We start from the raw sequence: 52,985 nt of genomic DNA on the forward strand, positions 1-52,985 counted from the left end.
ACTCCTCGCTCAACGCGGCCCCCTGCGCGCCGGATACCCTGCGCATGCTGGCACAGTTCTCCGTGCTGTCGCGGCTCAAGGAGCCCGAGAACTCGAGCATCTACTCCAAGATGCGGGTCTACGACGGCGAGAACCTCAAGGATACCGATCCCAAGGCCAAGTCGATCCAGGAGTATCGCGACAGCGCCGGGGTCGACGAGGGGATGGAGGGGCTCTCGACGCGCTTCGCCTTCAAGATCCTCTCCAAGGTGTTCAACTTCGACAACCACGAGGTGGCGGCCAACCCGGTGCACCTGCTCTACGTGCTCGAGCAGCGCCTGGAGCAGGAGCAGCTGCCCAAGGAGACCTTCGAGCGCTACCTGCGCTTCATCAAGGAGTTCTTGGCGCCGCGCTACGTCGACTTCATCGGCAAGGAGATCCAGACCGCCTACCTCGAGTCCTACTCGGAGTACGGCCAGAACATCTTCGACCGCTACGTCACCTACGCCGACTTCTGGATCCAGGACCAGGAGTACCGCGATCCCGAGACCGGCGAGTTCCTCGATCGTCAGGCCTTGAACGAGGAGCTGGAGAAGATCGAGAAGCCGGCCGGCATCTCCAACCCCAAGGACTTCCGTCACGAGGTGGTCAACTTCGTGCTGCGGGCCCGGGCCCAGAACAACGGCATGAACCCGAGCTGGCAGTCCTACGAGAAGCTCCGGGGCGTGATCGAGCACAAGATGTTCGCCAACACCGAGGAGCTGCTGCCGGTGATCTCCTTCAACGCCAAGGCCTCGACCTCGGACCAGAAGAAGCACGAGGACTTCGTGGCCCGGATGGTCGACCGCGGCTACACCGAGAAGCAGGTGCGACTGCTCTCCGAGTGGTACCTGCGGGTGCGCAAGTCGCAGTAGGGCGAGGAGGTCGCCATGACCTATTTCATCGATCGACGAGCCAATGCCAAGCACAAGAGCGCGGTCAACCGCCAGCGCTTCCTCGACCGCTACCGCACCCACATCAAGCGGTCGGTCGAGGAGGCGGTGAACCGCCGCTCGATCACCGACATGGAGCGCGGCGAGAAGGTCTCCATCCCGGCTCGGGACATCTCCGAGCCGGTCTTCCAGCATGGCCCGGGGGGCAAGCGTTCCATCGTCGCCCCCGGCAACAAGGAGTTCGTCGAGGGCGACCGGCTGCGGCGTCCCGGTGGCGGCGGGGGCGGAGACGGCGCCGGGGAGGGCGGCGCCTCCAACCAGGGCGAGGGCATGGACGAGTTCGCCTTCACCCTCTCCCGGGAGGAGTTCCTCGACTTCGTCTTCGACGGCCTCGAGCTGCCCCACCTGGAGCGCAAGAACCTGGTCGATCTCGACGAGGTACGCCAGGTGCGGGCGGGGGTGTCCCGGGACGGTACCCCGGCGCGCATCAATATCGTGCGCTCGATGCGCGAGGCCCAGGCGCGGCGCATCGCCATGCGCGCGCCGATCCGTCGCGCCCTGCGCGAGGCCCAGCAGGCGCTGGCCGAGGAGGAGCGCAAGGATCCGGTGCTGCGCAATCCGGCCCGCATCGGCGAGCTCAAGGAGGAGATCGAGCGCCTCGAGAAGCGCCTCGAGGCGGTGCCCTTCATCGACACCTACGACCTGCGCTACAACAACCTGATCGACCAGCCCCAGCCGTCGAGCAAGGCGGTGATGTTCTGCGTGATGGACGTCTCGGGCTCCATGACCCAGGCCCACAAGGACATCGCCAAGCGCTTCTTCCTGCTGCTCTACCTCTTCCTGGAGCGCAACTACGAGAAGGTCGAGCTGGTCTTCGTGCGCCACCATACCGCGGCCAAGGAGGTCGACGAGGAGGAGTTCTTCTACTCCCGGGAGACCGGCGGCACCATCGTCTCCAGCGCCCTGACCCTGGTCGACGAGATCATCGAGGCGCGCTACCCCTCCGGGCAGTGGAACCTCTACGTGGCCCAGGCCTCGGACGGCGACAACTGGGACGACGACTCCGTCGCCTGTCGCAGGCTGCTGGTCGAGCGACTGATGCCGCGGCTGCAGTACTTCACCTACGTGGAGATCACGCCCCATGCCCACCAGGCGCTGTGGGAGGAGTACGAGCGCGTGGAGGCCGAGTTCGATACCCGCTTCGCCATGCGCCAGATCGTCGAGGCCGGCGACATCTACCCGGTCTTCCGCGAGCTGTTCAAGCGCCGAGTCGCCTTCTGAGGCGGCCTGAGGAGGCAGCATGACCCGACGTCAGCCCATCGCCACCGGCTCCGACTGGAACTTCGAGACCCTCGACGCCTTCGAGCGCGAGATCGCTCGCCTGGCCGACGAGTATCGCCTGGACACCTACCCCAACCAGATCGAGGTCATCACCACCGAGCAGATGATGGACGCCTACGCCAGCGTGGGCATGCCGGTGGGCTACCACCACTGGTCCTTCGGCAAGCAGTTCCTGGCCGTGGAGCAGGCCTATCGCCGCGGCCAGATGGGGCTCGCCTACGAGCTCGTCATCAACTCCGATCCCTGCATCGCCTACCTGATGGAGGAGAACACCCTGATGATGCAGGTGCTGGTCATGGCCCACGCCTGCTATGGCCACAATTCCTTCTTCAAGGGCAACTACCTGTTCCGCACCTGGACCGACGCCTCCTCCATCGTCGACTACCTGGTGTTCGCCCGGAAGTACATCAGCGAGTGCGAGGAGCGCCACGGAGTGGAGGCGGTGGAGCAGCTGCTGGACGCCTGCCATGCCCTGCAGAACTACGGGGTCGATCGCTACAAGCGCCCCTCGCCGATCTCCGCGGCGGAGGAGTCGCGCCGCCAGGCGGAGCGCGAGGCGCACCTCCAGGCCCAGGTCAACATGCTGTGGCGCACCATCCCCGGAGGGCCGCGCGAGGATGCGCTGCCCGGCCTGGTCGACCAGGAGGATCCGCTGGGCCTGCACGAAGGCGGGCGCTATCCCCCCGAGCCCCAGGAGAACCTGCTCTACTTCATCGAGAAGAACGCCCCGCTGCTGGCGCCCTGGCAGCGTGAAATCGTGCGTATCGTGCGCAAGCTGGCCCAGTACTTCTATCCCCAGCGCCAGACCCAGGTGATGAACGAGGGCTGGGCCTGCTTCTGGCACTACACCCTGATGAACCGGCTGTATGAGGAGGGGCTGGTCGATGAGGGGCTGATGCTGGAGTTCCTGCAGTCTCATACCTCGGTGGTCCAGCAGCCGGCCTTCGATAGCCCCTACTTCAGCGGCATCAATCCCTATGCGCTGGGCTTCGCCATCTTCACCGACCTGAAGCGCGTCTGCGAGGCGCCGACCCAGGAGGACCGGGAGTGGTTCCCCGATACCGCCGGCAGCGACTGGCGCGAGACCCTGGAGTTCGCGATGCGCAACTTCAAGGACGAATCGTTCATCCAGCAGTTCCTCTCGCCCAAGGTGATGCGCGACCTCAAGCTGTTCATGGTGGTCGACGACGACCAGGAGGAGATGCTCGAGGTGGCGGCGATCCATGACGAGCGCGGCTATCGGCGCATTCGCGACGCCCTGGCCACCCAGTACGCCCTGGCCGTGCGCGAGCCCAATATCCAGGTCTACGCGGCGGATATCCGCGGCGATCGCTCGCTGACCCTGCGCCACGTCCAGGACGGCCGCCGGCCGCTGGCGCGCAGCGTCTACCCGGTCATCCGCCACCTCCACCAGCTTTGGGGCTTTCCGGTGCGGCTGGAGTCGGTGGAGAACGACGAGGTGGTGCGCCGTTACCACTGGCCCCTGGCCGAGGAGGAGCGGCGCGACTGACGGGGAAGAGGCCTGCCGCCAAAACGAGAAGACCCGCGCCATGGCGCGGGTCTTGTGTGTCGGCGGGTGGCGAGGGTCAGGCCTTGGCCGTCCAGGACTGGCACCAGCCGCCGGGCTCGACGCTGTTCTGGGGGAACAGCTGGCAGCCCTGGCTGTCCGCCTGGTAGAACATGCAGTTCTGGCACTCCTCGCCTTCCTCGTAGGCGGGATGGTCGCTGGCCTCGCTGGCCACCTTGACGTAGTTCAGGGCCTTGGCCTGCTCGGCGCTCGGGTCCAGGGCGGGCAGGTCCTGGGCGAAGGCGCGCTTCGACAGGATGCCGGCACCGAGGGGCAGGGCGGCGAGGCCCAGCAGGCTGTTACGCATGAAGTCACGACGATTGCGGTCGGCCATGGTCTCTCCTTGTCATCACGGTAGGGTCGAATCGTGGCGGGGCATGCTGGTTGCCCACGCTCTTGGCGCTCTTGTCACGAGCGCTCTGCTTTCTCTCATGCGGCCCGGGTCTTGGCATCGGGCCGGGTGTCGCACCTGGCGCCACCCTTGTTCCGACCGGCATTGGCCGTCGGAGTTCGCCAGGCCATGGTAGTCAACCGAGTGAGGTATCGCGAATCGTGCGGCAATCCGTCGCGTGACGCGGCAGCGATGCAGCGTTCGCACCGGCGCTGGTATACTCGCGCCAGCGGCCTCTGGCCGAACGGAACCCAGGCGCACGACGGCGCCTCGAGCAGGGAGAAGAGCGATGCAGAATGCCGTGATTCTGATCAATGCCGAGCAGGGCCAGGTCAAGGCCGTGGCCGAGCGGCTGGCCGACGTCGAGGGGATCAGCGAGGTCTACTCCACCTGCGGTCGCTACGACCTGGTGGCCATCGCGCGCACCCGCGATTTCGAGAGCCTGGCGGAGCTGGTCACCGGGCGACTGAATGCCGTCGAGGGCATTCGCGACACCGAGACCCTCAACGCCATGCAGGTGCACTCCCGCCACGACCTCGAGACCATGTTCTCCCTGGGATGGTGACGGGGCGGGTAAGCGTCATGCGTGGCGCACGAGTGGCCGCAGGGGCTGGCGTGAACGCCCGGGAGCGAAGCGCGCATGGCGGCTAGGCGAGGGCGCGTTGTCGGTCGCTTCCGCCGGCAGGCTCGTCGCCTCGGCATCACGGCGCTGTTCCTGGCGGTCGCCTCGGGGCTCTGGCATCTCCAGGAGCGTGAGCTTCGCGACGGCCTGAGCTGGCAGGGCGTCACCACCTGGGAGGACCTCACGCCGCTGACCTTCCATCGCGTGCTGCGCAACGACGGCTTCCTGGTGGGCTGGTCCGACGTGCGCGTCAATCCGCTGTGGGTCAGCTACCGGCTGCGCCGGGTCGAGGATCCCGCCGCCGGGCCGCGCCCCGGCTTTCGCCGCGACTGGCGAGCGCTGTGGCCGATCGCCCCGGAGAGCTACTTCGGCAGCGGCTACGACCGCGGCCATCTCGCGCCCAACTATGCCATCGCGGCGGTCCACGGCGGCCGGGCCCAGCGCGATACCTTCCTGATGAGCAACATGTCCCCCCAGCGGCCCGAGCTCAATCGCCGGCTCTGGCAGCGGCTCGAGGAGGTGGTGATGGATCACTTCGTGCCGCGCTTCGCCGCCCTGCAGGTGATCACCGGGCCGATCTTCCCCGCGCGCTTCCAGGACAACGTGCTCAACCGGGTCGGGCTGGTCGAGGTGCCCGAGGCCTTCTACAAGATCCTGGTGGTACCGGGGGAGCGGCCCCGGGCGCTGGCCTTCATCATGCCCCAGCGGGTCGCCGGCGATGAGCCGCTGGACGACTTCCTGGTGAGCATCGACGAGGTGGAGGCGCGCACCGGCCTGGACTTCCTGCCGCGGCTCTCGCCGGCGGCCGCCGAGGCCCTGGAGGGGCGGGTCGACACCGCCGGCTGGGGGCTCGAGGCGGTGTCCCGGCTGCCCGGGCGTTTCTGAGCAGGCACAAAAAAACCGCGATCCAGGGTCGCGGTTTTCCTATATAGAGGCATCGATGTAAGGCTCGTCTGCATGACGCGAGAAGTGGTGCCCAGGAGAGGACTTGAACCTCCACATCCGTAAGGATACTAGCACCTGAAGCTAGCGCGTCTACCAATTCCGCCACCTGGGCGCATCATGCGGTCGTCGTGTTCGGGCGCATCGCGTGAGCGATGGTGCCCAGGAGAGGACTTGAACCTCCACGTCCGTAAGGACACTAGCACCTGAAGCTAGCGCGTCTACCAATTCCGCCACCTGGGCGAACACGTGCGACTCGAGCTGACAAAGAGCGTGGGAGCGAACTCCCGGATATCCGACTGCGGGATATCGATGGTGCCCAGAAGAGGACTTGAACCTCCACGTCCGTAAGGACACTAGCACCTGAAGCTAGCGCGTCTACCAATTCCGCCATCTGGGCAAGCGAGGCGTATGGTACCGGATTCGTTCGGCGATGCAAGCGCTCGGGGGAGGAAAAAGGCGGTTTTTTTGTTGTCGGCCGGGGTGTCGCGGCGTCGCCATGGTTGGGTGATGGGGGCGCCGGCGCTATACTGCGCGGATGACAAACGACTCGACACGCCAGATGCCACGCGCCGGACGCCGTCCCCGCGCCCTTTCGAGCACGCTGCTCACGATGCCGCCAAGGATGCCCTCCGCATGACCCACTGGACGCTCAGCGACGATCCGCACGCCAACCGCGAAGCCCACAAGTACGACAAGCCTGCCCCCAGCCGAGAATACCTGCTGGCGCGCCTCGAGGAAGCCGGCAAGCCGATGACCCACGAGGCGATGAGCCAGCAGCTGGGTCTCGAGGACGAGGATCTCCAGGAGGCGGTGCGGCGTCGCCTGGCGGCGATGGAGCGCGACGGCCAGGTGCTGCGCAACCGGCGCGGCGCCTACGCGCTGATCGACAAGCTCGACCTGATCAAGGGCAAGGTGCTGGGGCATCGCGATGGCTTCGGCTTCCTGCTGCGCGACGACGGCAAGAAGCCGGACCTGGTCATGCCGCCGCGGCAGATGCGGCGCGTCTTCCACGGCGACCACGTGCTGGTGCGCATCAGCGGGCGCGACCGTCGCGGGCGTGACGAGGCCACCATCGTCGAGGTGCTGGCGCGCAACACCCAGGAGATCGTCGGCGTCTACCGGGCCAACACGCCGGAGTTCGGCGTGCTGATTCCCGAGAATTCGCGCATCACCCAGGAGATCATCATCCCCCACAGCGCCTGTGGCGGCGCCCAGGACGGCCAGGTGATCTCCGCCAGGATCACCCAGCAGCCCGAGACCCGGGTGCAGCCGGTGGGTGAGGTGATCGAGGTGCTCGGCGAGCGCATGGATCCGGGGATGGAGATCGATATCGCCATCAGAAGCTACGAGATTCCCGCCGAGTTCCCGCCCGAGGTCCACGACCAGATCGCCGATATGTCGGCCGAGGTCGCCGAGGGCGACAAGGCCAACCGCATCGACCTGCGCCACGTGCCGCTGGTGACCATCGACGACGAGACGGCCAAGGACTTCGACGACGCCGTCTGCGCCTGGAAGACCAAGTCCGGCAGCTGGAAGCTGCTGGTGGCCATCGCCGACGTCTCCCACTACGTGCGTCCGGGCAGCGCCCTGGACCAGGAGGCGATCACCCGCGGCAACTCGGTCTACTTCCCGGGCCAGGTGGTGCCGATGCTGCCGGAGCTGCTCTCCAACGGGCTCTGCTCGCTGAACCCGGCCGTCGATCGCCTGGCGCTGGTCTGCGAGATGAACATCTCCCAGAGCGGGGCGATCAGCCGCTACCGCTTCTACGAGGCGGTCTTCCAGTCCCACGCGCGCCTGACCTACAACAAGGTCGCCGCCATCCTCGACGACGAGAGCGAGCAGGGCGAGGCGCTGCGCGAGGAGTACAGCGAGCTGGTGCCGTCGCTCAAGAACCTGCACGCGCTCTACACTCTGCTGCGCGAGGCCCGCGTGGAGCGCGGCGCCATCGACTTCGAGACCACCGAGACGGCGATCGTCTTCAACGACGAGCGCAAGATCGAGAAGATCGTGCCGCGCAGCCGCAACGACGCCCACAAGATCATCGAGGAGTGCATGCTGGCGGCCAACGTCGCCACGGCGCGCTTCCTCGACAAGCACGACCTGCCGGCTCTGTATCGCATCCACGAGAAGCCCTCGCCGGAGCGCCTCGACAAGCTGCGCCTGTTCCTCAACGAGCTGGGCCTGTCGCTCGGCGGCGGCGACGACCCGAGCCCCCAGGACTACCGGGAGCTCGCCGAGGCGATCAAGGGGCGCGACGACGCCGACGTGATCCAGACGGTGATGCTGCGCTCGATGAGCCGCGCGGTCTACTCGCCGCAGAACGACGGCCACTTCGGCCTGGCCTATCCGGCCTACGCGCACTTCACCTCGCCGATCCGCCGCTATCCGGACCTGCTGGTCCATCGTGCCATCCGCTCGGTGATCCGCGGGCCGCGCCAGACCAACACCGTGCTGCGCGCCGAGGGTGTCGCGGTCGAGCCGCCGAGCAAGTGGTCCCCCTACACCTTCGAGCAGATGCTCGAGCTCGGCGAGCACTGCTCGATGACCGAGCGCCGCGCCGACGACGCCACCCGCGACGTCGAGGACTGGCTCAAGTGCGAGTTCATGTCCGACAAGCTCGGCGAGGTCTACGACGGCAGCATTGCCTCGGTGACCCAGTTCGGCATCTTCGTGCGCCTCGACGAGGTGTACGTCGAGGGCCTGGTGCACGTCACCTCGCTGCCCTCCGACTACTACCACTACGAGCCCGAGAAGCATCGCCTCAAGGGCGAGCGCAGCGGCATCAGCTATCGCCTGGGCGACGGCGTCTCCGTGCAGGTGGCCCGGGTCGACCTGGACGAGCGCAAGATCGACTTCGAGCTGGCCGACGAGAAGCCGCGGCCCAAGCGCCAGCCGCGCAAGTCCCGCGGCGGCGGCTCGGGCGGCGGTGGCGCCGACAAGGGCGGCCGGTCCGACGACAAGGCGGGCAAGGGCGGCCGGCGGCGTCGCGGCCCGCGCCGCTCGAAGGGTCGCGGCTGATGGCGGCAGGGCAGAGGAAACCGCGCGCGGGGCGCAGCGCCCCGCGCCGGGCGCCGTCGACGCCTGGCGGGCTCGAGGCCGTGTTCGGCGTGCACGCGGTGCGGGCGCTGCTCGACCGCGGCGAGACGCCTCGCGAGCTCTGGGTGCAGGAGGGCAGCGCCGGCGCCCGGCTGGCCGAGCTGGTCGAGGCCGCGCGCCAGGGCGGCGCCCGCGTGCAGTCGCGTCCCCGTGACGAGCTCGACCAGCTCGCCAAGGGCGCCTCCCACCAGGGCCTCGTCGCCTTCGCCACGCCGCTCGCCTTCGAGGGCGAGGCGTCGCTGTGGCTCAGGCTCGAGGGCTGGCCCCACGCGGCGCCGCCGCTGCTGCTGGTGCTCGACGGCGTCACCGACGTGCACAACTTCGGCGCCTGCCTGCGCAGCGCCGATGCCGCCGGGGTCCATGGCGTCATCGTGCCCAAGGACAAGGCGGCGCCGCTCAATGCGGCGGTGCGCAAGGTCGCCTGCGGGGCCGCCGAGAGCATGCCGGTCTATCAGGTCACCAACCTGGCGCGCACCCTGGCGAAGATGAAGGCGCTGGGGGTCTGGATCACCGGCACCGCCGGCGAGGCCGAGGCGAGCCTCTTTGAAGCCGACTTCACCGGCCCCGCCGCCCTGGTGATGGGCGCCGAGGGCAAGGGCATGCGCCGGCTGACTCGCGAGGCCTGCGACACCCTGGTCAAGCTGCCCATGGCCGGCAGCGTCTCCAGCCTCAACGTCTCGGTGGCCACCGGGATCTGCCTGTTCGAGGCGGTGCGCCAGCGCCAGGGCGCCTGACCCGCCCGCGCCTTGCCAGGCGCGACACATATCACTAGAATACCTGCGCCCGCTCGTCCTGAGAGCGGGCATTCCTGTCTTCTGACAACCCGTCTTTTGACAATCACTCCTTGCTTCCCCTGAGCGACCCGAGGTCGTCACTGTGGAAGCTGCCAAACCGCAAGGAGATCCCATGCGTCACTACGAGATCGTCTTCATGGTCCACCCGGACCAGAGCGAGCAGGTCCCGGCCATGGTCGAGCGCTACACCGGCCTCGTCACCGAGAACGGCGGCACCGTGCATCGCCTCGAGGATTGGGGCCGTCGCCACCTGGCCTACCCGATCAACAAGATCCACAAGGCTCACTACGTGCTGATGAACGTCGAGTGCAGCGGCGAGACCCTCGACGAGATCGAGAACATCTTCCGCTTCAACGATGCCATCATCCGCAGCCTGGTGGTTCGCGCCAAGGAAGCCGTCACCGAGGCCTCGCCGATGATGAAGCCGGTGGAAGAGAAGCGTGTTCGTCGCGACGAGAAGCCGCGCAGCACCGAATCCGCCTGAGCACCCCCATCGCACCTCTGAAGGAGTCTTCCCATGGCACGCTTTTTCCGTCGCCGCAAGTTCTGCCGTTTCACCGCTGAAGGCGTGAAGCAGATCGACTACAAGGATCTGGACACGCTCAAGGCCTACATCACCGAGACCGGCAAGATCGTTCCCAGCCGTATCACCGGGACCAAGGCCCGTTACCAGCGCCAGCTGTCCACCGCCATCAAGCGGGCACGCTACCTGGCGCTGCTGCCCTACACCGACAGCCACCAGTAAGCACCGCGCGTGATGTTGCCCGTCGCCCGCTGGATGATGCGCGGCACGCCCTACGCGGCCCTGGGGGCCGCCGCGTGCACCGCCATCCCCTGGCTGTTCTGGCTGGGAGCCGCCGTGGTGGCCCTGGTCACGCTGCGCCAGGGCATGGCCGCCGCGCTGCCGGTGCTGATCGCCGCGGCGATCCCCGCCGGCCTGTGGTGGACCCAGGGGGACGTCATCCCGCTCGCCAGCGTGCTGCTGGTGGTGCTGATGGCGGTGGTGCTGCGCGCCCGGCTGAGCTGGAGCGAGGCGATCATCGCCGGCACCCTGGCCGGGTCGGGCATGACCCAGCTGGGCATCTTCCTGCCGCCGGGCGGCGCCGCCTTCGTGCTGGAGCAGCTGCGCCAGGGCTCGCCGGACATCGCGGCGATGCTCAACGAGCTCGCGGCCCAGGGCATGGATGTCGAGCAGCTGGCCGGCCTGATGATCAGCGGCGTGACCGCGCTGATCGTGCTGCTCGCCGCCGTGGCCTGCCTGGCCCTGGCGCGGGGCTGGCAGGCCGGGCTCTACAACCCGGGCGGGTTCCGTGAGGAGTTCCACGCGCTGCGCCTGGCGCCCCGGGAGCTCGCCCTGCTGGTGCTGCTCGGGGTGCTCGGCGGCGTGCTGGGGCTGCCGGCCCTGGGCATGCTGGCCTGGGTGCCGCTGCTGGTGGCCGGCATCGCGCTGGTGCATGGTGTTATCGGATATAAGGGAATGAACGGGCTGTGGCTGGTCGCCTTCTACGTGCTGCTGATCACCACCTGGCCCATGATTCTCATTGTGCTGCTCATGGCCTTCATCGACACGTTCGCGGATTTCCGTGGACGACTGGCCCGCAGCCACTGACAAGAGGTTTACGAGAATGGACGTCATTCTGCTCGACAAGATTGGCAAGCTGGGCGGTCTGGGTGACCAGGTCACCGTCAAGCCCGGTTACGGCCGCAACTACCTGGTGCCCTACGGCCTCGCCGTGCCGGCCACCAAGGACAACATCGAGGCCTTCCAGGCGCAGCGCGCCGAGCTCGAGGCCCAGGCCGCCGAGCGCAAGGCCGAGGCCGAGGCTCGCGCCGAACAGCTCAACGACATCGAGCTCTCCCTGGTCTCCAAGGCCGGCGACGAGGGCAAGCTGTTCGGTTCCATCGGTCCGCGTGACCTGGCCGAGGCCATCTCCAGCGCCGGGATCGAGGTCGCCAAGAGCGAAGTGCGCATGCCGCAGGGTCCGATCCGCCAGACCGGCGAGTACGACATCGACCTGCACCTGCATGCCGAAGTCGACGCCACCGTGCGCGTGGTGGTGGTGGCCGAGTAAGGCCGCTGCCGACGGCACGCGCCTCGGGGCGTGCCGCGACAGGAGGGGGCGAGGAGCAATCCTCGCCCCCTTTTTGTCCCGTGTTTCGCTTCGCCCGCCATCGGGTAGAATGAGCCTGCCCCCTCCCTCCTGAAGGTCCGCGCCCCATGAACGAGCCCGTCGCCCTCGACCAGGAAACCGCCGCCCTCAAGGTGCCGCCCCACTCCGTGGAGGCCGAGCAGTCGGTGCTCGGCGGCCTGATGCTCGACAACCAGTCCTGGGACAACGTGGCCGACCGCCTGGTGGCGGACGACTTCCACCGCTACGAGCACCGGCTGATCTTCAACGTCATGGCGAGCCTGGCCGAGGCGGGGCGTCCGCTGGACGTGGTGACCCTCTCCGAGGCCCTGGAGGGGCGCGACCAGCTGGATACCGTGGGGGGGCTGGCCTACCTCGCCGAGCTGGCGCGCAACACGCCCTCGGCCAGCAACATCCGCGCCTACGCCGACATCGTTCGCGAGCGCGCCACCCTGCGCAAGCTGATCCGCGCGGCCAGCCAGATCGCCGACGGTGCCTTCAGCCCCCAGGGACGCCCCGCCGACGAGCTGGTCGACGAGGCCGAGCGGCTGGTCTTCCAGATCAGCGAGGAGCGGCCCAAGTCGGGCGGCCCCATCGGCATGAGCGAGCTGCTGACCAAGGCGGTCGATCGCATCGACGAGCTGTTCAACATGCAGGGTGAGATGACCGGCCTCTCCACCGGGTTCCGCGACCTCGACGAGATGACCTCGGGCCTGCAGCCCTCGGACCTGGTGATCATTGCCGGGCGCCCCTCCATGGGCAAGACCACCTTCGCCATGAACCTGGTCGAGCACGCGGTCATCTCCAGCGACAAGCCGGTGATGGTGTTCTCCATGGAGATGCCGGCGGAGGCGCTGATGCTGCGCATGCTCTCGTCGCTGGGGCGCATCGATCAGACCCGGGTGCGCACCGGCCAGCTGGAGGACGAGGACTGGCCGCGCCTCACCTCGGCGGTCAACCTGCTCAAGGACAAGCAGCTGTTCATCGACGACACCGCGGCGCTCTCGCCCAGCGAGATGCGCTCCCGCATCCGCCGCGTGGTCCGCGAGCACGGCAACCTGGGGCTGATCATGATCGACTACCTGCAGCTGATGCAGATCCCGGGCTTCTCGGAGAACCGCACCGGCGAGATCTCGGAGATCTCCCGCTCGCTCAAGGGGCTGGCCAAGGAGTTCGGCTGCCCGGTGGTGGCGCTCTCCCAGCTCAACCGCTCCCTGGAGCAGCGCCCCAACAAGCGCCCGGTGATGTCGGACCTGCGCGAGTCCGGAGCCATCGAGCAGGACGCCGACATCATCGGCTTCGTCTACCGCGACGAGGTCTACAACCCGGACAACCCCGACAACCAGGGGCTGGCCGAGGTGATCATCGGCAAGCAGCGTAACGGCCCCATCGGCACGGTCCACATGGCCTTCATCGGCAAGTACACGCGCTTCGAGGACCTGGCGCCGGACAGCTATCGCGAGGCCTTCGGCGAGTGACGGCCCTTGAGTCCCGTCGGCGGCCCCGTATAATGCCGTTCCCTTCAATCCCACAGGCAGGAGAGACCATGGCAGGCGGATTTCGACGCGGCAATCGCCAGCGGACCCCGAAACTCGAGGGGCGCGGCGAGCTCCAGTCGATGGAGCGTGAAGGCCCCTTCAAGGAGTGGCTGGGGATGCCCGACCTCTATCGCTATCACCTGCAGGTGGACGGCGAGGCCTACAGCTACCAGACCGAGGACTCGGAGCTCCCGGTGAAGGTCGGTGACAAGGTGGTGTTCCGCTACAAGGAGACCAAGGCCGGCAAGTGGGTCGACCGCAACTCCCTGGGCAAGGCCATCGACCCCTCCGAATATCAGTAAGCCTGGAACCTCGCGCCGGGGGTGGGGTCACTGGAAGGTAACGTCGGCGACACGCGATCGTCATCGGGGTGGCCCAGGCTGTCCCCAGCGTGCATCCCGACACCCCCGACCGGACATCAGGAGGATGGCCCCATGGATTTCCAGGCATTGAAGGCCTTCGTGGCCCACCACGACAATTTCGAGATTCGCGTGATCGGCCATGCCGGCAGCCGCTTCTACCAGGTCGAGCTCGAGGACGTGGAGGGCGCGCGCCATATGCTGACCCGCGCCGGCAAGCCGATCCTGTTTCGCTCGCTGGACGACGTCTACCTCGAGCTCCGGCGGGCCGGCATCCACCGTGCCTACCTGGTGCAGCAGGTGCCCCACGACGAGGTCATCGGCCGCGAGGCCCACTACCAGGACCCGCTGACCTCGCGCATGCCGCTGGTCTTCTGACCCGGCGCGGGCGCCTTGCCCGCTAGTCTTTCCCCCGCCGTTTGAGCCAGCGTCCCAGGCGGATGCGACGGCGGGCGAACCAGCGATACCCCGCATCCATCGCCCCGCCGATCCCCGGCAGGGTGCTCAGCCAGACCAGCCGACGATAGCCCAGCACCGCGTAGAGCGCGCGGCTGGCGTCCATCCCCACGAACCAGCGCCCCGTCGCGTCGCGCACGTGCAGCCGGCCCATCATCGCCGCGAAACTGCTGCCGAGCGCCGTGGCGTCGAAGTCCGGCGCCTGGATGTCCACCAGCAGGATGCGCTCGCGGCGCGGGTGGCGCGCCAGCCAGGCGACCTCCCGCTGGCACAGCGGGCAGTGGCCGTCGTGAAAGAGGGTGACCGGGGCGCGGGCAGAGAGGGTGGCGCGGCGCGTCATGATGATGTTTCCTCGGTCGTGCCATAGCCCAGGCGGTGTGTCCCCTGGCCATAGGCGGGCGTGGTATCGAGCGCCTCGAGGAAGGCGCCGGCCTGTTCGCGCATGGCAGCGCGCTTGTCGTCACTCATCCGCGCCAGGCTGCCGTAGATCAGCTTCATGCGCGGGTTGGCGCCGAGGGTGTCGGCGTGGCGCTCCAGGAAGTCCCAGTAGAGGCTGTTGAAGGGGCAGGCGTCCTCGCCCGTGACCCGCTTCGGGTCGAAACGGCAGTGTCGGCAGTGGTCCGACATGCGATCGATGTACTTGCCCGAGGCGCAGTAGGGCTTCGAGCCCATCAGCCCGCCATCGGCGTGCAGCACCATCCCCAGGGTATTGGGCAGCTCCACCCACTCGCAGGCGTCGGCGTAGACGGCCAGGTACCAGTCGCAGAGCGCCTCGGGGGCCACGCCGCAGAGCAGCGCGAAGTTGCCGGTCACCATCAGCCGCTGGATATGGTGGGCGTAGGCGTGGTCGCGGGTCATCTCGATGGCGCGACGCAGGCAGCGCAGCTCGGTGTCGCCGTCCCAGAAGAAGCGCGGCAGGCCGCGGTGGGCGCCCAGGGCGTTGCCGCGCTTGTAGTCGGGCATGCGCGTCCAGTAGAGCCCGCGCACGTACTCTCGCCAGCCCAGCACCTGGCGGATGAACCCCTCGACGGCGTTGAGCGGCGCGCGCCCCTCGTCATACTCGCGCTCGACCGCCTCGCACACCTCCCGGGGCGAGAGCAGCCCGAGGTTGAGGGCCGCCGAGAGCCGCGAGTGGTAGAGGAAGGGCTCGGCGTCGCTGATGGCATCCTGGTAGCGACCGAAGTGGGGAAGCAGGTGCTCGATGAAGTGGCGCAGGTCGACCAGCGCCTGGCGCCGCGTCACCGGCCAGTGGAAGCCTTCGAGACGGCCGAAGTGATCGCCGAAGCGCTCGGCGACGAGCTCAAGCACCGCCTCGGTGGTGGCGTCGTGGCGATGACGGGGAGGCTCGGGAACCGAGAAGTCGGCCGGTAACGGCTCTCGGTTGTCGTGATCGAAGTTCCACTGGCCGCCGGCGGGCGCGTCGTCCTCCATCAAGAGCCCCGTGCGGCGACGCATCAGGCGATAGAAGTGCTCCTGGCGGGGGGCCTTGCGGCCCCTGGCCCAGGCGTCGAAGGCCTCGGGGGTGGCGAAGAAGCGGTCGTCCTCGACGAGCCGCCAGGGCGGCTCGGCCTCGGCGCGTTCGCCCATCGCCTGCCACAGCCGCCACTCCCCGGGGCGCACGGCGCGGATCTCGTCGCAGCCGTAGTGGGCGGCGAGGCGCTCCGCCTCGGCGATCAGGTCCTGGGCGTTGTCGGCGTCGTCCAGGGCGCTGTAGTGGACGCGCAGGCCGCGTTCGCGGAGCGCCTCGGCGAAGTGGCGCATGGCCGAGAAGATCAGCGCGATCTTCTGGGGGTGGTGGGGCACGTAGCTCGCCTCGTCGCCGACCTCGCACAGGGCGATGACCGCCCCGTCCGGCAGGTCGCGCAGGCTGGCGAGGTCGTGGCTCAGCTGGTCGCCGAGGACCAGGATCAGCGGTGTGGGCATGAAGTTGACCAGGGGTTATACAAATGGTCGCTATAGTATAACTCGATTCCGCGATGGCGCCCGTCGGTGGTAGGCTTTAGCCACTCGCGACCATCGCGATCCCCGTTCCCCGTGCTTTCATAAGTGCTTTCTCAATTGCTTTCTCAAGTGCAATCACAAGGATGACCTCCATGGCCGCCTCCGAGACGCCGCTTGACGCCGCCGAGCCCACCCAGCCCCGGGCGGATCGCCCGCCCCACGCGCCCGCCGACCATCCCGCCGTGCCCCGGGGCAAGGTGGGCGTGGTGCTGGCCAACTTGGGCACGCCGGATGCCACCGACTACTGGTCGATGCGCCGCTACCTCAACGAGTTCCTCTCCGACAAGCGGGTGGTCGACTACCCGGACTGGAAGTGGCAGCCGCTGCTGCAGCTGATCATCCTCTCGCGCCGGCCCTTCAAGTCCGGCGAGGCCTACCGCGGCATCTGGAACACCGAGCGCGACGAGAGCCCGCTTTTGACCATTACCCGGGAGCAGACCCGCAAGGTGGCCGAGGGGCTGGCCGAGCGCTTTGGTGACCGGGTGGTGGTGGACTTCTGCATGCGCTACGGCAACCCCTCCACCGATAGCGTGCTGCGCCGCCTGCAGGCCGAGGGCTGCGAGCGGATCCTCTTCTTCCCGCTCTACCCCCAGTACGCCTCGCCGACCACGGCCACCGCCAACGACCAGGCCTTCCGCACCCTGATGAAGCTCAAGTGGCAGCCGTCGCTGCGCACCGTGCCGGCCTACTTCGAGCATCCCGCCTACCTCGATGCCCTGGCCAACTCCGTGCGCGAGGCCTATGAGGCCGCAAAGACCCCCCCGGAGGTGCTGGTGGCCTCCTACCATGGCGTGCCCAAGCGCTACCTGCTGGAGGGCGACCCCTACCACTGCCAGTGCCAGAAGACCACGCGCCTGCTGCGCGAGCGCCTGGGCTGGGACGAGGACGCCATCCAGACGGCCTTCCAGTCGAAGTTCGGGCCCGAGGAGTGGGTGGGGCCGGCGACCGTGGAGCACGTCGCCGAGCTGGCGCGCCAGGGCAAGAAGCACATCGCGGTGGTCTCGCCGGCCTTCTCGGCCGACTGCGTGGAGACCCTCGAGGAGATCGAGGAGGAGATCCGCGACGCCTTCCTCGCGGCCGGCGGCGAGACCTTCACCTACATTCCCTGCCTGAACGACCGCGACGACCATATCGCCGCGCTGCTCGCGGTGATCGACAACGAGCTCGGCGGCTGGGTCTAGCGTCGACGCGCGGCGGCGCGCCTACTGTTCCGGGTGCGGGACGGGCTTCTCGCCGACCTCCTCGCGGTAGAGCTCCACCGGCTTGCCGCGGGTCTTGGGCACGTGCTTGAGCGTGAGGTGCAGGCCGGTCTTGGCCAGCAGGTGGGCGCTCACCGGTGCGGTGATGAACAGGAACAGGGTGATCAGCAGCTCCTGGATGATCGGCTCGCCCTGGGTGGTCGAGAAGTAGAGCATCGAGCTGATCAGGATGCAGCCGATGCCCAGGGTGGTCGCCTTGGTGGGCCCGTGCAGGCGCATGTAGAAGTCGCGCAGGTGGGCCATGCCCAGCGAGCCGATGAAGGCGAAGAGCCCCCCGGCGATCAGGAAGAAGGCGATGATGCCCTCGAGGATGACGTAGACGTTCATGGTGGCTCCGAGGTTGCTGGCCTATTCAATGATGTCGCCGCGCAGGATGTACTTGCAGACCGCCACGGTGCTTATGAAGCCGAGCATGGCGATCAGCAGGGCCGCCTCGAAGTAGGTCTTGGTGTTCAGCCACAGACCCATCAGCACGATCAGCGCGATGGAGTTCACGTACATGGTGTCCAGCGCCAGGATGCGGTCGGGCATGTCGGGCCCGACCGTCATTCGATAGGCGTTGAGCAGGATGGACAGCAGGATCAGGGTGATGCTGATCTTCAGGGCGATGTCTAGCATTCGTAGATCTCCTTCAGCGGCCGCTCGTAGCGTTCGCGGATCGTCTCGATCAGCGCGTCCTCGTCCTCCATGTCGAGGGTATGGATCAGCAGCGACTTGCCGTCCATGCGCAGGTTGGCCGAGACCGTGCCCGGCGTGAGGCTGATGGTGCTGGCCAGCAGGGTGATGGTGAAGCGCTCCTCCAGCATCAGCGGGTAGACGACGAAGGCCGGGCGCATGCGCTGGCGCGGATTGATGATCAGCCAGGCCACCTGGATGTTGGCGACCAGGATATCGATCAGCACGCGCACGACGAAGCGCGCCAGCAGCCCGGGCTTCGCCACATGGGGCTGGGCGTCCCAGAAGCGGTAGGTGGCCAGCGGGATGAGCAGGGCCAGCACCCCGCCCAGCAGGATCTGGCCCGGCGCGATGCTGCGGGCCATCAGCAGCCAGACGATCAGCAGCAGGATCGACAGCAGGGGGAGGGGGAGCCAGCGGCGAGGCGTGATCATGGGGACTCTCCGGCATCAGACAGGACGGCACGCACCAGCACATCCGGGTCGGCCAGCTGGTCGGCGGTGGCACGGGTGTAGTCGCTGACCGGCCCGGCCAGGGCGACCAGCAGCGGTGAGGCGGCGAGCAGGCCGCCGGCGCCCAGCCAGCGCGCACGCGTGAGCGCCTCGCCGCCGGCCTCGCCGTCGTGGCTGCGCCAGAACAGCGTCGAACCGGCCCGCGAGAGGGCGACCAGGGCGGCGAGGCCGGTGCCGAGCAGGACCGGCCACAGCCACGGCTGCTGCCAGCTCACGGCGGCGTCCATCAGCAGCGCCTTGCCGAGGGCGCCGGACAGCGGCGGCAGGCCGGCCACGGCGACCGCCCCGACGAAGAAGAGTCCGGCCAGGCGGCGGCCGTCGCGCAGCGGACGCCCCTTGACCAGCCGGGTGCTCGCCTTGCCCCGCTGCAGGCCGATCATCTCGGCCAGCAGGAAGAGCCCGCCGGTGACCAGGGTGCTGTGCACCAGGTAGTAGAGCAGGGCGGAGACGGCTTCCGGCGAGCCCATGCCGATGCCGGCCAGCAGCGTGCCCACCGAGATGACCACCAGGTAGGCCACCAGCAGGCGCAGGTCCCGGGCCGCCAGTACGCCGATGCCGGCCACCACCATGGTCGCCAGCGACAGCCACCACACCCAGGGGCGCTCGAGGGCCTCCAGGCCCCCGGCCTGCTCGCCGAAGATCAGCGTGTAGACCCGCAGGATGGCGTAGATGCCGACCTTGGTCATGATCGCGAAGAGCGCGGCGACCGGGGCCGGGGCGGCGGCATAGGCCCGCGGCAGCCAGAAATAGAGCGGCAGGATGGCGGCCTTGAGGCCGAACACCACCAGCAGCATCAGGCCGCCGGCGATGACCAGCCCCTCGCGCTCGGCCGGCAGCGCCGAGAGGCGCACGGCCATGTCGGCCATGTTGAGGGTGCCGGTGGCGCCGTAGAGCACGCCTACGCTGATCAGGAACAGCGACGAGCCGACCAGGTTGAGCACCACGTAGTGCACCGCCGACTGGATCCGCGACTTGCCGCCGCCGTGGATCAACAGCGCATAGGAGGCCAGCAGCAGCACCTCGAAGAAGACGAAGAGGTTGAACAGGTCGCCGGTCAGAAAGGCGCCGTTGATGCCCATCAGCTGCAGCTGGAAGAGGCCGTGGAAGTTGCTGCCGCGCTCGTCGTCGCCGGCGCAGGCGAAGATCACGCAGCCCAGCGCCAGCACCGCGGTGACCATGACCATCAGTGCCGAGAGGCGGTCGAGCACCAGCACGATGCCGAAGGGCGGCTGCCAGCCGCCCAGCGCGTAGTAGGTGACCTCGCCGCCGGCGGCCCGGGCCAGCATTACCGCGGCCACCGCCACCAGCAGGGCGGTGGCGGCGACGCCCACCGTGCGATGGGTGCGCATGGCGCCGTGCCGGCTGCGCAGCAGGAGTAGTCCCACCACCAGCGGCAGGACGACGGGAAGAACGATCAGGTGCTGCATCACCGGTGGGGCTCCTCTCGCTTGCGACCGTCGACGTGGTCATTGCCCAGCTCGCTGCGGGCGCGCATGGCCAGGATCACCACGAAGGCGGTCATGGCGAAGCCGATCACGATGGCGGTCAGCACCAGCGCCTGGGGCAGGGGGTCGGCGAACCGCGACTGGCCGTCGATGATCGCCGCGGCGCCGGTCGTCAGTCCCCCCATGGAGAACAGGAAGAGGTTGACCGCATAGGAGAGCAGGGTCAGCCCGACGACGACCGGGAAGGTCCGCCCGCGCAGCGTCAGGTAGAGCCCGCAGGCGGTCAGCACGCCGGTGGTGATGGCGTAGAGGCTTTCCATCAGTGTTTCTCCTTGCTGGAACGGGACAGGTTCTCGTCGCTGGCCGGGGCGCCCTTGGCCGGGCTGTGGGGCGTGGTGACCTTGCCCAGGTTGGCGAGGATCATCAGGGTAGCTCCGACCACCGCCAGGTAGACGCCCAGGTCGAAGAGCATGGCGGTGGCCAGCTCGAAGTCGCCGATCAGGGGCAGGTGGAAGTGGCCGAAGGCCGAGGTGAGAAACGGTTCGCCGAACAGCCAGCTGCCGAGCCCGGTCAGGGTCGCGATGCCGACCCCGGCGACGGCCACCGGCTGGTACTCGAACTGCAGCCGTTCCTGGGCCCACTCCACGCCGCGGGCCATGTAGAGCAGGATCATGGCGACCGAGGTGACCAGCCCGGCGATGAAGCCGCCGCCGGGCAGGTTGTGGCCGCGCAGGAAGATGAACGCCGATACCAGCAGCGCCAGCGGCAGCAGGGCCATGGAGATGGAGGTGAGGATCGCCGGGTAGCGGTCGGGCGACCAGAGTCGGCCCTCGGTGTCGCTGTGGGGCATGAACAGGCGCAGGCGCCGCAGCAGCTTGAAGATGGCCAGTCCCGCCAGGGCCAGCACGGTGATCTCGCCCAGGGTATCGAAGCCGCGGAAGTCGACGAGGATGACGTTGACCACGTTGTGGCCCCCGCCGCCCGACACGCTGTTCTCCAGGAAGAAGCTCGAGAGGCTGGTGGTGTCGCGGGTCAGCACCGCGTAGTTGAGGCTCGCCACCGCCATGCCCAGGGCCCCGGCCAGCACGATGTCGCGGGCGTGGCGCGGCGCCGAGGTCTCACGGGAGGTGCGCTGGGGCAGGAAGTAGAGCGCCAGCATCAGCAGGATCATGGTCACCACCTCCACCGACAGCTGGGTCAGCGCCAGGTCGGGCGCCGAGAAGCGGGCGAAGGTCAGCGACACGATCAGGCCCACCACCGAGAGCATCAGCAGCGAGATCAGGCGGTAGCGGTGGGTGGCGGCGGTGCCGAGGCCGCCGAAGATCATCAGGCCGGCGCCCACCAGCAGCACGCCGTCGATGGGCTGGTTGCCCTGGTCGCCGGTGAGCAGCGGCATGCCGGAGAGCCCGACCCCCGCCACCACCAGCGAGGCCAGCAGCAGCAGGCCGACGTAGCGCTGCTGGGAGCCGTTGTCGATGCCGCGCAGTATCGTCTCGGCCCGGGCGGTCAGCCGCTGCACGCTGCCTTCGAACACCAGGCGGGCGTCCACCGGGCGAAAGCCCTTCAGGAGGCGTTGCAGGTTGGCATGGCGGGCGTACATCGCCACCCCGGCGACCAGCGCCACCCCGCTCATGGCCAGCGGCAGGTTGACGCCGTGCCAGATCGCCAGGTGGAACGTCAGCGCCTCGCCGAGCACCGGCGTGAGCGCCAGGCCCAGCAGGCCCTCGGCCAGCACCGGGGCGAGGCCGACCAGCACGCAGATCGCCACCAGCAGCGCCACCGGGGCGCGCATCAGCCGGGGCGGCTCATGGGGCGACTTGGGCGGCGCCTCGCGAGCCGGCTTGAAGAACACCGCATGCACCAGGCGCAGCGAGTAGGCCACCGAGAGGATACCGCCCAGGGTGGCGAGCACCGGCATCAGCCAGCTCAGCCCGCCGAGTACAGGGCTTTCGAGGGTCTCGGTGAAGAACATCTCCTTGGACAGGAAGCCGTTGAACAGCGGCACCCCGGCCATGGCAGCCCCCGCCAGGGTGGTCAGCAGGGCGGTGACCGGCATGGCGCGCCGGAGGCCGCCCAGGCGCTTGAGCTCGCGGGTGCCGGTCTCGTGGTCGATGATGCCGGCGCACATGAACAGCGCCGCCTTGAAGGCAGCATGGTTGAGGATGTGGAAGAGCGCGGCGAGCAGCGCCATGGGGCTGCCGATGCCCAGCAGCACCGTGATCAGGCCGAGGTGGCTGACCGTGGAGAAGGCCAGGATGCCCTTGAGGTCGGTCTTCAGCAGCGCGAACCAGGCGCCGTAGAGCAGCGTCGCCATGCCGGTCAGCGATACCACCACCGTCCACAGCTCGCTGCCGGCGATCGCCGGGTGCAGGCGGGCCATCAGGAAGATGCCCGCCTTGACCATGGTCGCCGAGTGCAGGTAGGCCGAGACCGGCGTGGGCGCCGCCATGGCGTGGGGCAGCCAGAACTGGAAGGGGAACTGCGCCGACTTGGTGAAGGCGCCGAGCAGCACCAGACCGAGCATCCAGGGGTAGCGCGGGTCGGCGAGGATGGCGCCGCCGCTGTCGAGCACCACCTGCATGTCGTAGCTGCCGGCCATGTCGCCCAGCAGCAGCAGCCCGGCGAGCAGGGCCAGGCCGCCGGCGCCGGTCACGGTCAGCGCCATGCGCGCCCCCTTGCGGGCGTCGCTTCGGTGCGACCAGAAGCCGATCAGCAGGAAGGAGGAGAGGCTGGTCAGCTCCCAGTAGAGCCACAGCAGCAGCAGGTTGTCGGCCATCACGATGCCGACCATGGAGGCCATGAAGAGGATCAGGTAGGCGTAGAAGCGCCCGAAGGGCTCCTCCGGCGACAGGTAGAAGTGCGCGTAGAGCAGGATCAGCAGGCCGATGCCCAGGATCAGCAGGTTGAAGAGCACCGACAGGCCGTCCAGCCGGAAGGCGAGCTCGAGGCCCAGGGTGGGCATCCACTCGGCGGCGACGCGCAGCGTCTCGCCGGCCGCCAGGCTCGGCAGCTGGGCGAGGGTCAGCAGCAGCGCCAGCGCGGGTAGCGCCGCGGTGGCCAGGGAGCAGAAGTGTCGCCCACGTTGCGCGGTGAACGCGGGTATCAGCACCCCCAGCAGGGGCAGCAGGGCTATCCACAGCAGTGTCATCGATCGGTCATCCTGCGCGGGTTCGTCGACGGGGGAGCGTTTCGGTCACGCGCCCGGGAAACAGGATGAGACGGGCGATACACCATCGCCCCCCGTCCCTGGGTCAGGGCCCCCCATGGTTTGGCTCCCTGCCACTCTACCGCAAAGCGAATTCCCTCGCTGCCTCCTTGCCTTTCAACACTTTGTCTTCCTAGAGTGGATGAACCTCATCGCGAGGGAGGCGCCCCGTGTGCGCTTCCCGTTACTGGGAGGGTGGCCGATGCAACTCGCCGTGCTGGGCGGCTTCGCGATGGCGGGCCTGGCCCCGCTGCTGCATCAGTGGTTCGGGTCCCGAACGCCGGGGGTGATGGCCCTGCTGCCCGCCGCCATCGCGGCCTGGCTGCTCGGCCAGTGGCCGGCGATCGCCGCCGGCGAGGTGCTGCGCCTGGAGTGGGCCTGGGTGCCGGGGCTCGATATCACCCTGACCTTCCTGATCGATGGCCTCGCCTGGCTCTTCGCCCTGCTGATCACCGGCATCGGCGCCCTGGTGCTGGTCTACTCGGGGGAGTACCTGCGCGGCGACCGCGACCTGCCGCGCTTCCTGGTGGTGATCACCGCCTTCATGATGTCGATGCTCGGCCTGGTGCTTGCCGACAACCTGGTCACGCTCTTCGTCTTCTGGGAGCTCACCAGCATCACCTCCTACCTGCTGATCGGCTTTCATCACACCGATCCCGCCGCCCGCAAGGCGGCCCTGCAGGGGCTCTTCGTCACCGTGGGCGGCGGGCTGGCGCTGCTGGCCGGCCTGATCATGCTGGCCGGGGCCGGCGACAGCTGGTCGCTGGCCGAGCTGGTCGAGCGCGGCGACGCCCTGCGACAGCACCCGCTCTACACGCCGCTGCTGCTCTGCCTGCTGGTCGGTGCCTTCACCAAGTCGGCACAGTTTCCCTTCCATTTCTGGCTGCCCAATGCCATGGCGGCGCCCACGCCGGTCTCGGCCTACCTGCACTCGGCGACCATGGTCAAGGCGGGCATCTACCTGCTGGCGCGGCTGCATCCGGCGCTGGGCGGCACCGAGCTGTGGGTCACGACCCTCTCGCTGGTCGGCGCGGTGACCATGGCCACCGGCGCCTTCCTCGCGATCCGGCACACCAACGTCAAGACGCTGCTGGCCTACTCCACGGTGATGGCGCTGGGCACCCTGACCCTGCTGCTCGGCCTCGGCACCCCCGGAGCGCTCACCGCCTTCGTGGTCTTCCTGCTGGCCCATTCGCTCTACAAGGGGGCGCTGTTCATGGTGGCCGGCATCCTCGACCACGAGACCGGCACCAAGGACGTCACCGCCATGGGCGGGTTGCGTCGGACGATGCCGCGCACCGCCGTCGTGGCGGGGGTGGCGGCGCTGTCGCTGGCCGGGCTGCCGCCGCTGCTCGGCTTCGTGGGCAAGGAGGCGATGCTCGCCGCGGTGCTCGAGGCCGACGCCTGGCGGCCGCTGCTCCTGCTGCTCGCCTTCTCGGCGGCCTTCCTGACCCTGGCCGTGGCGGCCATCGTCGCCCTGCGCCCCTTCTTCGGCGCGGCCCGCGAGACCCCCAGGGCCCCCCACGAGGCGCCCCCGGCGATGCTCGCGGGGCCGGCGCTGCTCGCCGCGCTGTCGCTCGGCGCCGGCCTGGCGCCGGGCCTGCTCGACCCGCTGGTGGCGGCCACCCTGGCCGGCATCGGTGCACCCGGCGCCGACCCCCACCTGGCCCTGTGGCACGGGCTCAACCTGCCGCTCGTGCTGTCGCTCGCGAGCCTGGCGCTGGGCCTTCTGACCTACCGCCACTGGGACCGGCTGCGGGGCCGGCTCGCACGCCTCGCGCCGCTGATGGCGCGCGGCCCCGAGGCCGGCTATGAGGCGCTGATGGCCGGCATGGTGGCCGTCGCCGAGTGGCAGACCCGGCTGCTGCAGAACGGCCACATCCGCCACTACCTGGCCGTGACCCTGCTGGTGCTGGTCGGCCTGGTGGGCCATGCGCTCTTCTTCCGCCACGCCTTCACCCTCGATGTCGCCCTGGCGGTCTACCTCCACGAGGCGGTGGTCGCCGGCCTGATGGTCGCCGGGGCCGTGGCGGCCTGCGTGATGCGCTCGCGCCTGGCGGCCGTGGCGGCGCTCGGGGTCATGGGCTTCTCCATCGCCCTGACCTTCGTGCTGTTCAGCGCCCCGGACCTGGCGATCACCCAGCTGCTGGTCGAGACCCTGACGGTCATCCTGCTGGTGCTGGTGCTGTTTCGCCTGCCGCGCTTCGCCACCCTCTCGACGCCCCTGGAGCGACTGCGCGACCTCATCGTCGCCGTGCTCACCGGTGGGCTGATCACCGCGCTGATGCTGGCGGTGCTCTCCGGGGAGCGCCTGCCGCGCATCTCGGACTACATGATCGCCAACAGCCAGCCGCTTGGCCACGGCCACAACATCGTCAACGTCATCCTGGTCGACTTCCGGGCGCTGGACACCCTGGGCGAGATCTTCGTCCTGGCGCTGGCGGCCGTCGGCGTCTATGCCATGCTGCGCTTCCATGCCCGGGACGGTTATCGCCCGGACCGACATGGCCGGGAGCACGAGAGCCGGCGCGGCATACCGCCGGGGGAGGGCCGCGATGGCTAGGGGTACCCTGATCCTCAACGCCGCGGCGCGGCTGCTGCTGCCGCTGCAGCTGCTCTTCTCCCTGTTCCTGCTGCTGCGCGGCCACGACGAGCCGGGTGGCGGCTTCATCGCCGGGCTGGTGGCGGCGGCGGCCTTCGCGCTCTACCTGTTCGCCTTCGGGCGTCGTCCCCTGAACCGGATGCTCGCGGTGTCCCCCCGGGACCTGGTCGCCATGGGGCTGCTGCTCGGGGTGGGCTCGACCCTGCCGGCCTGGTGGGTCGGCGAGCCCTTCTTCACGGCCCAGTGGTGGACCATCCCGATCATCGACTTCAAGGCCTCGACGGTGCTGCTCTTCGACGTCGGGGTCTACCTGGTGGTGGTGGGCTCGGTGCTCACGGCGATCACCGCCCTGGTCAAGACCGACCAGCACGACGACGAACGCTGAGGAGGCGCCATGGAACCCCTGATAGCCGTCGCAATCGGCACGCTCTTCGCCGCCGCCGTCTACATGATGCTGCGGCGCTCCATCGTCAAGCTGGTCATCGGATTGATGCTGCTCTCCAACGCCGCCAACCTGCTGATCTTCGCCACGGCCGGCATGGTGCGTGGCGCCCCGCCGCTGGTGCCCGAGGGGCTCACGGCGCCGGTGGGCGCGGTGGCCGACCCGCTGCCCCAGGCGCTGGTGCTCACGGCCATCGTCATCGCCTTCGGGGTGCTGTCGTTCTCCGTGGTGCTGGTGCGCCGCGCCTGGGAGATCGTGGGCGCCGATGACCTGGACAAGATGAGGGACACCGACTCGTGACGCCCCAGATCGCGCTGCCCATCCTCATTCCGCTGCTGTCCGGCGCCGTGTCGCTGCTGTTCTGGCGCTCCCGGAGCATGCAGCGCTTCCTCGCCGTGGCCGGCACGGCGAGCCTGCTGCTGACCAGCCTGTGGCTCTTGGCCACGGTGCAGCGCGACGGCATCCAGGTCATGCAGATGGGCGGCTGGACGGCGCCCTTCGGCATCAGCCTGGTGGCCGACCTGCTGGGGGCGATCATGGTGGTGCTCACGGGCATCATCGGCTTCGCCGTGGCGCTCTTCTCGCTGGCCACGGTGGGGCGCGGCCACGAGGCCTATGGCTACTTCCCGCTGATGCACCTGCTGCTGGCGGGGGTCGCCGGGGCCTTCCTCACCGGCGATATCTTCAACCTCTATGTCTGGTTCGAGGTGATGCTGGTGGCCTCCTTCGCGCTGCTGATCCTGGGCAGCGAGAAGGCGCAGATGGAGGGGGCGATCAAGTATGTCACCCTCAACCTGGTCTCCTCGGTGGTCTTCCTGGTCGCCGTGGGGCTGCTCTACGGCATGGTCGGCACGCTCAACATGGCCGACATCGCGCGGCGCCTGGCGACCCTCGAGAACGACGGCATGGCCGACGTCCTGGCGATGATGTTCATGGTCGCCTTCGGCATCAAGGCGGCGGCCTTCCCGCTGTTCTTCTGGCTGCCGGCCTCCTACCACACGCCGCCGGTGGCGGTCTCGGCGCTGTTCGCCGGCCTGCTGACCAAGGTCGGGGTCTACGCGCTCTACCGGGTGTTCACGCTGATCTTCCACCACAGCCCCGGCTACACCCACGAGATCCTGCTGTGGGGCGCCGGCTTCACCATGCTCTCCGGGGTGCTCGGCGCGGCGGCGCAGTTCGAGTTCCGCCGCATCCTGTCGTTCCACATCGTCAGCCAGATCGGCTACATGATCCTGGGACTGGCGCTCTTCACCCCCCTGGCGATCATCGGCGGGGTCTTCTATATCATTCACCACATCATCGTGAAGACGAACCTCTTCCTGGTCAGCGGCATCGTCCATCGGCTGCGCGGGACCTATCAGCTCAAGGCGCTGGGCGGCGTCTACCGCAGCCACCCGTGGCTGGCCGTGCTGTTCTTGATCCCGGCCCTGTCGCTGGCCGGCATGCCACCGCTCTCGGGCTTTCTCGCCAAGTTCATCGTGATTCGTGCCGGCCTCGAGGCCGAGGCCTATGGGGTGACCTTCATCGCCCTGCTGGTGGGCCTGCTCACCCTCTACTCGATGATCAAGATCTGGGCCGAGGTGTTCTGGAAGGCGGCACCGGAGGCGCAGGGCGAGCCCCCGCCGGTTGTCGCCCCCCGGGGGATGTGGCTGATGTCGGCGACGGTCGCGGGGCTTGGGCTCTGCACGCTCTTCATCGGCCTCAATGCCGGGCCGATCTACGCCCTGGCCGAGGCCTCGGCCGACCAGCTGCTGGCGCCCGAGCGCTACATCGAGGCGGTTCTTGGATCCGGAGTCGAGCCGGACGCGACGGGGGAGGAGACGCCATGATCGGAGCCGCCTGGAACCTGATGCTCGGCTTCGCCTGGGTCGTGCTGACCGGCGACTTCAGCGGCCGCAACCTGCTGGCCGGGCTGCTCTTCGGCTACCTGGTGCTGGCGCTGATTCAGCCCCAGGTGCCGGCGCTGGCCGGCTATGCCCAACGCCTGCCGCGGCTGATCCGTTTCATCGGCTTCTTCCTCAAGGAGCTGGTGATGGCGAACCTCAAGGTCTCCTACGACATCATCACCCCGACCTGGTACATGAAGCCGGGCGTGATCGCCATGCCGCTGCGGGCCACCACCGAGTTCGAGATCGCCCTGGTCGCCAACCTGATCACGCTGACGCCGGGCACCCTGAGCCTGGACGTCTCCGATGACCGCCGCGTGCTCTATATCCATGCCATGTTCCTGGACGACGAGCCGGCGCTGCGGCGCAGCCTGGCCGAGCTCGAGCGCCGGGCGCTGGCCCTGTTCCACTAGCGAATGCCCGTTTCCGTGGCGAAGAAAGGAGGTGCTCCGGTGTCCCCCGTGATCCTCGTGAGTCTGGCGCTGATGGTCCTGGCGCTCTGCCTGGCCTTCGTGCGCCTGTTCCGCGGCCCCAGCCTGCCGGACCGGGTGGTGGCCCTGGAGCTCTTCTCGTCGATCCTCGTCGGCATCATCGGCGTGATCGCCATCGCCACCGACGTGCCGAGCCTCCTGGACGTGGCCATCGTCATGGCGCTGATGGCCTTCATGGCCGCCATCGGCTTCGCCCGCTTCCTGGAACGCGGAGGGCCTCGCGATGATTGAGCACCTCGAGGGCGGCCTGGTGCTGGCCGGCGCCTTCTTCATGTTCCTGGCGGCGCTGGGGGTGGTGAGACTGCCCGACCTGCTGACCCGCATGCACGCCACCACCAAGGCGGCGACGCTCGGCATCGCCCTGATCATGCTGGCCGTGGCGCTGCACTTCGCCGAGGTGGCGGTGGTGGCGCGGGCCTTCGGGGTGATCCTCTTCATCATGATGACCGCCCCGGTGGCGGCCCACGTGATCGGCCGGGCGGGCTACATCGTCGGCGCCCGGCTCTGGGCGGGCACCGTCAAGGACGAGCTGAAGCCCCACTTCGACCCCCTGACCCGCGACCTGAGAAGCGGCACGCCCGCCGAGGAGCGCGAGCGCCGCTCCCCCGACGAGCCCGACCCCTCCTGAGGCGCGCCGGCGCCTGACCCGCTCCGATGCCAAGGGGCCGCCTTCGGGCGGCCCCTTGGTGTCGCGACCTTCCCCACGAGCACCTTCCTCGCGAGCGGCGCATTGATTGCCTCGCCGTCAGGGGAGTGGCGGCGGGGCGCATTTAATTGTACAAATACTGTACTATTATATTGTCCTGTCACATATGTGAGGCATGCTCCATGCACCGCAAGCCGCATCTCCCGCACAAGGTCTGCGCCCACTGCGCGCGCGCCTTCGCCTGGCGACGCAAGTGGGCACGCTGCTGGGACGAGGTTCGCCACTGCAGCGAACGCTGCCGTCGCGAGGCCCGCCGCCAGGTGCGATCGTCATGAGCCGAACCCTGGTATGGCTGCGCAGCGACCTGCGCCTGGCCGATAACCCCCTGTTCGTCTTCGACGCGCCCCCGGAGGCGCTGCTCTGCGTCGTCGTGCTGGACGAGGCCTGGCTCGCGCCGCTGCCCGGCCTCGAGGCGCCGCGCATCGGGCCGGCCCGGCTGCGCTTCCTGTGGGAGTGCCTGATCGCCCTGCGCGGCGAGCTGCTCAAGCGCGGCAGCGACCTGCTGGTCCGCGTCGGGGAGCCGGTCGAGACGGTGACGGGGCTGGTCGACGATCACGCCATCGACGAGGTGCGGGTGCGTGCCGAGCCCGGCTGGGAGGAGCGGCAGGCCGTCGCCCGGCTGGCCTCCCGGCTGGGCGATGGCGTCGCGGTCAACCGTTTCGATACCGGCACGCTGCTCGACGAGGCCTCGCTGCCCACGGCGCTCGCCGAGCTGCCGAGGAGCTTCTCCGCGTTTCGCCGCCGGGTCGAGCGCGCCGGGGCGACGATCCCCGAGGCCGCCCCGGCGCCGGTGACCCTGCCCGGGTGGCCGGGGGGCGCGCCGCGCGGCTTCCCGCCGCTCGGCAAGGTGTGTAGCCGCGCGGCCGCCTGGGCGCCGGATGCGCGCGGCGAGTTCGCCTTCGCCGGCGGCGAGACGCCAGGCCGGGCGCGGCTCGATCACTACCTGTGGGAGAGCGGGGCCATCGCCCGCTACAAGCAGACCCGCAACGGCCTGGTCGGCGCCGACTTCTCCACCCGGCTCTCCCCCTGGCTGGCCCATGGCTGCCTGTCGGCGCGCCAGGTGCGCGATGCGGTGGTCGCCTGGGAGGCCCGACACGGCGCCAACGAGTCGAGCTACTGGGTCGTCTTCGAGCTCCTGTGGCGCGAGTACTTCCACTGGGCGGCGCGCCAGGAGGGCGCGGCCCTCTTCGGCGGGCGTGAGCTGCCGGCGGTGGACGAGGGCGTTCGCGCCTGGCGCGACGGGCGCACCGGCGTGCCCTTCGTGGACGCGGCGATGCGCGAGCTGGCGGCCACCGGCTGGCTCTCCAACCGCGCCCGCCAGAACGCGGCGAGCTTCCTGGTCAACGAGCTCGAGGGCGACTGGCGGCTGGGGGCGGCCTGGTTCGAGGCCTGCCTGGTCGATTACGATGTGGCGAGCAACTGGGGCAACTGGCGCTACGTGGCCGGGGTGGGCCGCGACACACGGGAGCGCTGGTTCAACGTGCTCAAGCAGGCCCGGGACTATGACCCCGCAGGCGAGTACGTGACCCACTGGCAGCCCGAACTCGCGGCGCTGCCGCCCGGCCAGGCCCGGCACCAGCCCTGGCGAGCCGCCCCCGCGCGCTTCGCCTCGCCCGTGGCCGAGGCGCCGGGCTGGCGCGACTGGCTGCTGCCCCGGCCGCCGTCGCCCTCCTGATGCCCATCGTCGTCCTCTTCCCTTCGTCCGAGGAGCCCTCATGACGCTCAACGCCTCGCCCCGCCTGCCCTGGATGCTGGGCCTGGCCGGCCTGATCCCCTTCCTGGCGACCGCCGCGGCGACCTGGCTTTCGCCGATCGCCTGGCAGGTCGTCGCCATCCGCGCCTTTCTCGCCTACGCCGCGGTGATCCTCTCCTTCCTCGGCGGGGTGCAGTGGGGCGTGGCGATGTGTCGGGAACGGCCCGGCGAGGCGCCGTTCCGGGCGCGCATGCTGCTCGCCATGGTGCCGAGCCTGCTGGCCTGGCCGGCGCTGCTGCTGCATCCGCTGACCGGTGCCTGTGTGCTGGTCGCCGGCTTTCTGCTGGTGCGCTTCCACGAGCACTCCCAAGATGGCCGGGCCCAGCTGCCCGACTGGTACCAGCCGCTGCGCACGCTGCTGACCCTGGTGGTGGTGGCCTGCCACGGCCTGGTGATCTGGCGGCTCCTGGGCGCCTGATCGGGGTTTCCAGGCGCGCGGTTCTGGGCGATGATCGGCCGGTTGATGGACCACGCCTCAGGAGCAACGATGAAACGGATGCTGACCCCCCCTCTGCTGCTGGCCCTGCTGGCCGGCTGCCAGGCCGCCCCGCCGAGCGAGGCCCACGCGGCGCCGGAGGAGGCGCCTGACGCGGCGACCACGGTGGCCGTCGCCGAGGCCGCCCAGCCTGCGGCGACGGCTGCCGCGGCAACGGCCGCCGCGGCAAACTTCCAGGCGTGGCTGGCGAGCTTCCGGCGCGAGGCGCGCGCCGAGGGCATCGCCGAGGCGACCCTGGCGCGGGCCCTGGACGGCCTGCGCTATCGGCCGCGGGTGATCGAGCTCGACCGCTCCCAGCCCGAGTTCGTGCGGCCGATCTGGCAGTACCTGGACAGCGCCGTCTCGGCGACCCGGGTCAGCACCGGGCGGGCGCGGCTCGCCGAGCACCGCGAGACCGCCCGCGAGATGGAGCGCCGCTACGGGGTGCCGGCGGAGGTGATCGTCGCCATCTGGGGCATCGAGAGCAACTACGGCGGCAACTTCGGCGACTTCTCGACCCTCGAGGCGCTGGCCACCCTGGCCTATGAGGGTCGCCGGAGTGACTTCGCCCGCAGCGAGCTGCTCGCGGCCCTGCGCATCCTCGAGGCGGGGGATATCTCGCCCGAGCGCATGATCGGCTCCTGGGCCGGCGCCATGGGCCACACCCAGTTCATCCCCTCGAGCTTCGAGGCCTACGCGGTGGACGGCGACGGCGACGGGCGCCGCGACATCTGGGGCAGCATCCCCGACGTCATGGCCTCCACCGCCCACTACCTCGAGCGCGCCGGCTGGCAGTCGGGCGCGCCCTGGGGCGTCGAGGTGCGCCTCCCCGAGGGGTTCGACTACGCCCGCACCGAGCTTGCCCATCGCCTCTCGAGCGCCGAATGGGCCGCGCAGGGCGTGCGTACCCTCGACGGCGCGCCGCTGCCCGACTTCGCCAGCGCCTCGGTGATCGTGCCCGCCGGCGCCGACGGCCCGGCCTTCCTGGTGGGGCCCAACTTCCGGGCGATACTTCGCTACAACAACGCCACCAGCTACGCCCTGGCGGTGGGGGCGCTCTCCGACGAGATCGCCGGCCGCGAGGGGGTGGTGCAGGCGTGGCCCCGGGCGCAGCAGCCGCTGAGCCGCACCCAGGTGCGCGAGATGCAGCGCCTGCTCAATGCGCGGGGCTTCGAGGTGGGGGCACCGGACGGCATCATGGGGCCCAATACCCGTCGCGGCCTGCGCGACTTCCAGGACGCCATCGGCGTCACGCCGGATGGCTTCGCCACGCTTACCCTGCTCGAGCGCCTGCGGCGCTGAGCCCGTTTCGGAGGTGATCATGATCCCGACCCGAGTTCCTTCGCTGCTGCTGGCCGCCCTGCTCTCGAGCGCGGCGCCCGCGGCCCTTGCCGCCGACGACCAGCCGAGCGTGTTTGGCTGGGTGGAGAAGGCCACCCTCGAGCCCTGGGGCGTCGAGGTGAAGGCCAAGCTCGACAGCGGTGCGCTGACCTCGTCGCTGGACGCCCGCGACATCGAGCTCTTCGAGCAGGAGGGCGAGGAGTGGGTGCGCTTTCGCCTGAAGCTCGAGGACGAGGAGAGCGGCGAGCTCTTCACCGAGCGCATGGAGCTGCCGCTCTACCGGGACCTGCGGGTGCGTGGCGCCGGTGGCGTCGACGAGCGGCCGGTGGTGCTGATGGACGTCTGCCTGGGCGGTACCGTCTACGAGGAGCAGTTCGGGCTTCGCGACCGCGAGGAGATGAACTACCCGCTGCTGCTCGGACGCCGCTCCATCGGCCATCTCGGCCTGCTCGACGTGCGCGAGACCTTCCTCACCGAGCCTGACTGCGGCGAGGACGCGCCCTACGTGCCCCACGACCCCGACGAGGCCGAGTAGCGCCCCCGTCGCCCCGTGGCCGGGCCCGCATGGGCGCGGCCTTCTCGTCGGGCGCCCGGTTCGGGCTCAGAAGAGCCGGGCGAGCAGGGCGGTGACCGCGGTCTCCACCCGCAGGATGCGGGGCCCCAAGTGGATCCCCTGGCAGCCGGCCGACAGCAGCTGCTCCACCTCCCAGGGAATGAAGCCGCCCTCCGGCCCCACCAGCAGCAGCGCCGGCTCGTCGAGGCCGCGGGGGCAGTCGTCGGGCATGCCCGGGTGGGCCACCAGGCCGCGGCGCCCCGCGAGCAGCCCCGGCAGTGCGTCCTCGACGAAGGGGCGAAAGCCCTTGGCCAGGGTGACCTCGGGCAGTCGGGTGTCCCGGGCCTGCTCCAGGCCCAGCACCAGGTGGTGACGGATCTTCTCGGCCTCGAGCTCCGGCGACTGCCAGTAGCTCTTCTCCACGCGGCGGGTGTTGAGCAGGGTGATCCGCTTCACGCCGAGCGCGGTGACGTGCTCGAGGCTGCGCGCCAGCATCCGCGGGCGGGGCAGGGCGAGCACCAGGTGCACCGGCAGTGCCGGCGGCGGCGGCTGGTCCAGCGCGGCGACGTCGAAGGTCGCCTCGTGATCGTCCAGGGTCAGCAGCTCGCCGCGCCCGAGCGCCCCTCCCGCGATGCCCAGCGTCAGGGTGTCCCCGGGGCGTGCGCGATGCACTTCGCGCAGGTGTGCCAGCCGGCGCGGGTCGCGGACCCGGGCCAGGCGATGGTTCTCGACGTCCTCGGGGGAGAGCAGGATCAGGTTCATGGCGCCTCGTTGCGTTGGGACTGAATGGGGGCGATGCCTTGCATGGAGGGTGTCGCGGTGCACAATAGCGCTACGGGGGCCGTCGCCCCCACCACACAAGGAGCAGCGCCGTGCGCGTGATTCGCAAGTATGCCAACCGCAGGCTCTATGATACCGAACAGAGCCGCTACGTGACCCTCGAGGATCTGCGCGGCCTGATCCTCGACGAGGTGCCCTTCCGGGTCGAGGACGCCAAGAGCGGCGAGGACCTGACCCGCACCATCCTGCTGTCGATCATCATCGAGCAGGAGCAGGCCGACGGCGACGCCCAGGTCTTCTCCAACGATCTGCTGGCGCAGTTCATCCGTGTCTACGACATGGCCCAGCCGCTGCCCCTGGCACGCTACCTGGAGCAGGGCACCAAGCTGATGCTCGAGCAGCAGCATCACATGCAGGACCAGTGGCAGCAGGCCATGCGCCACTCGCCCATGGAGCTGATGCGTGAGATGGCCGAGGAGAACATGAAGTTCTGGCAGAAGACCATCGGCCAGGCCGGCAGCGGCAGCGACGACGACTCGGGAAAGGGCAAGTCGTGAGCGGCGCCGCGCGCCACTTTCTGACATAATGCCGCGACGTTTCTCGCACGATTCTGAGGTAGTCAGCGGATGAAGGTCCTGATCATCGGCGGCGGTGGCCGCGAACACGCCCTGGCCTGGAAGGTCGCCCAGTCACCCCGAGTGGAGGCGGTCTTCGTGGCGCCCGGCAACGCCGGCACGGCCCGGGAGCCGGGCCTCGTCAACGTCGCGATCGGCGTCGACGACCTCGATGGCCTGGTGGCCTTCGCCCGGGACGAGGGCGTCGCGCTGACCATCGTCGGCCCCGAGGCACCGCTGGTCGCGGGCGTGGTCGATCGCTTCCGCGAGGCGGGTCTGGCGATCTTCGGCCCCACCGCCGGCGCGGCCCAGCTCGAGGGCTCCAAGGCCTTCACCAAGGACTTCCTGGCGCGACACGCCATTCCCTCCGCCGACTACCAGACCTTCACCGCGGTGGAGCCGGCGCTTGAGTACCTGGCCGAGAAGGGCGCGCCCATCGTCATCAAGGCCGACGGCCTGGCCGCCGGCAAGGGCGTGATCGTCGCCATGACCCAGCAAGAGGCCGAGGCGGCGGTGCGCGACATGCTCGAGGCCAACGCCTTCGGCGACGCCGGCGCTCGGGTGGTGATCGAGGAGTTCCTGCAGGGCGAGGAGGCGAGCTTCATCGTCATGGTCGATGGCGAGACCATCCTGCCCATGGCCACCAGCCAGGACCACAAGCGCGCCTTCGACGGCGATGCCGGCCCCAACACCGGCGGCATGGGCGCCTACTCGCCGGCGCCGGTGGTCACCGAGAGCGTCTTCGAGCGCATCATGGATCGGGTGATCCGCCCCACGGTGCGGGGCATGGCCGAGGAGGGCCACCCCTACACCGGCTTCCTCTACGCGGGCCTGATGATCGATGCCGAGGGCAACCCCAGGGTGATCGAGTACAACTGCCGCTTCGGCGACCCCGAGACCCAGCCGATCATGCTGCGCCTGCGCTCCGACCTGGCCGAGCTCTGCCTGGCCGGTGCCCGCGGCGAGCTCGCGGGGCTGGCCTGCGACTGGGACCCGCGCCCCGCGGTGGGCGTGGTGCTGGCCGCCGGCGGCTACCCCGGCAGCTACCGTAAGGGCGACGCCATCGACGGGCTCGACGCCGCCGAGGCCACCGGCTGCAAGGTCTTCCACGCCGGCACCGCCGAGCGGGACGACCGGGTGGTCACCGCCGGCGGCCGGGTGCTCTGCGTCACGGCGCTGGGCGAGGGCGTCTCCGCGGCCCGCGACCTGGCCTACCGGGGCGTGGCCGAGATCGACTGGCCCGAGGTGCTCTACCGGCGCGACATCGCCCACCGGGCCATCGCCCGGGAGCGCGGCGACGCCTGAGACGCAGTGACCCCCAACAACAAGATTCAGGAGCGAGGATGGAGCGTGTCCGACTGAGCTTTCCCGTCGACGAGGTGATGCACCGTCACCCGCTGACGGTGCGCATCACCGACATGAACTACGGCCGCCACCTGGGCCACGATGCGCTGATCTCGCTGCTTCACGAGGCGCGGGTCGCCGCGCTGGCCGCTCGGGGGCTCTCCGAGGGCGACCTCGGCGGCTTTCCCAGCGTGGCGGCGGATCTCGCCGTGCAGTACCAGGCCGAGACGCGCTGGCCCGATGCCCTGGTGGTGGAGACCGCCATCCCGGCGCCGGCGCGCAAGGCGATCGGCGTCTACCACCGGATCCTGCGCGAGGCCGACGGCGCCACGGTGGCCACGGCCCGGATCAACCTGATGCTGGTCGATCCGGCCACCGGCCGCCCGGTGGCGATCCCCGAGGGGGTGCGGGATGCCCTGGTGAGGGCTCGCTGATGTCCCGGGAGTATCCGATCATCGCCCTGACCGGCTCCTCCGGGGCCGGCACCACCACGGTGAAGCGCACCTTCGAGCGCATGTTCGCCCGGGAGGCCGTGCACGCCGCCTTCGTCGACGGCGACGCCTTCCACCGCTATACCCGCCAGGAGCTGGCCCAGCTCCTCGTCGACGAGCCCGACCGCAAGGACGAGCTCTCCCACTTCGCGGTGGAGGCCAACCTGCTCGACCGGCTCGAGGCGCTGTTCCGGGAGTACGGCCAGACCGGCAACGGCGCCTACCGGCACTATATCCACGCTGAAGACAAGCAGATGATCGAGGCCGGCTACCAGGTCGGCACCTTCACCGAATGGCAGTCGCTGCCCTGCGGCACCGACCTGCTGTTCTACGAGGGGCTGCACGGGGGGCTCGTGACCGCCGAGCTCGACATCGCCCGCCACGTCGATCTGCTGGTGGGGGTCGCGCCGACCATGAACCTGGAGTGGATCCAGAAGATCGATCGCGACATGCGCCACCGTGGCTACTCCCAGGAGGCGGTGATCGACACCATCCTGGGGCGCATGGATGACTACGTGCGCTACATCCAGCCGCAGTTCTCGCGTACCCACATCAACTTCCAGCGGGTGCCCACGGTAGACACCTCGAACCCCTTCGAGGTCCAGGACATCCCCACCGACGCCGAGTCCTTCGTGGTGATCCGCTTCCGCGACCCGGCCACGGTGGATTTCCCCTACCTGCTGGCGATGATCCAGGATGCCTTCATGAGCCGCCCCCACACCCTGGTGGTGCCGGGCTCGCGGCTGTCGCTGGCCATGGAGCTGATCCTCGGCCCGCTGGTGCGCCACCTGCTGGCCCAGCGCCGCTTCCGCTGACGCCCGCACCGTCCCGATACAAGGAGAACCGCCCATGGATTGCCTGTTCTGCAAGATCATCGATCGCGAGATTCCCGCCGACATCGTCTATGAAGACGAGCATGTGCTCGCCTTCAACGACATCAATCCCCAGGCGCCGACCCACCAGCTGATCGTGCCCAAGCGCCACATCGCCACCCTCAATGACATCGAGGAGGGTGACCTGGCGCTGGTGGGGCGCCTGCAGCACACCGCCGCCAGGCTCGCGGCCGAACAGGGCTTCGCCGAGGACGGCTACCGGGTGGTGATGAACTGCAACGACCACGGCGGCCAGACCGTCTATCATATTCACATGCACCTGATGGGCGGTCGTCGCTTTACCTGGCCGGCTGGCTAGCCGGCGCCCTGCGGCCCCGGCCGCGCGCGATCCGGCGAACGACGCCTCAGGTGCATTCTCGAGAGACCCCACATGACCCGCTCCCTGACCCGTGCCGATAACCTGATCCACCAGTTCGATACCGTGCTGAGGACCCTGGTGCCCCACGCGGCGAGCCCCTCGCGTCCCTCGCCGGCGACGCCGGCGGTCCACGATGAGCCGCTCAGCGACGAGGAGCGGCACCACGCCGCGGGACTGATGCGCATCAACCACACCGGCGAGGTGTGCGCCCAGGCGCTCTACCAGGGCCAGGGGATGACCGCCAAGCTGCCCGAGGTGCGCGGCCAGATGGAGCAGGCTGCTCAGGAGGAGATCGACCACCTGGCCTGGTGCGATGCGCGGCTGGAGGAGCTCGACGCCCGCCCGAGCCTGCTCAACCCGCTCTTCTACGCCGCCTCCTTCGGCCTCGGCGCCGCGGCGGGCGCCGTCGGCGACCGCGTGAGCCTGGGCTTCGTGGCCGCCACCGAGGAGCAGGTCGGCCACCACCTGGAGGAGCACCTGGTCAAGCTGCCGGCGGGCGATCATCGCTCCCGCGCCGTGCTGCGCCAGATGGCCATCGACGAGGCCCACCACGCCCAGCTGGCGCTGGAGGCGGGGGGCAGCCGCTTCCCCGCGCCGGTCAAGATCGGCATGAAGCTGATGTCCAAGGTGATGACCACCAGCGTCTATCGCCTCTGAGCGACCCGGCGTAATCCGCGGCTGATATGGCGCCAGGCCTGCGAGGGGGCGCTGTGAACCCATCCCTGGGCGCTACCGATGCCCATCCCTGGCATAGGACCCCCTCTACGGCCTGGCCCCAGCGCCGCTTGCGGTAGAGGTTACCTTCCTGCGCTACTCCTCAACGATGGTGAAGGAGTGGGTGATCTCCACGCCGCCCTTGACCAGCATGATGGAGGCGCTGCAGTACTTGTCGGCCGAGAGCTCCACGGCGCGCGCCACCTGCTTCTCCTTGAGACCGCGGCCGCTGACGGTGAAGTGCACGTGGATCTTGGTGAAGACGCTCGGCACCTCGTCGCTGCGCTCGGCCTCGAGGCTCGACACGCAGTCGGTCACGTCGGCCCGGGCCTTCTCGAGGATGTTGAGGACATCGAAGGAGGTGCAGGCCCCCATGCCCATCAGCAGCATCTCCATCGGGCGCGGCCCGGTGTTGCGGCCGCCGTGGTCGGGCGGGCCGTCGATGACCACGCTGTGGCCGCTGCCGCTCTCGGCAACGAATTGGCGTCCGTCGGTCCATTTCACGCTGGCTTTCATGGGGCAGGCATCCTTAACTCGGCTATTCGGCAGCTGGCTCGAGGCTGCTTCGGCGACGAGCCGATGGGGAGGCGCTGTGAATACATCCCTGTACGCTACCGACGCCATCCATGGCGTAGGACCTCCCCGCGGCTCGTCCCCGTCGCTGCGGCTGCAACAAGGGGGATCGGGTGAAAGCGGTCAGCATAGCAGCTGCGACGGGGCAGCTCAGCCCCGTTCGAGTGACGATGACGCGGTTCCGGCGACAGGCCCCGGAGCGCCGGACCGTCAAGGGGCGCTGTGAACCCTTCCCTGGGCGCTACCGACGCCTTCCCTGGCGTAGGACCCCCTCTTCGGCCTGTCCCCGGCGCTTCGCTCAGGTTTCTGAGCGGAGCGATGTTCGAAGACCTTGATCCAGTGCCTTCAGCCGCGCCGGCGTGCCGACATCGACCCAGGCGCCGCGGTGATGGGTGCCGCCGACGCGGCCCTCGGCCATGGCGCGCCGCAGCAGCGGCGCCAGGGCGAAGGCGCCGGGCGCCTCGTCGGCCACCAGCGCCGGGTCGAGCAGGCTCAGGCCGGCGAAGGTGAGGCGCGGCGCTCCCTCGGCGCGCACTCGGCCGTTCTCGTCCAGGTGGAAGTCGCCCTCGGGGTGGTGGTCGGGGTTGTCCACCAGCACCAGGTGGGCGAGGTCATCGCCCAGGGCGGGCAGGCGCGACGGGCAGAGGTCACACCAGACGTCGCCGTTGACCAGCAGGAAGGGGGCGTCGCCGAGCAGCGGCAGCGCCTGGCGGATGCCGCCGCCGGTCTCCAGCGGGGTCGTCTCGCGGCTCCAGGCGATGGACACGCCATGGGCCGTGCCGTCGCCCAGGGCATCGACGATCTGCTGTGCCCGGTAGCTGACGTTGATCACCACCTCAACGATGCCCGCCGCACGCAGCCGCTCGAGGTGGTGGACGATCAGCGGACGGCCGGCCACCTCCAGTAGCGGCTTGGGGCGGTGGTCGGTGAGCGGGCGCATGCGGGTGCCGAGCCCCGCGGCCAGGATCATCGCCTTCATGGGCGGGCCTCCAGGCGCGCCGCCAGCGCCGGGCGGAAGGTCTCGGCGAGCCAGGCGCGAAAGGCCGCGTGGCCGGGGAGGCCGTCGAGGCTCTCCTCCAGGTGGCCGAGGAAGTGCGGCAGGCGCTCGAGGTAGCCCTGGCGCCCGTCGCGCAGGGTCAGCCGGCAGAAGATCCCGAGCACCTTGAGCGCGCGCTGGGCGGCCATGGCCTGGGTCCAGGCGAGGAAGGTCGCGGCGTCGACCTCCTCGGCGAGCCGGCTATCGGCGATGGCGCGCACGCGAAAGGCCTCGGTCCAAGCCGCGAAGCGCGCCGGCGCGAAGCGGCAGTAGCGCCCCCGCAGCAGCGAGATCAGGTCGTAGCCGAGGGGGCCCGCCACGGCGTCCTGGAAGTCGATCAGGTGGAGGGCCTCGTCCTTGACCATCAGGTTCATGGCGTCGAAGTCGCGATGCACCGCCACCACCGGCTGCTCGAGCGCCGAGCCGATCAACGCCTCGCGCAGCGCCGCCCACCCGGGAGGCGGGGCGAGGCCCAGCCACTCGTCCAGGCACCAGTCGGGGAAGAGGTCGAGTTCGCGGCCCAGCAGGGCGGCGTCATAGGCGGGGAGGTCGTCGACCGGGGCGCGGTTCTGCAGGTCGTGGAGCAGGTGGAGGGCGCGCTCGTGCCAGGCCAGGGTCGCCGGGGCCTCGTCGCCCTCGAAGCGCGCCTGCAGCGGCGTGTCGCCGAGATCGTCGAGCTCGAGGAAGCCGGCGTCGAGGTCCACGCCGTGAAGCGCCGGCACCGGCAGGCCGGCCGCACCCCACTGCTCGGCGATGGCCACGAAGGGACCGCTCTCCTCCTGTTCGGGCGGGGCGTCCATCAGCACGCGGGTGGTGCCATCGGGCAGGGTGAGGCGGAAGTAGCGCCGGAAGCTGGCATCGCCGGCGGCGAAGCGCAGGGTGACCGCCTCCGGGGGGAGGCCTCTGCGCCTGGCCGCCCAGGCCTGCAGGCGCTGCGTTCGCGTGGGGTCGGTGGCCTCGGGCATCGTCGTCTGGCTCCTGGTGAGGGGGCGGGTACGGTTGACGGCCCCGTGGGGGCCCCGCATGCTGAGCTCCCGACATCGTCGGCGATGGCAGGGCTCGCGCCGGCAGCACAGGCCGGGTGCGGCCTGTATAATACCGATTCACCCCGCCAAGGACATCGTGGAGCATGGGCAAGCGACACTCGTGGACATGGACGGCCCTGACGGGCCTGGCCGGCGCCGGCCTGGCGAGCGGGCCACTCTCGGCGGCGCCCCCCGAATCGCTGCCGGCGGCGCAGCTGGACTGGCAGCCCTGGGGCGAGACGCGCCCGGCGGGGGCCCTCTGCCGCGGCCGCTACGTGATGCCGGACTACCGCCTGCCGGCACCGCCCGGCGACAAGGTGGCGAGCGAATCCGACCGCGCCGGTTCCGGCGAGGACGGGGAGACCCGGCTCGACGGCGAGGTGCTGTTGCGCCGCGGCGATGCCCAGCTCGAGGCGCCGCGGGTGCGGGTGCCCGCCAGCCGCGAGACCGCCTTCGCCGAGGGGCCGCTGACGCTGCGCGACCGCAACCTGCTGGTGCGTGGCGCCTCGGCCGAGTTCTCGCTGAAGAGCGACGCCGCGAGCATCGACACGGCCCACTACGTGGCCCACGAGCAGCGCCTGCGCGGCGATGCCGTGCGGCTGGCCCGCCTCGATGGCGAGCGCTACCGGCTCACCGAGGCGAGCTTCACCACCTGCGAGCCGGGCAGCGACCTGTGGCGCCTGGTCGGCAATGACATCCTGCTCGACCGCGAGCGCGGCGTCGGCACCGCCAAGCACGCCCGGCTCGAGGTGGGCAAGGTGCCGGTCTTCTACTGGCCCTGGGTGCGCTTTCCCCTCGACGAGCGTCGCCAGACCGGCTTACTGTGGCCGATCCTGGGGCTCTCCGCCGACGCCCTCGACTACGCCCAGCCCTTCTACTGGAACATCGCCCCGGACCAGGACGCCACCATCACGCCGCGCTATATCAGCGACCGCGGCCTGCTGCTGGGCGGCGAGTACCGCTACCTGTTCGAGAACCACGGCGGCCAGATCGAGGGCGCCTACCTGGCCGACGACGACGGCGACTCCGACGACGAGCCGAGCTACGAGGGCGAGGACCGCTGGTACCTCGACTACCGGCACGCCGGGCGCCTGGAAGAGCGCACCGACTACCGCCTGCGCTACGGGGCGGCCAGCGACGGCAGCTACTTCGACGACTTCGGCCGCGACTTCGGCGAGAGCGAGACCGCCTACCTGGCGCGCCTGGCCCAGGTCGACCATCGCGGCGATACCTGGCAGCTGCAGGCCAAGGCCCAGGGCTACCAGAAGCTCGACGATCCGCTGGAGGACGAGGACAAGCCCTTCTACCGCCTGCCGAGCCTGACCGCCGATGCCCGTTGGTCCCAGCCAAGCGGCTTCTACCAGCAGTGGCGCTCCAACGTCACCTACTTCTGGCGTGACGTGGACGAGACGGCACTGCCCGACACGGAGCGCTTCGATCGAGAGGCGGCCAACGGTACGCGCCTGCACCTGGCGCCGGCCACCGGCTGGCGCTGGGACGAGAGCTGGGGCTATCTGGAGCCCCGGGTCGAGTGGCTCGCCACTGCCTACGAGCTCGACTACGGCGAGCGCGACACCGACCGCGACGAGAGCCTCACCCGCAGCGTGCCGGTGACCAGCGTCGACGGCGGCCTGGTCTTCGAGCGCGAGCTCGCGCTGGGCGGGCGCGACTACCGCCAGACCCTGGAGCCGCGGGTCAACTACGCCTACGTGCCGGCGCGGGACCAGGCCGAGTTCCCCGACTTCGATACCGCCGAGCGCGCCTTCTCCTGGAACCAGCTCTGGTCGCCCTACCGCTTCAGCGGCAGCGACCGGGTGGGCGACCTGAATCGCGTCTCGCTGGGGGTCGAGTCGCGGCTGCTGGCCGATGACAGCGGCCGCGAGCGTCTCTCCCTGGGGATCGGGCAGGCCTACTACCTGGAGGATCGCACCATCGACATGGCCGGCGATCCCGACACCCTGCCGGCGGATCGCGATTCCTACGACTACTACCTGGCCACCCGCGAGCGCTCGCCGCTGGTCACCCGGGCCGACTGGCAGATCAGCGACGCCTGGCGGGCCCGCTGGCAGTGGCTCTACGACGACCACCGGGAGCGCACCGAGAGCACCTCGCTTGGCCTGCAGTACCTGGCGCCGGCCGGCCACGTGCTGAACCTCGGCTATCGCTGGCAGGTGCAGGGCTTCGATCCCGCCGAGGACGAGGAGGACGTGGCCAACTACAACCGCGAGGAAGTCGACCTGTCGTTCGCCCTGAAGGCCAGTCGGCAGGTCGACCTGATCGGCCGGCTGCTCTACGACAACACCAACGACCGCGCCCTGGAGCAGCTGGCGGGTGTCCAGTGGAACGACTGCTGCTATGGTCTGCAGCTGGTCTGGCGCGAGTGGGTCGACGACAACGACACCGCCAATAGCATCGCGGACGACCAGACCGATCGCGGGATCTTCCTGCGCTTCGTGTTCAAGGGCCTGGGCGGCGTCGGCGGCGAGGCCGATGGCTACTTCCAGCAGGCCGTGCCGGGCTACCGAGCGGCGTCCCTGGGCCGCCTTTGAGTGCGACTCCCTGGGGCGCCTGTGATCGCGCGCCCCGGGGCCGCCTGAACGACATTCGACACCGACGAGAGGAAAGAGAGACATGCGCAGCCGACGTATCGCCACCCTGGCGCTGGCCCTGTGCCTGAGCGGCCTGCCCCTGACGGGGCTTGCCCAGGAGTCGGCCTACGCGGGCCGTCAGCCGCTGGACCGCATCGTGGCGGTGGTCAACGAGGGGGCCATCATGGAGAGCCAGCTCGACGACCGCGTCGCCCAGGTCCGCAGTCAGCTCGAGGGCCGCGGGCAGGCGACCCCTTCCCACGCGGTGCTGCGCGAGCAGGTGCTCGAGCGCATGATCGTCGAGGAGATCCAGCTGCAGATGGCCCGCGAGGCCAACCTCAGCGTCGACGACACCGAGCTCAACCGCCAGGTGCGCGCCATCGCCGAGGGCAACGGCATGACCCTGGAGCAGTTCGCCGATGCGCTCGAGGCCGACGGCCTGTCGCTCGGCGTGGTGCGCGACCAGGTGCGCCGCGAACTGCTGATGCGCCAGCTGCAGCAGCGCCGGGTGGCCAGCCGGGTCGACCTCTCCGAGCGCGAGGTGGATCGCTTCGTGGAGCAGCAGGGCGTCAGCCGCGACCAGGCGCGCCAGGCGCTGTTCCAGCGCAAGGTCGGCGCCGAGATGGAGGAGTGGGTCCAGGAGATCCGCAGCCGCGCCTTCGTCGACGAGCGCCTCGAGGCGCGCTGATGCCAGGCGTCGACGCGCCGGTGCTGGCCCTGACCTGCGGCGAGCCGGCGGGCATCGGGCCCGAGCTCGCCGTGATGCTGGCCGCCGATGGGGTCCCCGCGGCCCGGGTGGTCGCGGTGGGCGACCCGGCGCTGCTGGCCGAGCGCGCTGCCCTGATCGGCCGTGAGGTCGAGATCCGGCAGCTCGCCCCGGACGAGGCCCCTCCCGCGCCGCGGCGCGGCGTGCTGCCGGTGTGGCCGGTAGCGCTGCGCATCCCGGCGCGGCCCGGCGAGCTCAACGTCGCCAACGCCGCCCACGTGCTCGAGACCCTCGACGTGGCGCTCGCCGCCTGTCGCGACGGCCGCGCGGCCGGCATGGTCACCGCGCCGCTGCACAAGGGCGTGATCCTGGACGCCGGCCACGCCGGCTTCAGCGGCCACACCGAGTACCTGCGCGACGCCTGTGGGATCGACGAGGTGGTGATGATGCTCGCCACCGACAGCGCCCTGCACACCCGCGAGGCGAACGGAGAGGGCGGTGAGGCCCTGCGCGTGGCGCTGGCCACCACCCACCTGCCGCTGCGCGAGGTGGCCGATGCCATCACCGGCCCGCGCCTGACGCGCCTGCTGCAGATCCTGCACGACGACCTGCAGCGCTGGTTCGGCGTCGACGCGCCACGCATCGCCGTCTGCGGCCTCAACCCCCACGCCGGAGAAGGCGGCCACCTGGGGCGCGAGGAGCTCGACGTGATCATCCCGGCCCTCGAGGCCCTGCGCGCCGAGGGGCTGACCCTTGACGGCCCCCTGCCGGCCGATACCCTGTTCACCCCGCGCCACCTCGAGGGGGTCGATGCGGTGCTGGCCATGTATCATGACCAGGGCCTCCCCGTGCTCAAGTACGCCGGCTTCGGCCGCGCCGCCAACATCACCCTGGGACTGCCGCTGGTGCGCACCTCGGTGGACCACGGCACCGCCCTGGACCTCGCCGGCCGCGGCGTCGCCGACCCGGGCAGCCTGCGGGTGGCCGTGGCCCTGGCCGCCGAGATGGCGCAGCGTGCTTAAAGGGGCACCGGGGACAGACCGAAGCGGAGGTCCTATTCCAGGGATGGAATCGGTAGCGCCCAAGGATGGGTTTACAGCGCCTCCGCGCAGGTCTGTCGCCGGATCAGCCCCGTACAAGATCCAAAAGTAGCTCACAGCGACAGAAGGACGACCCTGAATGGCATCCCGCCCCCCGGTTCATCAGGCCCGCAAGCGCTTCGGCCAGAACTTCCTGCGCGACTACGGTGTCATCTCGCGCATCGTGCGTGCCATCGGACCGCGCCCCGGCGACCGGCTGGTCGAGATCGGCCCCGGCCAGGGCGCCCTGACCGAGCCGCTGCTCGAGGCCGCCGACGGCCGCCTCGAGGTGATCGAGCTCGACCGCGACCTGATCCCCGGTCTGCGGGTGCAGTTCTTCGACAAGCCCGGCTTCGTCATCCACGAGGGCGATGCCCTCAAGGTGGACTTCCGGGAGCTGCGCGACGAGGGCCCGGCGCTGCGCGTGGTCGGCAACCTGCCCTACAACATCTCCACGCCGCTGATCGTCCACCTGCTCCAGGCCGGCGAGGCCGTGGCCGACATGCACTTCATGCTCCAGAAGGAGGTGGTCGAGCGGCTGGCCGCCGCGCCGGGCGGCCCCGACTGGGGACGGCTGTCGGTGATGGCCCAGTACCACTGCCGCGTCGACGCCCTGTTCACGGTGCCGCCGGAGGCCTTCGTGCCGCGGCCCAAGGTCGACTCGGCGATCGTGCGCCTCACCCCCCACGATAGCCTGCCCCATCCGGCCCGGGACGAGGCGCTGCTCTTCGACCTGGTGCGCCAGGCCTTCGGCCAGCGGCGCAAGACCCTGCGCAACAACCTCAAGGGGCGCATCGATGCCGCGGCCCTGGAGGCGCTGGGCATCGACCCGGGCCGTCGTCCCCAGACGCTGGATGTCGAGGAGTTCGTGCGCATCGCCAACCACCTGGCCGCGGCCGGGGAAGGAGAGACCTCATGACCCCGACGGCTCCCGAGGAGCTCAAGGGCGCCATCCGCGTCGACGTGGCGCCGGACTTCCGCCTGGACGAGTCCGACCCCGACGAGCAGCGCTTCGTCTTCAGCTACACCGTCACCGTGCACAACGCCTCCGACCACAGCGTCCAGCTGATGGCCCGCTACTGGAAGATTACCCAGGGCAGCGGCAAGGTGCAGGAGGTGCGCGGCAAGGGGGTGGTCGGCCAGCAGCCGCTGATCGGCCCCGGCCAGACCTTCCGCTACACCAGCCGAGCGATCCTCGACGGCCCGGTGGGGGTGATGGAGGGCGCCTACACCTGCGTCGACACCGCCAGCCAGCGCCCCTTCGAGGTGGCGATCTCGCCCTTCCGGCTGGCCGGGCCCAACCAGGTACACTAGATCCCGTGACACCCAGCGCAACGGAGCCGACATGACCACCTACGCCATCGGCGACCTGCAGGGTTGCCACGAGGAGTTCGTCGCCCTGCTCGAGCGGCTCGATTTCGACCCGCGCCGCGACCGGCTGTGGCTGGCCGGCGACCTGGTCAACCGCGGCCCGGGATCGCTCGCCTGCCTGCGTGAGGTGATGGCGCTGGGCGAGGCCGCGAGCGTGGTGCTCGGCAACCACGACCTCCACCTGCTTGCGGTGGCCCGGGGCGGCGCCCGGGAGAACCGCAAGGATACCCTGGCGGCGATCCTCGCCGCCCCGGACCGCGAGCGCCTGCTCGACTGGCTGCAGGCGCGCCCGCTGCTGGTGCGCCGGGCATCGCCGACCCAGGGCGAGACCGTGATGACCCATGCCGGCCTGCTGCCCCAGTGGTCGGTGGACAAGGCCGCGGGCCTCGCCGCCGAGGCCGAGGCCCGGCTCGCCGGCGAGGGCGCCGGCGCCTTCCTCGAGGCGATGTACGGCAACGAGCCGGCCTGCTGGCGCGACGACCTCGACGGCATCGACCGGCTGCGGATGATCGTCAACGCCTTCACCCGCATGCGCTTTGTCGATGCCGAAGGCTGCCTCGACTTCGCCGCCAAGCAGGGGCTCGACCGTGCCCCGGCGGGCTTTGCCCCCTGGTTCCAGTACCCGCGCGACGACGACCCCTGGCTGCTGTTCGGCCACTGGGCGGCGCTGGAGGGCGAGACCCCCGAGAGCCGCGTGCGCGCGGAGGCGCTGGACACCGGCTGCGTCTGGGGGCGCCGACTCACCGCCCTGGCGCTGGAAAGCGGCGAGCGCATCAGCGTGCCGAGCCGCCAGTGAGTCACCCCGGACGCCCTTCGACGACGAGAGACTCGCCATGACCTCAGCTCCCTTCCAGCATCTCGATATCGCCGTCCTGGCCAACTGGCTCGAGGACGACGCGCCCCTCACCCTGGTCGATATCCGTGACCCCCAGAGCTACGCCCAGGGGCACGTGCCCGGCAGTCGGCGCCTGGGCAACGACACCGTCGATGCCTTCCTCGCCGAGGCCCCGCGCCAGGCCCCGCTGGTGGTGATCTGCTATCACGGCCACTCCAGCCAGCAGGCCGCGGCCTGGCTCGCCGGCCAGGGCTTCGCCGAGGTCTACAGCCTCGATGGTGGCTTCACCGACTGGCAGCATCGCCACCCCGACCGCGTGGAGCGCTGAGCCATGGGCGCGCGCGACGACCGTTGCCTCGCGGGACTCGAGGTCTATCGGGTCGGCGGGGCGGTGCGCGATGCCCGCCTGGGCTGGCCGGTCAAGGACACCGACTGGGTGGTGGTCGGCACCACGGCCGAGGAGATGCGGCGGCGCGGCTTCAAGCCGGTGGGACGCGACTTTCCGGTCTTCCTGCATCCGGTGAGCCACGAGGAGTTCGCCCTGGCGCGCACCGAGCGCAAGTCGGGGCACGGCTATACCGGCTTCGTGGTCCACGCGAGCCCCGAGGTCACCCTCGAGGAGGACCTGGCCCGCCGCGACCTGACCATCAACGCCATGGCCGAGACCCCCGAGGGCACGCTGGTCGACCCCTACGACGGCCTCGCCGACCTCGAGGCGCGCCGCCTGCGCCACGTCTCGCCGGCCTTCGTCGAGGACCCGCTGCGGGTGCTGCGCACCGCGCGCTTCCTGGCCCGCTACGCGGGGCTTGGCTTCGTCATCGCCGAGGAGACTCGCGCGCTGATGCGCTCGCTGGTGGCGAGCGGCGAGCTTGCGCACCTGGTGGCCGAGCGGGTCTGGACGGAGACCGAGAAGGCGCTCTCCGAGCCCTGGCCGGAGGTCTACTTCCAGGTGCTGGCGGCGTGCGGGGCGCTGGCCGTGCTGATGCCGGAGCTGGCCGAGGATGACGCGGACCTCGACGCGGCGCTGGGGCGCCTGCATCGGCTGCCCGAGGACATCGAGGCCGAGGCCCGGGTGCGCTGGCGCTGGGCGCGGCTGGTCGAGCACCTCGACGACGACGCGCGCGAGGCGCTCTCCGGGCGGCTGCGCCTGCCCCGGGCACACCGCGAGCTGGCCACCCAGGCGGCCAGGACCCGGGAGCTGTGCCGGCGGGTCGCCGCGAACGGGCTCAACGGGTCTCAGGTGATGCGCTGGCTCGATGGCATCGATGCCTGGCGCCGCGGCGACCGGGTGGCGCCGCTGATCAGCCTGGTGAGCCTGGACGCCCCGGCGCTGGCCGAGGACCTGGCCCTGGCCTGGCGGCTGGCGGTGCAGATCCTGCCCAGGGCGCTGGTGGCGGAGGGGTTCCAGGGGCGCGCGCTCGGCGAGGAACTCTCGCGGCGCCGCTGGGAGGCGATCGAGGGGGCGCTCGCCGGCCCCGATGCCGGGCGGTGAGGCCTGCTGTGCCGAGGCAAGGCCTACTCCGCGGCGGAGAGCCGGCGCCCCCGCCAGGTGAAGTCGACCGGCCAGAGGCGCTGGTCGCCGGCCGCGAAGCGCGCCCAGTGGTCGCGATAGGTCTCGCCGGTGAGGGGGTGGCACGCCTCGGGCAGCAGTTCGGCCAGCGGCTGGAGCACGAAGGCGTGGTGCAGGATCTCGCCCCGGGGCAGCGTGACGCCGTCATGCTCGCCGCTGAGCGCGCCCACGGTCAGCAGGTCGATGTCCAGGGTCCGCGGGCTGAACTTGGGCACGTCCTTGCGCCGTCCGTGGGCGAACTCCAGGCGCTTGCACCAGGCCTGCAGTTCGCCCACCGAGCGCTCGCTCTCGAAGGCCACCACCAGGTTGTAGAAGTTGCGGCCGTCCTCGAAGCCCACCGGCTCGCTCTCGAAGATCCGCGAGACGGCGAGTCGGCCGAAGCTCTCCTCCAGCGCGTCCAGGCAGGCCAGGACGTGATGCTCGCGCTCGATGTTGCTGCCGATGCTGACCGTGACCCGGGCCATCACGCGCCCCCCGGGCGAGTGCCGCGCGCGATGGAGACCCCCACCGCGCTGGCCGCGGGGACGGCGCCGGGCTTGCGCACGGTCAGGCGCAGCCAGGGGATGGCGAACTCGGCGCGCAGGGTCTCGGCCAGGCGCTCGGCGAAGGTCTCCACCAGGGCGAACTGGTGCGCCTCCGCGAAGCCGGCGATGCGCTCGCTGATGGCGGCGTAGTCCAGGGTCTGGGCGATATCGTCGCCTGCCGCGGCGGGGCGGATGTCGGTGCCCAGCTCGAGGTCGAGGCGCAGCGTCTGGGTGATGGTGCGCTCCCAGTCGTAGACGCCGATCACGGTATCCACCTCGAGCGCGTCGATCAGCACAAGATCCATCGGGGCTCCCCGGTCGTTGGTGTTGGCGGCCTGGTCGTGGCGGCCCTGTGGGATGCGAACGGGGCAGGCGAGGGGCTGCCTGCCGGCGCACGATTGTACGCCAGCACGCTCCCCGGGGACACCGCGGGCGCCGGACCTGTCGTCGGGGGCCCCCAGCTGGCAGAATCGAGGCATCGATGCGAAGGAGGCCGCCCGTGGAGGCGCCACTCGACCTCATCCTGCCGCTGATGGCGCTCGGCTATCTCAGTGGCACCTGGCTCGGCGCCCTCGCGGCGTGCCGCCTGGCCGGCGTGGGCGACCCGCGGCTCGCCGGCTCGGCCAACCCCGGCTTCTCCAACGTGTTGCGCCTCTACGGCCCGCGCCTCGCCCTGGCGACCCTGGTCGTCGACGTGGTCAAGGGCATGCCGGTGCTGTGGCTCGCCATGTGGCTCGGCCTGCCGCCGTGGGGGCTCGGGCTCGTCGGCCTCGGCGTGCTGCTCGGTCACGCCTACCCGGCCTGGCACCGCTTTCGCGGCGGCAAGGGCGTGGCCAGCGCCTTCGGCGTGATGCTGGTGCTCACCCCCTGGGTGGCGCTCTGCTGCGCCATGCTCTGGACGCTGCTGGCCTGGCGGCTGCGCACCGCAGCGGTGGCGTCGCTGGCGAGCGCCGCCCTGGCGCCGCTCGCGAGCCTCTGGCTGGCGCCGGAGTTCGTGGGAGTCGTGGCGGTCTTCACGCTGCTCGTGCTCGGGCGCCACGCGCTCAATATCCGCCGTCTCCGGCGCGGCGAGGAGGCCGGGCTCTAGGAGAGCGGGCACGCGGCCCTCACGGAGGTCCTGCGCTGGGCGCCGTGACCGCAAGGCGCGCGATCATCGCGGGGTTCAGCCCTTGGCGGGTGCCTGCAACTCGTCCATCGGCCAGCGCGGCACCGCCTTCATGATGCCGGTCTCGTCGCGCTCGCCGGCCAGCAGGCGCTGGGCCCCCACATACGCGATCATCGCCCCGTTGTCGGTGCAGAAGCGCCCGCGGGGGTAGTAGGCCCGGGCATCGCGCTTGGCGCATTCGCGCTCCAGGCGCTCGCGCAGGCGCACGTTGGCGCTCACGCCGCCGGCGACCACCAGGCGCTTGAGGCCGGTCTGATCCAGGGCGCGGCGGCACTTGATCACCAGGGTGTCGACCACCGCCTCCTCGAAGGCGCGGGCCACGTCGGCGCGCGCCTGGTCGTCGAGCTCGCCGGCGCCCTCCAGCTGGCGGATGGCGGTCAGGGTGTGGGTCTTGAGCCCGGAGAAGCTGAAGTCCAGGCCGGGCCGGTCGGTCATGGGGCGCGGGAAGCGCAGCCGCTTGGGGTCGCCCTGCTCGGCCAGACGCGCCACCTGGGGGCCGCCGGGGTAGGCGAGCCCGAGCATCTTGGCCGCCTTGTCGAAGGCCTCGCCCGCGGCGTCGTCCACCGACTCGCCGAGCAGGCGATAGCGGCCGAGCCCCTGGACCTCGACCAGCTGGGTGTGGCCGCCGGAGACCAGCAGCGCCACGAAGGGGAAGCCGGGCGGCTCGTCCTCGAGCATGGGGGCCAGCAGGTGGCCCTCCATGTGGTGGACGCCGAGCACCGGGATGTCCAGCGCCCGGGCCATGCCGTGGGCGGTGCTGGCGCCGACCATCAGCGCCCCGACCAGGCCCGGGCCGGCGGTATAGGCGATGGCGTCCAGCTCGCCGCGGGTCAGGCCGGCATCGTCCAGCACCTGCTGGATCAGTGGCAGCAGCCGGCGGGTATGATCGCGGGAGGCGAGCTCCGGTACCACGCCGCCGTACTCGGCGTGCATGGCGATCTGGCTGTAGAGGGCGTCGGCGAGGAGGCCGCGCCCGGTGTCGAAGAGGGCGACGCCGGTCTCGTCGCAGGAGGTCTCGATGCCCAGTACGCGCATGATATCGGCTCGGTAATGCGTGGATGGCGGCATTCTACGCATTTTGCCCCCCGTCGGCAGCAGGGAAACGATTTGCACGCACTCGGCCGGACGACTAGAATACTGTCCGCTGCAAGACTGGGTCGTGCACCCAGGGGCTTTCCCCCACGCCTTCACGCATCGTTCCGGTTCGCCTGGCGATCTCGGAGCGTGTTTCGTGGAGGGGCGACCCCATCGGGTGTGCGTACAAACCGAACTCAAGTTACCCAAGGTAGGTGAGTGCTTAATGCCTTCTGTCAAAGTACGTGATAACGAGCCGTTTGACGTCGCGCTGCGTCGCTTCAAGCGTTCCTGTGAAAAGGCCGGTGTCCTCTCGGAAGTGCGTCGTCGCGAGCAGTACGAGAAGCCGACCGCAGAGCGCAAGCGCAAGGCGGCCGCGGCCGTCAAGCGTCATGCCAAGAAGCTTCAGCGTGAGCGCAAGCGTTTCGAACGGCTCTATTGATCCGTACTGGAGTCGGTGAGGGCGTCCGGCCCGCGCCGTCTCAAGAGGGACGCCAAGCGGCCGCCTAACGGTGGCCGCTTGTTTTTGTCGCCGTCCGGTCGCTTCCCGCCCCGTCTCGCAGGTTGTCCGCATGCCCGGTCAGATTCCCCAGCGCTTCATCGATGATCTCCTGGCCCGCGTCGACGTGGTCGAGGTGGTCGGCGAGCGCGTGAAGCTGAAGAAGGCCGGTCGCAACCACTCCGGGCTCTGCCCCTTCCATCAGGAGAAGTCGCCCTCGTTCACCGTCAGCGCGGACAAGCAGTTCTACC

At 70.0% G+C, this 52,985-nt stretch carries 60 protein-coding genes and 3 tRNA genes (2 of these 63 cut by a window edge); 44 read left to right on the forward strand and 19 right to left on the reverse strand.

The genetic code is table 11. The features are described from left to right. The 3 genes in view from FIU83_RS03055 to FIU83_RS03065 are tightly spaced (at most 19 nt apart) and all read left to right on the forward strand, a layout consistent with a single transcriptional unit that may run on beyond the window. Positions 1–893: the final stretch of a PrkA family serine protein kinase gene (locus tag FIU83_RS03055; RefSeq protein ID WP_152482705.1), read on the forward strand. Its footprint begins 1,030 nt before the window's first position; the window shows 893 of its 1,923 coding nt (coding positions 1,031–1,923); its start codon lies off the left edge, out of view; its stop codon occupies positions 891–893. A gap of 15 nt (positions 894–908) precedes the next feature. Continuing rightward, positions 909–2,192 carry a YeaH/YhbH family protein gene (locus FIU83_RS03060; RefSeq protein WP_152482706.1) on the forward strand — a complete coding sequence of 428 codons (1,284 nt, stop codon included), beginning with the start codon at positions 909–911 and terminating at the stop codon, positions 2,190–2,192. Between the two features lie 19 nt (positions 2,193–2,211). After that, entirely contained in the window at positions 2,212–3,762 is a 1,551-nt protein-coding gene (locus FIU83_RS03065; protein ID WP_152482707.1) for a SpoVR family protein, read from the forward strand. A 76-nt stretch (positions 3,763–3,838) separates the two neighbouring features. On the opposite strand, the gene FIU83_RS03070 is transcribed toward FIU83_RS03065, so the two are convergent. Further along, a complete protein-coding gene (locus FIU83_RS03070) occupies positions 3,839–4,153 on the reverse strand; it encodes a high-potential iron-sulfur protein (protein WP_152482708.1) in 315 nt (104 codons plus the stop codon). A gap of 346 nt (positions 4,154–4,499) precedes the next feature. Here FIU83_RS03070 and FIU83_RS03075 point away from each other — a divergent pair, with 346 nt between their 5' ends. Both FIU83_RS03075 and FIU83_RS03080 read left to right on the forward strand, forming a co-directional pair. Next, positions 4,500–4,775 carry an Lrp/AsnC family transcriptional regulator gene (locus tag FIU83_RS03075; protein WP_138180968.1) on the forward strand — a complete coding sequence of 92 codons (276 nt, stop codon included), beginning with the start codon at positions 4,500–4,502 and terminating at the stop codon, positions 4,773–4,775. A gap of 75 nt (positions 4,776–4,850) precedes the next feature. Further along, complete coding sequence (locus tag FIU83_RS03080; protein ID WP_152482709.1) at positions 4,851–5,717, forward strand: DNA/RNA non-specific endonuclease; 867 nt, start codon at positions 4,851–4,853, stop codon at positions 5,715–5,717. An 85-nt stretch (positions 5,718–5,802) separates the two neighbouring features. Here the strand turns inward: FIU83_RS03080 and FIU83_RS03085 are convergent. The 3 genes from FIU83_RS03085 to FIU83_RS03095 all read right to left on the reverse strand — a co-directional run bounded on the left by FIU83_RS03085 (position 5,803) and on the right by FIU83_RS03095 (position 6,174). After that, positions 5,803–5,889: transfer RNA gene (locus tag FIU83_RS03085), tRNA-Leu, on the reverse strand. Between the two features lie 41 nt (positions 5,890–5,930). Next, positions 5,931–6,017, reverse strand: a tRNA-Leu gene (locus tag FIU83_RS03090). A gap of 70 nt (positions 6,018–6,087) precedes the next feature. Continuing rightward, positions 6,088–6,174, reverse strand: a tRNA-Leu gene (locus FIU83_RS03095). A gap of 236 nt (positions 6,175–6,410) precedes the next feature. Between FIU83_RS03095 and rnr the strand changes: the two genes are divergently transcribed. The 9 genes from rnr to FIU83_RS03140 all read left to right on the forward strand — a co-directional run bounded on the left by rnr (position 6,411) and on the right by FIU83_RS03140 (position 14,071). Beyond that, positions 6,411–8,795 carry a ribonuclease R gene (gene rnr, locus FIU83_RS03100; protein WP_152482710.1) on the forward strand — a complete coding sequence of 795 codons (2,385 nt, stop codon included), beginning with the start codon at positions 6,411–6,413 and terminating at the stop codon, positions 8,793–8,795. After that, positions 8,795–9,607, forward strand: coding sequence for a 23S rRNA (guanosine(2251)-2'-O)-methyltransferase RlmB (gene rlmB, locus FIU83_RS03105; protein ID WP_152482711.1), 813 nt, complete (start codon positions 8,795–8,797; stop codon positions 9,605–9,607). The genes rnr and rlmB overlap by 1 nt, the downstream gene beginning before the upstream one ends. A gap of 172 nt (positions 9,608–9,779) precedes the next feature. Continuing rightward, positions 9,780–10,151 (forward strand): 30S ribosomal protein S6, encoded by a 372-nt coding sequence (gene rpsF / locus FIU83_RS03110; RefSeq protein WP_040185479.1) that lies wholly within the window; start codon positions 9,780–9,782, stop codon positions 10,149–10,151. A 33-nt stretch (positions 10,152–10,184) separates the two neighbouring features. Further along, complete coding sequence (gene rpsR, locus FIU83_RS03115; RefSeq protein WP_016853668.1) at positions 10,185–10,412, forward strand: 30S ribosomal protein S18; 228 nt, start codon at positions 10,185–10,187, stop codon at positions 10,410–10,412. 12 nt (positions 10,413–10,424) lie between these two features. Continuing rightward, on the forward strand, positions 10,425–11,276 hold the full coding sequence (locus FIU83_RS03120; RefSeq protein WP_152482712.1) for a hypothetical protein: 852 nt from the start codon (positions 10,425–10,427) through the stop codon (positions 11,274–11,276). Between the two features lie 16 nt (positions 11,277–11,292). Next, positions 11,293–11,739 (forward strand): 50S ribosomal protein L9, encoded by a 447-nt coding sequence (gene rplI / locus FIU83_RS03125; RefSeq protein ID WP_108445065.1) that lies wholly within the window; start codon positions 11,293–11,295, stop codon positions 11,737–11,739. A gap of 146 nt (positions 11,740–11,885) precedes the next feature. Further along, the gene (dnaB, locus tag FIU83_RS03130; protein WP_152482713.1) at positions 11,886–13,274 is read left to right on the forward strand and encodes a replicative DNA helicase; all 1,389 of its coding nucleotides are present in this window, start codon (positions 11,886–11,888) and stop codon (positions 13,272–13,274) included. Between the two features lie 68 nt (positions 13,275–13,342). Beyond that, positions 13,343–13,636 carry a hypothetical protein gene (locus FIU83_RS03135; protein ID WP_108445063.1) on the forward strand — a complete coding sequence of 98 codons (294 nt, stop codon included), beginning with the start codon at positions 13,343–13,345 and terminating at the stop codon, positions 13,634–13,636. A 132-nt stretch (positions 13,637–13,768) separates the two neighbouring features. Then, the gene (locus FIU83_RS03140) at positions 13,769–14,071 is read left to right on the forward strand and encodes a DUF6482 family protein (RefSeq protein ID WP_152482714.1); all 303 of its coding nucleotides are present in this window, start codon (positions 13,769–13,771) and stop codon (positions 14,069–14,071) included. Positions 14,072–14,093: 22 nt separating this feature from the next. On the opposite strand, the gene FIU83_RS03145 is transcribed toward FIU83_RS03140, so the two are convergent. Both FIU83_RS03145 and FIU83_RS03150 read right to left on the reverse strand, forming a co-directional pair. After that, a complete protein-coding gene (locus tag FIU83_RS03145; RefSeq protein ID WP_152482715.1) occupies positions 14,094–14,489 on the reverse strand; it encodes a thiol-disulfide oxidoreductase DCC family protein in 396 nt (131 codons plus the stop codon). Next, positions 14,486–16,072, reverse strand: a complete 1,587-nt coding sequence (locus tag FIU83_RS03150) for a cryptochrome/photolyase family protein (RefSeq protein ID WP_152482716.1) — start codon at positions 16,070–16,072, stop codon at positions 14,486–14,488. Before FIU83_RS03150 ends, FIU83_RS03145 begins: the two co-directional genes overlap by 4 nt. A 170-nt stretch (positions 16,073–16,242) precedes the next feature. Here FIU83_RS03150 and hemH point away from each other — a divergent pair, with 170 nt between their 5' ends. After that, positions 16,243–17,331, forward strand: coding sequence for a ferrochelatase (gene hemH, locus FIU83_RS03155; RefSeq protein WP_152482717.1), 1,089 nt, complete (start codon positions 16,243–16,245; stop codon positions 17,329–17,331). Positions 17,332–17,352: 21 nt separating this feature from the next. Here hemH and FIU83_RS03160 read toward each other — a convergent pair whose 3' ends face one another. The 6 genes from FIU83_RS03160 to FIU83_RS03185 are packed head-to-tail and all read right to left on the reverse strand — an operon-like array spanning position 17,353 to position 23,189. Beyond that, positions 17,353–17,736 carry a Na+/H+ antiporter subunit G gene (locus FIU83_RS03160; protein ID WP_152482718.1) on the reverse strand — a complete coding sequence of 128 codons (384 nt, stop codon included), beginning with the start codon at positions 17,734–17,736 and terminating at the stop codon, positions 17,353–17,355. A 21-nt stretch (positions 17,737–17,757) separates the two neighbouring features. Then, the gene (locus FIU83_RS03165; RefSeq protein ID WP_152482719.1) at positions 17,758–18,027 is read right to left on the reverse strand and encodes a K+/H+ antiporter subunit F; all 270 of its coding nucleotides are present in this window, start codon (positions 18,025–18,027) and stop codon (positions 17,758–17,760) included. Next, complete coding sequence (locus tag FIU83_RS03170; RefSeq protein ID WP_152482720.1) at positions 18,021–18,518, reverse strand: Na+/H+ antiporter subunit E; 498 nt, start codon at positions 18,516–18,518, stop codon at positions 18,021–18,023. The genes FIU83_RS03165 and FIU83_RS03170 overlap by 7 nt, the downstream gene beginning before the upstream one ends. Beyond that, the gene (locus tag FIU83_RS03175; RefSeq protein WP_152482721.1) at positions 18,515–20,026 is read right to left on the reverse strand and encodes a monovalent cation/H+ antiporter subunit D; all 1,512 of its coding nucleotides are present in this window, start codon (positions 20,024–20,026) and stop codon (positions 18,515–18,517) included. Before FIU83_RS03175 ends, FIU83_RS03170 begins: the two co-directional genes overlap by 4 nt. Further along, a complete protein-coding gene (locus FIU83_RS03180; RefSeq protein WP_152482722.1) occupies positions 20,023–20,361 on the reverse strand; it encodes a Na+/H+ antiporter subunit C in 339 nt (112 codons plus the stop codon). The genes FIU83_RS03175 and FIU83_RS03180 overlap by 4 nt, the downstream gene beginning before the upstream one ends. Continuing rightward, a complete protein-coding gene (locus tag FIU83_RS03185; protein ID WP_152482723.1) occupies positions 20,361–23,189 on the reverse strand; it encodes a monovalent cation/H+ antiporter subunit A in 2,829 nt (942 codons plus the stop codon). Before FIU83_RS03185 ends, FIU83_RS03180 begins: the two co-directional genes overlap by 1 nt. A gap of 259 nt (positions 23,190–23,448) precedes the next feature. Here FIU83_RS03185 and FIU83_RS03190 point away from each other — a divergent pair, with 259 nt between their 5' ends. The 12 genes from FIU83_RS03190 (at position 23,449) to FIU83_RS03245 (ending at position 33,477) form a co-directional block, all read left to right on the forward strand. Further along, positions 23,449–25,809, forward strand: a complete 2,361-nt coding sequence (locus FIU83_RS03190; RefSeq protein ID WP_152482724.1) for a putative monovalent cation/H+ antiporter subunit A — start codon at positions 23,449–23,451, stop codon at positions 25,807–25,809. Then, complete coding sequence (locus FIU83_RS03195; protein ID WP_152482725.1) at positions 25,802–26,233, forward strand: Na+/H+ antiporter subunit B; 432 nt, start codon at positions 25,802–25,804, stop codon at positions 26,231–26,233. The genes FIU83_RS03190 and FIU83_RS03195 overlap by 8 nt, the downstream gene beginning before the upstream one ends. Before the next feature lie 9 nt (positions 26,234–26,242). Then, on the forward strand, positions 26,243–26,590 hold the full coding sequence (locus FIU83_RS03200) for a Na+/H+ antiporter subunit C (RefSeq protein ID WP_152482726.1): 348 nt from the start codon (positions 26,243–26,245) through the stop codon (positions 26,588–26,590). Continuing rightward, entirely contained in the window at positions 26,587–28,119 is a 1,533-nt protein-coding gene (locus FIU83_RS03205) for a Na+/H+ antiporter subunit D (protein WP_152482727.1), read from the forward strand. Before FIU83_RS03200 ends, FIU83_RS03205 begins: the two co-directional genes overlap by 4 nt. After that, a complete protein-coding gene (locus FIU83_RS03210) occupies positions 28,116–28,589 on the forward strand; it encodes a Na+/H+ antiporter subunit E (protein ID WP_152482728.1) in 474 nt (157 codons plus the stop codon). The genes FIU83_RS03205 and FIU83_RS03210 overlap by 4 nt, the downstream gene beginning before the upstream one ends. A 39-nt stretch (positions 28,590–28,628) precedes the next feature. Further along, positions 28,629–28,898, forward strand: coding sequence for a monovalent cation/H+ antiporter complex subunit F (locus tag FIU83_RS03215; protein ID WP_152482729.1), 270 nt, complete (start codon positions 28,629–28,631; stop codon positions 28,896–28,898). Continuing rightward, on the forward strand, positions 28,891–29,295 hold the full coding sequence (gene mnhG / locus FIU83_RS03220; RefSeq protein ID WP_152482730.1) for a monovalent cation/H(+) antiporter subunit G: 405 nt from the start codon (positions 28,891–28,893) through the stop codon (positions 29,293–29,295). Before FIU83_RS03215 ends, mnhG begins: the two co-directional genes overlap by 8 nt. A gap of 200 nt (positions 29,296–29,495) precedes the next feature. Next, a complete protein-coding gene (locus tag FIU83_RS03225) occupies positions 29,496–29,648 on the forward strand; it encodes a DUF2256 domain-containing protein (RefSeq protein WP_152482731.1) in 153 nt (50 codons plus the stop codon). Next, positions 29,645–31,048: a DASH family cryptochrome gene (locus FIU83_RS03230; protein WP_152482732.1), complete on the forward strand. Its 1,404-nt coding sequence runs from the start codon at positions 29,645–29,647 to the stop codon at positions 31,046–31,048. Before FIU83_RS03225 ends, FIU83_RS03230 begins: the two co-directional genes overlap by 4 nt. A 40-nt stretch (positions 31,049–31,088) precedes the next feature. Next, on the forward strand, positions 31,089–31,544 hold the full coding sequence (locus FIU83_RS03235) for a DUF3429 domain-containing protein (RefSeq protein ID WP_152482733.1): 456 nt from the start codon (positions 31,089–31,091) through the stop codon (positions 31,542–31,544). Positions 31,545–31,613: 69 nt separating this feature from the next. Further along, positions 31,614–32,903 (forward strand): lytic murein transglycosylase, encoded by a 1,290-nt coding sequence (locus FIU83_RS03240; RefSeq protein WP_152482734.1) that lies wholly within the window; start codon positions 31,614–31,616, stop codon positions 32,901–32,903. A 19-nt stretch (positions 32,904–32,922) separates the two neighbouring features. Next, positions 32,923–33,477: an ATP-dependent zinc protease gene (locus FIU83_RS03245; RefSeq protein WP_152482735.1), complete on the forward strand. Its 555-nt coding sequence runs from the start codon at positions 32,923–32,925 to the stop codon at positions 33,475–33,477. A 66-nt stretch (positions 33,478–33,543) separates the two neighbouring features. Here FIU83_RS03245 and FIU83_RS03250 read toward each other — a convergent pair whose 3' ends face one another. Next, on the reverse strand, positions 33,544–34,257 hold the full coding sequence (locus FIU83_RS03250) for a 16S rRNA (uracil(1498)-N(3))-methyltransferase (RefSeq protein WP_152482736.1): 714 nt from the start codon (positions 34,255–34,257) through the stop codon (positions 33,544–33,546). 110 nt (positions 34,258–34,367) lie between these two features. Here FIU83_RS03250 and phaR point away from each other — a divergent pair, with 110 nt between their 5' ends. The 6 genes from phaR (at position 34,368) to coq7 (ending at position 38,632) form a co-directional block, all read left to right on the forward strand. Further along, positions 34,368–34,832, forward strand: a complete 465-nt coding sequence (phaR, locus tag FIU83_RS03255; RefSeq protein ID WP_152482737.1) for a polyhydroxyalkanoate synthesis repressor PhaR — start codon at positions 34,368–34,370, stop codon at positions 34,830–34,832. A 69-nt stretch (positions 34,833–34,901) separates the two neighbouring features. After that, complete coding sequence (gene purD / locus FIU83_RS03260; RefSeq protein ID WP_152482738.1) at positions 34,902–36,194, forward strand: phosphoribosylamine--glycine ligase; 1,293 nt, start codon at positions 34,902–34,904, stop codon at positions 36,192–36,194. 38 nt (positions 36,195–36,232) lie between these two features. Continuing rightward, positions 36,233–36,667, forward strand: coding sequence for a thioesterase family protein (locus FIU83_RS03265; protein ID WP_152482739.1), 435 nt, complete (start codon positions 36,233–36,235; stop codon positions 36,665–36,667). Further along, positions 36,667–37,539 (forward strand): phosphoribulokinase, encoded by an 873-nt coding sequence (locus FIU83_RS03270; protein WP_152482740.1) that lies wholly within the window; start codon positions 36,667–36,669, stop codon positions 37,537–37,539. Before FIU83_RS03265 ends, FIU83_RS03270 begins: the two co-directional genes overlap by 1 nt. A 34-nt stretch (positions 37,540–37,573) precedes the next feature. Further along, positions 37,574–37,915, forward strand: coding sequence for a histidine triad nucleotide-binding protein (locus FIU83_RS03275; protein ID WP_152482741.1), 342 nt, complete (start codon positions 37,574–37,576; stop codon positions 37,913–37,915). A gap of 72 nt (positions 37,916–37,987) precedes the next feature. After that, positions 37,988–38,632 carry a 2-polyprenyl-3-methyl-6-methoxy-1,4-benzoquinone monooxygenase gene (coq7, locus tag FIU83_RS03280; protein ID WP_152482742.1) on the forward strand — a complete coding sequence of 215 codons (645 nt, stop codon included), beginning with the start codon at positions 37,988–37,990 and terminating at the stop codon, positions 38,630–38,632. Between the two features lie 153 nt (positions 38,633–38,785). On the opposite strand, the gene FIU83_RS03285 is transcribed toward coq7, so the two are convergent. From FIU83_RS03285 to FIU83_RS03295, 3 genes are all read right to left on the reverse strand, one after another. Continuing rightward, a complete protein-coding gene (locus FIU83_RS03285; protein WP_152482743.1) occupies positions 38,786–39,205 on the reverse strand; it encodes an OsmC family protein in 420 nt (139 codons plus the stop codon). Positions 39,206–39,560: 355 nt separating this feature from the next. Next, positions 39,561–40,241: an N-acetylmuramate alpha-1-phosphate uridylyltransferase MurU gene (gene murU / locus FIU83_RS03290; protein ID WP_152482744.1), complete on the reverse strand. Its 681-nt coding sequence runs from the start codon at positions 40,239–40,241 to the stop codon at positions 39,561–39,563. Beyond that, on the reverse strand, positions 40,238–41,263 hold the full coding sequence (locus FIU83_RS03295; protein ID WP_152482745.1) for an aminoglycoside phosphotransferase family protein: 1,026 nt from the start codon (positions 41,261–41,263) through the stop codon (positions 40,238–40,240). Before FIU83_RS03295 ends, murU begins: the two co-directional genes overlap by 4 nt. Before the next feature lie 164 nt (positions 41,264–41,427). Between FIU83_RS03295 and FIU83_RS03300 the strand changes: the two genes are divergently transcribed. The 8 genes from FIU83_RS03300 (at position 41,428) to FIU83_RS03335 (ending at position 49,394) form a co-directional block, all read left to right on the forward strand. Continuing rightward, on the forward strand, positions 41,428–43,872 hold the full coding sequence (locus FIU83_RS03300) for an LPS-assembly protein LptD (RefSeq protein ID WP_152482746.1): 2,445 nt from the start codon (positions 41,428–41,430) through the stop codon (positions 43,870–43,872). 82 nt (positions 43,873–43,954) lie between these two features. Further along, entirely contained in the window at positions 43,955–44,599 is a 645-nt protein-coding gene (locus FIU83_RS03305; protein ID WP_152482747.1) for a SurA N-terminal domain-containing protein, read from the forward strand. Next, a complete protein-coding gene (pdxA, locus tag FIU83_RS03310; protein ID WP_152482748.1) occupies positions 44,599–45,639 on the forward strand; it encodes a 4-hydroxythreonine-4-phosphate dehydrogenase PdxA in 1,041 nt (346 codons plus the stop codon). Before FIU83_RS03305 ends, pdxA begins: the two co-directional genes overlap by 1 nt. A gap of 157 nt (positions 45,640–45,796) precedes the next feature. Further along, positions 45,797–46,615 (forward strand): 16S rRNA (adenine(1518)-N(6)/adenine(1519)-N(6))-dimethyltransferase RsmA, encoded by an 819-nt coding sequence (rsmA, locus tag FIU83_RS03315; RefSeq protein WP_152482749.1) that lies wholly within the window; start codon positions 45,797–45,799, stop codon positions 46,613–46,615. After that, positions 46,612–47,010, forward strand: coding sequence for a Co2+/Mg2+ efflux protein ApaG (gene apaG / locus FIU83_RS03320; RefSeq protein WP_152482750.1), 399 nt, complete (start codon positions 46,612–46,614; stop codon positions 47,008–47,010). Before rsmA ends, apaG begins: the two co-directional genes overlap by 4 nt. Positions 47,011–47,041: 31 nt before the next feature. After that, positions 47,042–47,863: a symmetrical bis(5'-nucleosyl)-tetraphosphatase gene (locus FIU83_RS03325; protein WP_152482751.1), complete on the forward strand. Its 822-nt coding sequence runs from the start codon at positions 47,042–47,044 to the stop codon at positions 47,861–47,863. Positions 47,864–47,900: 37 nt separating this feature from the next. Next, complete coding sequence (gene glpE / locus FIU83_RS03330; RefSeq protein ID WP_152482752.1) at positions 47,901–48,230, forward strand: thiosulfate sulfurtransferase GlpE; 330 nt, start codon at positions 47,901–47,903, stop codon at positions 48,228–48,230. Positions 48,231–48,233: 3 nt separating this feature from the next. Further along, on the forward strand, positions 48,234–49,394 hold the full coding sequence (locus FIU83_RS03335) for a polynucleotide adenylyltransferase (RefSeq protein WP_152482753.1): 1,161 nt from the start codon (positions 48,234–48,236) through the stop codon (positions 49,392–49,394). A 23-nt stretch (positions 49,395–49,417) separates the two neighbouring features. Here FIU83_RS03335 and folK read toward each other — a convergent pair whose 3' ends face one another. Both folK and folB read right to left on the reverse strand, forming a co-directional pair. After that, positions 49,418–49,936, reverse strand: a complete 519-nt coding sequence (folK, locus tag FIU83_RS03340) for a 2-amino-4-hydroxy-6-hydroxymethyldihydropteridine diphosphokinase (protein WP_152482754.1) — start codon at positions 49,934–49,936, stop codon at positions 49,418–49,420. Continuing rightward, complete coding sequence (folB, locus tag FIU83_RS03345; RefSeq protein WP_152482755.1) at positions 49,936–50,301, reverse strand: dihydroneopterin aldolase; 366 nt, start codon at positions 50,299–50,301, stop codon at positions 49,936–49,938. The genes folK and folB overlap by 1 nt, the downstream gene beginning before the upstream one ends. Positions 50,302–50,519: 218 nt before the next feature. Here folB and plsY point away from each other — a divergent pair, with 218 nt between their 5' ends. Next, a complete protein-coding gene (plsY, locus tag FIU83_RS03350; protein ID WP_152485223.1) occupies positions 50,520–51,083 on the forward strand; it encodes a glycerol-3-phosphate 1-O-acyltransferase PlsY in 564 nt (187 codons plus the stop codon). A gap of 75 nt (positions 51,084–51,158) precedes the next feature. On the opposite strand, the gene tsaD is transcribed toward plsY, so the two are convergent. Beyond that, a complete protein-coding gene (gene tsaD / locus FIU83_RS03355; protein WP_152482756.1) occupies positions 51,159–52,196 on the reverse strand; it encodes a tRNA (adenosine(37)-N6)-threonylcarbamoyltransferase complex transferase subunit TsaD in 1,038 nt (345 codons plus the stop codon). A gap of 265 nt (positions 52,197–52,461) precedes the next feature. Here tsaD and rpsU point away from each other — a divergent pair, with 265 nt between their 5' ends. After that, the gene (gene rpsU, locus FIU83_RS03360; RefSeq protein WP_013333229.1) at positions 52,462–52,677 is read left to right on the forward strand and encodes a 30S ribosomal protein S21; all 216 of its coding nucleotides are present in this window, start codon (positions 52,462–52,464) and stop codon (positions 52,675–52,677) included. Between the two features lie 130 nt (positions 52,678–52,807). Then, positions 52,808–52,985: the 5' portion of a DNA primase gene (gene dnaG, locus FIU83_RS03365; protein WP_152482757.1), read on the forward strand. Its footprint extends 1,661 nt past the window's final position; the window shows 178 of its 1,839 coding nt (coding positions 1–178); the start codon lies at positions 52,808–52,810; its stop codon lies off the right edge, out of view.

The organism is Halomonas sp. THAF5a (genome assembly GCF_009363755.1).
Classification (GTDB): Bacteria; Pseudomonadota; Gammaproteobacteria; order Pseudomonadales; family Halomonadaceae; genus Halomonas.

Excerpts from the sequence above, each read along its gene's own strand:
- FIU83_RS03060 (WP_152482706.1), top strand. The coding sequence starts at position 909 with ATGACCTATTTCATCGATCGACGAGCCAATGCCAAGCACAAGAGCGCG.
- FIU83_RS03065 (WP_152482707.1), top strand. The coding sequence starts at position 2,212 with ATGACCCGACGTCAGCCCATCGCCACCGGCTCCGACTGGAACTTCGAG.
- FIU83_RS03070 (WP_152482708.1), bottom strand. The coding sequence starts at position 4,153 with ATGGCCGACCGCAATCGTCGTGACTTCATGCGTAACAGCCTGCTGGGC.
- FIU83_RS03075 (WP_138180968.1), top strand. The coding sequence starts at position 4,500 with ATGCAGAATGCCGTGATTCTGATCAATGCCGAGCAGGGCCAGGTCAAG.
- FIU83_RS03080 (WP_152482709.1), top strand. The coding sequence starts at position 4,851 with ATGGCGGCTAGGCGAGGGCGCGTTGTCGGTCGCTTCCGCCGGCAGGCT.
- rnr (WP_152482710.1), top strand. The coding sequence starts at position 6,411 with ATGACCCACTGGACGCTCAGCGACGATCCGCACGCCAACCGCGAAGCC.
- rlmB (WP_152482711.1), top strand. The coding sequence starts at position 8,795 with ATGGCGGCAGGGCAGAGGAAACCGCGCGCGGGGCGCAGCGCCCCGCGC.
- rpsF (WP_040185479.1), top strand. The coding sequence starts at position 9,780 with ATGCGTCACTACGAGATCGTCTTCATGGTCCACCCGGACCAGAGCGAG.
- rpsR (WP_016853668.1), top strand. The coding sequence starts at position 10,185 with ATGGCACGCTTTTTCCGTCGCCGCAAGTTCTGCCGTTTCACCGCTGAA.
- FIU83_RS03120 (WP_152482712.1), top strand. The coding sequence starts at position 10,425 with ATGTTGCCCGTCGCCCGCTGGATGATGCGCGGCACGCCCTACGCGGCC.
- rplI (WP_108445065.1), top strand. The coding sequence starts at position 11,293 with ATGGACGTCATTCTGCTCGACAAGATTGGCAAGCTGGGCGGTCTGGGT.
- dnaB (WP_152482713.1), top strand. The coding sequence starts at position 11,886 with ATGAACGAGCCCGTCGCCCTCGACCAGGAAACCGCCGCCCTCAAGGTG.
- FIU83_RS03135 (WP_108445063.1), top strand. The coding sequence starts at position 13,343 with ATGGCAGGCGGATTTCGACGCGGCAATCGCCAGCGGACCCCGAAACTC.
- FIU83_RS03140 (WP_152482714.1), top strand. The coding sequence starts at position 13,769 with ATGGATTTCCAGGCATTGAAGGCCTTCGTGGCCCACCACGACAATTTC.
- FIU83_RS03145 (WP_152482715.1), bottom strand. The coding sequence starts at position 14,489 with ATGACGCGCCGCGCCACCCTCTCTGCCCGCGCCCCGGTCACCCTCTTT.
- FIU83_RS03150 (WP_152482716.1), bottom strand. The coding sequence starts at position 16,072 with ATGCCCACACCGCTGATCCTGGTCCTCGGCGACCAGCTGAGCCACGAC.
- hemH (WP_152482717.1), top strand. The coding sequence starts at position 16,243 with ATGGCCGCCTCCGAGACGCCGCTTGACGCCGCCGAGCCCACCCAGCCC.
- FIU83_RS03160 (WP_152482718.1), bottom strand. The coding sequence starts at position 17,736 with ATGAACGTCTACGTCATCCTCGAGGGCATCATCGCCTTCTTCCTGATC.
- FIU83_RS03165 (WP_152482719.1), bottom strand. The coding sequence starts at position 18,027 with ATGCTAGACATCGCCCTGAAGATCAGCATCACCCTGATCCTGCTGTCC.
- FIU83_RS03170 (WP_152482720.1), bottom strand. The coding sequence starts at position 18,518 with ATGATCACGCCTCGCCGCTGGCTCCCCCTCCCCCTGCTGTCGATCCTG.
- FIU83_RS03180 (WP_152482722.1), bottom strand. The coding sequence starts at position 20,361 with ATGGAAAGCCTCTACGCCATCACCACCGGCGTGCTGACCGCCTGCGGG.
- FIU83_RS03185 (WP_152482723.1), bottom strand. The coding sequence starts at position 23,189 with ATGACACTGCTGTGGATAGCCCTGCTGCCCCTGCTGGGGGTGCTGATA.
- FIU83_RS03190 (WP_152482724.1), top strand. The coding sequence starts at position 23,449 with ATGCAACTCGCCGTGCTGGGCGGCTTCGCGATGGCGGGCCTGGCCCCG.
- FIU83_RS03195 (WP_152482725.1), top strand. The coding sequence starts at position 25,802 with ATGGCTAGGGGTACCCTGATCCTCAACGCCGCGGCGCGGCTGCTGCTG.
- FIU83_RS03200 (WP_152482726.1), top strand. The coding sequence starts at position 26,243 with ATGGAACCCCTGATAGCCGTCGCAATCGGCACGCTCTTCGCCGCCGCC.
- FIU83_RS03210 (WP_152482728.1), top strand. The coding sequence starts at position 28,116 with ATGATCGGAGCCGCCTGGAACCTGATGCTCGGCTTCGCCTGGGTCGTG.
- mnhG (WP_152482730.1), top strand. The coding sequence starts at position 28,891 with ATGATTGAGCACCTCGAGGGCGGCCTGGTGCTGGCCGGCGCCTTCTTC.
- FIU83_RS03225 (WP_152482731.1), top strand. The coding sequence starts at position 29,496 with ATGCACCGCAAGCCGCATCTCCCGCACAAGGTCTGCGCCCACTGCGCG.
- FIU83_RS03230 (WP_152482732.1), top strand. The coding sequence starts at position 29,645 with ATGAGCCGAACCCTGGTATGGCTGCGCAGCGACCTGCGCCTGGCCGAT.
- FIU83_RS03235 (WP_152482733.1), top strand. The coding sequence starts at position 31,089 with ATGACGCTCAACGCCTCGCCCCGCCTGCCCTGGATGCTGGGCCTGGCC.
- FIU83_RS03240 (WP_152482734.1), top strand. The coding sequence starts at position 31,614 with ATGAAACGGATGCTGACCCCCCCTCTGCTGCTGGCCCTGCTGGCCGGC.
- FIU83_RS03245 (WP_152482735.1), top strand. The coding sequence starts at position 32,923 with ATGATCCCGACCCGAGTTCCTTCGCTGCTGCTGGCCGCCCTGCTCTCG.
- FIU83_RS03250 (WP_152482736.1), bottom strand. The coding sequence starts at position 34,257 with ATGAACCTGATCCTGCTCTCCCCCGAGGACGTCGAGAACCATCGCCTG.
- purD (WP_152482738.1), top strand. The coding sequence starts at position 34,902 with ATGAAGGTCCTGATCATCGGCGGCGGTGGCCGCGAACACGCCCTGGCC.
- FIU83_RS03265 (WP_152482739.1), top strand. The coding sequence starts at position 36,233 with ATGGAGCGTGTCCGACTGAGCTTTCCCGTCGACGAGGTGATGCACCGT.
- FIU83_RS03270 (WP_152482740.1), top strand. The coding sequence starts at position 36,667 with ATGTCCCGGGAGTATCCGATCATCGCCCTGACCGGCTCCTCCGGGGCC.
- FIU83_RS03275 (WP_152482741.1), top strand. The coding sequence starts at position 37,574 with ATGGATTGCCTGTTCTGCAAGATCATCGATCGCGAGATTCCCGCCGAC.
- coq7 (WP_152482742.1), top strand. The coding sequence starts at position 37,988 with ATGACCCGCTCCCTGACCCGTGCCGATAACCTGATCCACCAGTTCGAT.
- FIU83_RS03285 (WP_152482743.1), bottom strand. The coding sequence starts at position 39,205 with ATGAAAGCCAGCGTGAAATGGACCGACGGACGCCAATTCGTTGCCGAG.
- murU (WP_152482744.1), bottom strand. The coding sequence starts at position 40,241 with ATGAAGGCGATGATCCTGGCCGCGGGGCTCGGCACCCGCATGCGCCCG.
- FIU83_RS03295 (WP_152482745.1), bottom strand. The coding sequence starts at position 41,263 with ATGCCCGAGGCCACCGACCCCACGCGAACGCAGCGCCTGCAGGCCTGG.
- FIU83_RS03300 (WP_152482746.1), top strand. The coding sequence starts at position 41,428 with ATGGGCAAGCGACACTCGTGGACATGGACGGCCCTGACGGGCCTGGCC.
- FIU83_RS03305 (WP_152482747.1), top strand. The coding sequence starts at position 43,955 with ATGCGCAGCCGACGTATCGCCACCCTGGCGCTGGCCCTGTGCCTGAGC.
- pdxA (WP_152482748.1), top strand. The coding sequence starts at position 44,599 with ATGCCAGGCGTCGACGCGCCGGTGCTGGCCCTGACCTGCGGCGAGCCG.
- rsmA (WP_152482749.1), top strand. The coding sequence starts at position 45,797 with ATGGCATCCCGCCCCCCGGTTCATCAGGCCCGCAAGCGCTTCGGCCAG.
- apaG (WP_152482750.1), top strand. The coding sequence starts at position 46,612 with ATGACCCCGACGGCTCCCGAGGAGCTCAAGGGCGCCATCCGCGTCGAC.
- FIU83_RS03325 (WP_152482751.1), top strand. The coding sequence starts at position 47,042 with ATGACCACCTACGCCATCGGCGACCTGCAGGGTTGCCACGAGGAGTTC.
- glpE (WP_152482752.1), top strand. The coding sequence starts at position 47,901 with ATGACCTCAGCTCCCTTCCAGCATCTCGATATCGCCGTCCTGGCCAAC.
- FIU83_RS03335 (WP_152482753.1), top strand. The coding sequence starts at position 48,234 with ATGGGCGCGCGCGACGACCGTTGCCTCGCGGGACTCGAGGTCTATCGG.
- folK (WP_152482754.1), bottom strand. The coding sequence starts at position 49,936 with ATGGCCCGGGTCACGGTCAGCATCGGCAGCAACATCGAGCGCGAGCAT.
- folB (WP_152482755.1), bottom strand. The coding sequence starts at position 50,301 with ATGGATCTTGTGCTGATCGACGCGCTCGAGGTGGATACCGTGATCGGC.
- tsaD (WP_152482756.1), bottom strand. The coding sequence starts at position 52,196 with ATGCGCGTACTGGGCATCGAGACCTCCTGCGACGAGACCGGCGTCGCC.
- rpsU (WP_013333229.1), top strand. The coding sequence starts at position 52,462 with ATGCCTTCTGTCAAAGTACGTGATAACGAGCCGTTTGACGTCGCGCTG.